Genomic DNA, 57,671 nt, shown 5'->3' on the forward strand with positions numbered 1-57,671 from the left:
GGGGGTGGTTGGTTTGTGTGTTTTTCTCCCGCCAACCCCACCCCCCCCCCCCCCCCCCCCCCCCCGACCCCTTCGAAGGGGACCACTCCCCTCGATAAGGGCCCCTGTAGCCGTTTACTGCGAGCTTTAGTTCTTGCCAGGCAACGGAATCAGCTTGTCCAGGTGGCTTCGTTCGCGGGGAGTGGTTCCATCCTAAGGGGTCAGAGAGCATAAATTTAGGCCAGAAAAAGCCTGGTCAAAATTTATGCTCTCCGACCCCGCACCGTGCCGACCCCGCACCGTGCCGACCCCGCACCGACCCCACACCATGCCGACCCCGCACCGACCCCACACCGTGCCGACCCCGCACTGTGCCGTTCGCGGAGGTGCCAGTCGACAATGCTAGTTATTTAAAGGGGGGGACTGCCATCGACAAGGGCAACTGGGCCCGCTTGCGCCGGTCATTTGCTTGCCGGGCAACGGAGTGGGTTTGCACTGGGCCTTTATCTGGACGGGCAGATCAGTGGGTATGTACCACACTGACTGCCCCAATTTGCAGGTCGCGGGAACAGGCTAACTAGGCGGCCAGGGCTTTGATCTGGGCATTGAGGCGGCCCTTGTGCCGGGCGGCCTTGTTCTTGTGAATAATCCCTTTATCGGCAATACGGTCAATCACCGGTACGGCTGCCGCGTAAGCCGCTTTGGCGGCCTCGGCGTCACCTGCCTCAATGGCGGTTACCACTTTCTTGATATAGGTGCGCACCATGGAGCGCAGGCTGGCGTTGTGCTTGCGGGTCGCCTCGTTTTGACGCGCACGTTTTTTAGCTTGAGGTGAGTTGGCCACCGCGTTGCTCCTGTCTGTCTGGGATTTGTCTGTTCGTCATTTCGTCAGGCTGCCGCTTTCAGCAACCTGCCACTTCAAGCCGCCCACATCGGCAACTCGCTGTTATTCCGGTAACTTGCATCCCGGTAACCTGCTGTTTTGCCGTCTCTGCCGCAGCGATCCACTGTTCATTGTGGCAATTCGTTGCGACGCTTTACTACGGCAACTCAACTGCGGCGATTCATTGCGACATCGGCTCTGCGGCAATGCCCGCAGTCTACAGGGCTATCCGAAATTTGGACGCGGTATTATGCCGGTTTCAGCTTGCCTGTCAAGTGATGCTGAGGTGGCACAGGGGTGCCGCCGGATCAGTTATCGGCGGCGGCGGGCAGGTGGATTTCAAATACCACACCGCCGCCGCCGGGTCGATTGTAGGCACCGACCTGGCCGCGGTGAAAGTCGACGATCAGTCTGACAATATGCAGACCCAGCCCGAGATGGGCCGGTTGCTCGCCCTCCTTGTGAGCGGCGGGTTCGCGAATGGATACCAGTGAATCGAATAACTGTCCCTGCATCTGGTCCGGCAGGGGCGGGCCGTCGTTGTCGACGGCGAGCCGCAGTTGCCCGCGCCGGTGCTCGAGGGTAAAGCTGATAACACCCTGCGGGGGGCAGAAATCGGCGGCGTTGTCCACCAGTTTGTCCAGCATTTGCACCAGCAGTTCGGGCGCCCCGCGCAGGCTGAAGTCAGCGCTGTCGGGGCTGGCGTGCCAGGTAAACCGCTGGCGGGGGTAGACATCGGCATAGGCCGATACCACGGCCTCGAGCAACTGTTTCAGATCGAAGGTTTCCAGCTCACTGCTTTCGATACTCTGCTCCACCCGGCTCGCGGCGCTCATGGCGGTGAGAATGGCGGAGAGGCGGCCGGCGCCCTCGCGGGCCCGGCCGGCGAAGGTTTCGGCCGGTGCCGGCAGCGACTCGTGTTCCAGATTGTCGAGGGAGGTGCGCACCACCGCCAGGGGGGTGCGCAGTTCATGGGACAGCTTGCTCGACAGGCTCTTCAGGTAATCGGTGTATTCCGCCAGCCGCCCCAGTAGCTGACCGTAGCTGCGGGTCAGGTCGCCCACTTCGTCGCCGGCGTTGGAATCGGGAAAGGTACCGCGGATTTTGCCGTCCTCGCCGATAGCGGTATCCGCCGCCCGGCTGAGCCGGCGGATGCGAAACGACAGCCAACTGGCATAGGCCAGCAAGCCGAGGCCGGCGACGCCGGTGGCTATCAGCGAATACAGCAGCAGGCGATTGAAGGCGGTGTTGGTCAGGGCCAGCATATTGTCCGTGCTCTGCTCGGCGACGACGCTGCCCAGTGTGCCGCCGGCGCCATCGACGATGGGGACTGCCGCCCGGCCGACCCGGCGGTGCTCATCCTGGTACCACAGCGCCTGCGGCTGTCCGGCCAGGGCCTGCTTGACTTCGGCGGTGACGAACTGCCCGCTGCGCGCGGGGTCGTCCAACTCGGGCAGATCCGTGCGGCCCAGGGCCAGGCGGTAGAGCCAGGTTGCGAAGCCGTGTTGTCGATCGGCGGCGGCGTCCGCCGCGGGCTGCTCCAACTCGCCCGATTGCGCCACCAGCCAGGCGTCGCCGGTGGTCACCGCCAGGCGCAGCCCGCCGGCGGCAAATACGCTGACGGTCTCGGTCAGGTCGGTCCGGCGTCGCACCAGGCGCGGCGGTGTCGACCGATCGGCAAAATTGCTCAGTTGGCGCGGCTGTTCGCCCTCATCCTGATCGACGATAGTCAGGCCCAGGACCCCGTCGGCAAGCGCGAGGGGGAAATGCAATTCCGCCTGATAGCCGCCGATTTTCTCCCGCCAGGCGCCGCGCACCCGGTGTTCCTGGCGCACATGGCCGCTGGCGTTGAGATAGCGGCCGGTCAGGCGTCCCGGGGCGCTGGTACGCAGCACATAGACCCGGTCGGGGCCGAGGTGCAATTGCAGGTGGTCGCCGCTGGCGAGCCGCGCCCGCCCGGGATTGTGGTAGGTTAGCCGCGGGTCGCTGACCTGCAGAAACAGATAGACCCCGCCGTTGAAAACCCCCGCCCGGTAGCGGGCTGAAAATCCGTTCGCTGCGGTCAGGGTTTGCTCGGCGATGGGTTGGTGGCGCCAGTCATCGTCATAGCCGTCGACGATGGCGGCGCCGGGCAGTGGGTGCAGGTAAACCGGTGTGGCCGCGGCCGGCGTTGCCTCGCGCAGGGTGCCGGTGAGGCCGGTGTCGTTGGCGATATGGGCCGCCACGGCGGTGGCGGTGGCCAGCAGGGCTACCGATTGCCCCTGCCGCAGGGCGCCCTCCATTTCCCGAATATACTGGCAGCCGGCCCAGGGCAGGCTCAGGGTCAGCAGGCTGACCAGGATCAACTGGCGTCTAAGGCGCAAGGATCACTCCCGGCTCAGTCATTGCTCACCCAGCGGTAGCCCATACCATAGGCGGTCTGGATGGCGTCGAAGTCGGGGTCGAAGCGGGTGAATTTCTTGCGGATGCGCTTGATATGCGAGGTGATGGTATTGTCGTCGAGCACCACATTGGCGGCGTCCATCAACTGCTGCCGGTTTTTCACATGGCCCGGGTGCCGCGCCAGGGCGTGGACGATCCAGAGCTCCGTTACCGTCAGGTCGATGGGATTGTCGTCCCAGTGTACCGACATGCGATCCAGGTTGAGCGCGAGCTTGCCGCGCTGGACGACCTGTTCACTGGTGGTGGCGGGTTGCCGCAGGGCATCGACGCGCCGGAACAGGGCGGTGATGCGTGCCAGCATATGAACCTGGCCGATATCCTTGGTGAGATAGTCGTCGGCGCCCAGGCGCAGTCCGGAGATCACGTCGAATTCGTCGTCGCGGGCGGTGAGGAAGATAATGGGCAGTTCCGGGGCCATACTGCGCAGTTCGCGACACAGATCGAAGCCGCCCTCCACCTCGTCACCCAGGCCGACGTCGATAATGGCCAGCTCCGGCAGTTGCTGCTGAAAGGCCGCCAGCGCCTCGGGTCGACTGCTGTAGTGGGCGACCTGGTAGCCGTGGCGACTGAGGGCGTCGCAATAGTTCCGGGCGATGCTGATTTCGTCTTCGACAATGGCTATTTGGCGCCCCATGTGTTCGTTCCTGTGGTCGTTCGTTAATGGTGTGGACGGCACTAACAGCACTGCCTTAAGCCGGCTCGGTAAGTGTGCCAAACCCCGGCAAAACACACCCCGGACCGCCAGCCGAGGCCGCAGATTAACCGATCGCTCTCAGTTTGTGCGACCGCGCCACAATTTATCACTTTTTGTCACCACATCACCATCATTGCCCTGCGGGCTGCCCGCTTGTGTTGGTGAAATGGGTGGTGTTGCAGTAACGCTGCTGTGGGCTTGGCCACGACTGCCGTTCGGCGCGGTGTCGACAGGCGGCCGTTATTGCCGTAGCGCGGCGCTCGTCCGGGCTTGCCACTCAATACGGGATCGAGGATCGACAATGAACGATAAAATTAACGTAGCTATTGTATTTGGCGGCCAATCGGCCGAACACAAAGTGTCTCTGCAGTCGGCTTTCAATTTGATTGAAGTTATCGATCGCAGCAAGTACCACCCGTTTCTGCTGGGCATCGACCGCGCCGGCGTCTGGTTTTTGTACCCGGATTTTTACGCGGTGGCCAACCGCCGGCAGCCCGTGCCTCGGGCGACCAAAAACGGCGTGCGGGAAGTGGCACTGGTGCGCAAAAACGGCTGTGTGCAGGTGCTCGATCTGGATACGTTCGACGGGCTCGGCCAGGTGGATGTGATTATGCCGGTGCTGCACGGGCCCAGCGGGGAAGACGGTTGCCTGCAGGGGCTGGCGCAAATGCTCGGCGTCCCCTGTGTGGGCAGCGGGGTGCTGAGTTCGGCGGTGTGTATGGACAAGGATATCTGCAAGCGATTGTTGCAGCACGGGGGTATTGAAGTGGCGGATTACCTGGTGTTGGATCGCGATCACAATGTGGGGTTCGACAAGCTGGTGCGCAAGCTGGGCAGTCCGCTTTACGTCAAGCCGGCCAATATGGGTTCGTCCATCGGTGTGTCGAAAGTTGCCAGCCCCGAGGCGTTGGCCGCAGCCCTGGCCATGGCGTTTCGCTACGACAGCAAAGTGCTGGTGGAGCGGGCCGTACAAGGGCGCGAAATCGAGTGCGCTGTGATCGGCAATGATTACCCGCGGGTGTCGAAGCCGGGCGAGGTGGTGGTCAAGTATGATTATTACTCCTACACCGCAAAATACCTCGACAGCCAGGGCGCCGAACTGAAAGTGCCGGCCGATCTGGATGACCTGACCACCAAAATGATCCAGGAGCTGGCGGCCGATGTCTATACGCTGCTCGGTTGCCAGGGCATGGCGCGGATCGATATGTTTTTGACCGAGGCGGACGAGGTGATTGTCAATGAGGTCAACACGGTGCCCGGTTTTACCCATATCAGTATGTTCCCCAAGCTCTGGCAGGCCGGCGGTATGAATGGCCGTGAATTGCTCGATCACCTGATTCTGTCGGCGGTGGACAACTATTGTTCGCGCGAGGCCATGACTGTCAGGCTCGCCGGTTGCCAATGACCTTTATGGGGCCGGCCTGAAAACCACCTGGATAGGTTGGCGTTTTGAATTTTTCTTGTGCCACACCCCCGCCGGGCCTTACCTTCTGCATACTTTACCTTGTATCGGGAAAACCGTAACAGGCAGTATAAAGTCAGGCTGCTTTGATCTTACACCCTGCACCGGCGCGGCCCGTGCCGGTTGGCACTCCCCTGACTCGCACCGCCAAAAAACGCCAGGGCAACAGGTCGCACCGATCCGGCCGACACGCAATCGTTGCCTAACGTTCACTGATCATGTACAAGTATGGCTGCGCAACTGCGGTGGCGGCTGCGGCAAAGTCCCGGCGGCGTGTTTTCCCGGGGGCTGCATGTGTTTGATCGGATTGAGACGCGCTTCATGGCAACGAGAGACAGCTTTGATTTTTCTTATGCACTGCGGGTGCGCTATTCGGAAATTGACGCCCAGGGCGTGGTGTTCAATGCCCACTACCTCACCTATTTTGATACCGCATTGAACGAGTATATGCGCCACCTGGATATCGATTACCAGGGTATGGTGGAAAAGCTGGGGGTGGATTTTCACCTGGTGAAATCCACTGTCGAATATCTCGGTCCGATTCATTTTGACGAGTTGATTGACATCGCCCTGCGGCCGGTGCGCATTGGCCGCTCGAGCATAACCTGGGAACTGGCCATCTTCAGAAGCGGCGAAAGCGAGTGTCTGACGCGGGGAGAAGTTGTGTGGGTATGTGCTGAAGTCGGCCGCCACCAATCGCATCCCATCCCGGCGGAGTTTGTAGACTTGCTGCCGGCGATATGACACGGCATTAATGAGACAGGATCGCGGGTGCGGCCAATCCGGATAGTGCTTCGTCACACGCCACAGACATCGGGGCAGTGGCCGGGGCCGCAAGTGTAGACATTTTCAATGTCTGCTGGTGCAGAGCAGAATATTCATCGGCCATTCTCCCTGGCGGCAGCTTATAGTTTTTCCGGTTTGTGCCAGACCGCCTGCCATGTCTCGAATTGCGAGGGCTTTATCTGGTAGCGCGCAAAGTTTCCCGCATGGAGCCCCAATACTTCGTGTTCGGCGACTTCTCTAAATCGATCCTGTTCACCGGCTTCGACGTTCTTTCCCGTCCAGGCGGCGATGCGGGCGAATGCCGACCTCTTTCCCAACGGCTCAAGCACGATGGTTTGGACGATTTCGCGCAAGGCGGTGCGGTGCTTCAGGCGGAAAGGATCGGGTTCACCGAGTGATTGCCTGACCGCTGCGTAGCGGGCTGCTGAGCGCTCGTAGGCCCAGATGAAGATGTCCTTGAGCAGATCGATCCGGTTCAGTTCGTACACACCGAGTATCGCTTCGGTGTAGGTTTTGGTCGGAACTTCCGTAAAAGAGAGCGGCGTTAGATTCGTTTTGATCAGTGGTATATTCGCGGCGAGGCGCGAGACACGCTTGTTCACATCATCGAACGGTTGCAGGTACGGCAACTGTACCATGGCGAAGAACGCCTGTTCGAAGGGGTCCGTGATTGCCTCGGCGGTAGCCAGAATTTGATCGAAATACGCCTCGATAAGCTGAGGGACTTCGAGAGGATGGAAAGCCGATTTCTCTATGCCGACCACGATCCGGCGCAGGCGACCGGCCGCTTCCAGGTCCGCCAGCAGGTTGTTTGCCAGCAGCGCATGCAGATTTAGAATGGTGTACCGGTTGAAGCCGATTTCCTCAGCCGAGTCCACAAGAAACTCAATGGCATCCTTGTGGTTCAGGATCATCTGTGTTTCAAGTTGCTTTTTGCCCTCCAACACTTTGCCGAAGTTTATCAGTCGCTTTGTATCGAGCAATGAATAGGTGTTGCCCTCGAGGCGGCTGGAGTTCCATGACAGATCAATGAGCAGCCGGTTCATTATCTGCCTGGCATATGTCCCGGCGGGTTGCTCTGTGGACTGCGGGGTCCCGACCTTCCGCAGGTGCGCACGCTCTCTCTGCGACAAATAGTAAGTGGCGTTGGGCCTGTAGCTGTCGAGGAAGCTGCGCTCATATCCCACCGGTTTTCGGGATAGGACAGGCTTGCGGACGTATTTCTGAACCTCTGCAGCCTGTGTTGAGATGGACACTTCGCCGACCAGCTCTTCCCTGCACACTTCCGGCGCTTTGGTTTCACCCACAGTATAGACGGCAAGCGGAAGATACCTCGCCCAGCGTCTACTGCCTTGTTTAACGAGACGGCCTTCGTCAACCAGGTGCTTGAGACGATACTGAAGGGTACGGCGGGCTATATGCCCTCCCAGTTCATCGTGGATGTTCTGGATGGCAATGCCCTGGGGGTAGGCGGACACCACCGCTTCAATAGCCTGCAAGTCGTGCTTGGGTATGGACTTTGACATATCACCTGATCTTGCGTATAGGAAGATATGCGCAATTAAAGCGCTTTTTTGCGCAATATTCAACCGTTTTATACGCGGATATCAGTTCTATATGCAGTATTTGGCTCTATGCGCAGTTATGCTGGCGCATAGTCGGTAGTTAACCCGGGCCAGGTATTCGCGGTGCAACACCATCAGTCGCTGCGGTACTTGGCAAACCACGCCAGAATATGGTCGACCTTAGTGACCAGTTGACTCGGGCGCTTGGCGATAAAATGCGAGGCGCCGGGAACTTCCACCAGCGCCGTATCTATCTTTCTCAGTTTTAAGGCGTGATACAGTTGCTTGGCCTCCGACAGTGGTGTGCGCAAATCGTCGGTCCCGACCATCACCACAGTCGGCGTTTCGATATTGCCGACCAGTGATATCGGGGAAAACTTCATATAGTTTTGAATGTCTTCCCAGGGTTGGCCGGGATAGCGATAGTCGGCATAGGCGTAGTAGTTGTCGGCCGTTAACGTTTTGCTGAACCAGTTCATCACCGGCTTGACGACCGCCGCCGCCTGAAAGCGATTGTTTTTACCTATGATCCAGGCGGTCATGATACCGCCGGCGCTGCCCCCGGTGACAAACAGCCGATCCGCTGCGGTGACTTTTCTCTCAATCAATACATCCACACCGTCCATCACGTCCTGATAGTCGTCGCCGGGGTAGTTGTTGTAGAGCAGGTTGCCAAATTCTTCACCATAGCCGGTGCTGCCGCGCGGGTTCGGGTAGAACACGACGTAGCCGGCCGCCGCAAAAAGCTGGACTTCAGGTGAAAACCGCTCGCCGTAGTTGGCAATGGGACCGCCGTGATTCTCGACCAGCAGCGGGTAGCGCCGGCCGGGATCGTAATTGGGCGGTGTGACGATCCATCCCTGTATATCGCGGTCATCGATCGAAGACTTGTACCACAGCTCGCTCACTTCACCCAAAGTCCGGTTGGGCAGGAGATCGGCATTGAATGAGGTGATGAGTCTGGGTTTGCGATTGCCTTTCCCCACCACTGCCAGCTCAGCCGGATGGTAAGGTGTGGTGTAGGTGTAGGCGATGCCGCCGGCGTCCGATACAGAAAAAGAGCCGCCGCCGTAGGGCCGGCCAATCGAGGTGCCGCCCAGGTTGCCGGCGACTACGCGATGTTTGCCCGCCAGTGAGGTGTAGCCGATCTTGGTATCGCCCTTGTCGTCGTACTGGAAGTACAGACCTTTGCCGTTTCTGTCCCAGGCCAAACCGGAGACGCTGCGGTCCAGTTTGGTGGGGATTTCCCGCTTGTTGGACCCGTCGGCATCCATCAGGTAGATGTTGTTCACCTGGTAAGCCTGGACCTGGTCGTCATAACCGAGATAGGCGATTTTGCGGCCGTCAGGGGAGACTCTCGGTGTGTTATCCGGTCCTTTGCGGTCCGTGAGAGCCACGGTTTTACCGCCGTCCAGGGGGACACGGTAGATTTCCGAATTTCTATAATCGTATTCCCAATCGGCGTTGCGATTGGCTGAAAAGAGCAGGTGCTTGCCGTCGGCGGACCACTGTGGCGTGCCTTTGTGATGGTATTCGCCGCGGGTAATCTGGCGGGCGGTGCCGCCCTCGGCGGGAATCACAAAAAAGTGATTGAAGCCCGTCTCGAGCCGTCCGCTGCCGTCCGCTTCATACTTGAGGCGGGTCGTGACTCGCGGTGCCTCCGCCCATTGCGCGTCCTTGGGTTTGACGGGCGACTTTACCAGTACCGGTGGCTCATCGGGTGCCAGCATCGAAAACGCCAGTAGCCTGCCGTCCGGCGACCAGTTCAATCCTGTCGGGGAGCGCTCGAGCTGTGTCAGGCGGCTGGTTTTGTCACTGGCGACCCAGTGTAGAAAAATTTCTTTGCCGTGCTCCCCGGCGGCCTTGCTGATAAACGCAATGCGCGTACCGTCGGGCGACCAGCGCGGGCTCGATTCGTTCACATCGCGGTGGGTGAGTTTCATCAGTTGGGTGCCGTCGGTATTTGCGATCCACAACCGCGCCTGCCTGTCGTCCTGCATAATATCCATCGCATTGCGCACAAAGACGACGCGACGTCCGTCCGGAGAGATTTGCGGATCGGAAATCCACTCCAGTTCAAAGACATCCCGATTGGCAAATGGCGGTTTGGAACCGGTCTCAAGAGGTTGACCCAGTGTCTGCTTGCCGGCGAGCGATGCGAGCAAAAAGAAAATGAGTAGGCAAGGTTTCATAGTGGCATCCGCGGTGAAGTTGGAGGGGGGCATTGTGGCGGTTTTTGACCGGGAAATAAAAGATTTTGTCGGCTGCTTATTACAGGCGCGAATCCTGTCGCAGTGCGTCGACCAGAAAATCCATCAGGACTTTCAGCCTCCCCGTCTGGCGCAGGTCCGGGTGGGTCAGCAGCCACAGGGCGCTGCCGCGAATCTCTCGCACCGGAAACAGTTTTTGCAAAGAGGGCTTTTGTTGGTCGTTGGGCAACAACGCCAACCCCAAACCGGCCTCGGCCAGGCTCGAGAGCGTATTGAGCGTGCTGCCGCGGGCAGTGATCTGCTGGGGTTTGAGCTGTTGGCGCAGCCAGGCGTAGGCGGACAGGTGATAGAGCGAGGCGTCCGGCGCGACCCAGCCCAGCCCGCCGGTGTCTTGGATGCACTGTGGGGGCGTTGTCCCGGTGTAGCTGCCGGCAGCGGTGAATACACTCCAGCCCATATCGACCACCTTGCGGCCCACCAGGTACTCCGGCGGCTTGGCGGTTGCCCGCAGTGCGATATCCGCCTCGCGGCGGTTTAAGTCGAGATCGGCATTGCTGACCAGAATCGTTACCTGGATGTCCGGGTAACGGTGATGAAAACGTGCCAGCAGTTGCGGCAGATAGGCGTAAGCCAGGTTTTCAGGTGCCGTCAGGCGCACTTCCCCACGCAGCGTTTTATCGGTGCCCGTCAACTGCCGCTCCAGCGCGTCTGCCTGGGCTTCCATCTGTTGGGCGAAGGGGAGCAGGCTCTCGCCGCTGGCGGTCAACTGGTAGCCGTCGGGCAAACGCTCGAACAGGCGGGTCTGCAGTTGCGTCTCCAACTGGTTCAGGCGCCGGTAGACGGTGCTGTGGTTGACCCGCAGGCTATCGGCGGCACCGGCGAGGGTGCCGGCGCGGACAATGGCGAGGAAGTCCGGGAGTAGATTCCAGTCCATGATTGCAGGCCCTGGGTCATGCGGCTGATTTGCGAATATGCAAAGTGACTTTGCGAATATTGGTCTTATCAGTGCAGAAAAGCAAGTATAAGCTGCGCCTGTCTATTCAATATTGCTTGTCTACTTATCGACTCGGAGGAATTTGTGATGAACGAACAGCGTTTGCAGCAAAGTGGAATTACCCTGTTGCGGGTGAGTCTGGGCATCGTGTTAATTGCCCATAGCGTGTACCTGAAGATGATGGTCTTTACCCTGCCGGGTACCGCGCAGTTTTTTACCAGTCTCGGGCTGCCGGGATTTTTGGCCTATGTGGTGTTTGCACTGGAGGCATTGGGCGGTATTGCGCTGATTCTGGGTGTGCAGGTACGTTGGGTGTCCCTGGCTCTGGTGCCTGTGCTGCTGGGCGCGACCTGGGCCCATCTTCCGGCCGGCTGGCTGTTCAGCAACCCCAACGGCGGTTGGGAGTACCCGGCTTTTCTGACTGTCGCGGCTGTTGCCCAGGCCCTGCTGGGCGACGGTGCCGGGGCGCTGCAGAAGTCTGCCAGTGTCAGGGGGCTACAGCCGGCTTAGGGGCCGGGTGCGGCCGTCGACATGGATGTTTTGACAGCCGCAGTTGCTCCCGATTGGCTGTCTAGCCATTTCAACGGCCCGGGCATTGAGGGCGCTGTCAATCAATGACCGGGTTTGCATTTGGTCTGGTGGTTGAGTGTAAGCACTGCAGCGCCAAAAAAAGCCCGGTAACCAACCGGGCAAGGTTCGCACAGGAGAGGCGGGTGGCGAGCCGGGCGGGCTCGGCTGGCATCAGGAAAGCGGTGATTGCCGCGGGCTATTTGAGTTGTGCAATGCCTGTGGTTTTCGCCGGGTCGAATATCTCGATATCAACGCGTCTTTCCATGGCGTATTGTTCAAAGTCGCCGGTGCCGGCCGTTGACTGGCTGGCGCCAAATGCACGCCTTTCAATCCGCTCCAGTGTAATGCCGCGCACTTCCAGGGCATTTTGTACCGCCAGGGCCCGGTGATCGGCCAGGACATTGTTGTACTCGTCGGTGCCCCGGGGATCGGTGTGCCCGACCAGCCGTACACTAAGGGCGGGGTTGTCGGTGAGAAATTTGGCCAGCGTGGCTACTTTCTGCTTGCCGCGCTCGGTGAGGTTATCGGCGCCGGTGTGGAACAGCACCTGAAATTCCAGGCTGTCCATTGCCAGTGCTTCCAGGTCGGTCACCTGCGTATTGGCGCGGGCCAGTTGCAGGTGCAGCTCGGCGATATGGTCCTCGGCCTCGGCCAGTTTCCAGGAGGTTTTGTCGGCGGTGTCGGCTTTTTCCATTTGCTCGCCCATATAGGCACCACCGAGGGCGCCGAGGATAAACCCTACCGGTCCGCCCAACACGGCGCCGGCCAGGGTAGTGGTAGTGAAAACCGCACCCTGCTTGACGTCGGTGTTGACGGCAAAGCTGGCCGGGGCGGCGAGGGTGCTGGCGACGACTAAACTTGTGATTGCGATGGCTTTTTTCACGATGTGTTTCCTTCTGTTAGCTTGATCGGGTGGTTATCGTCGGTTTGGTTACCGTTGATGTGTATTTAACAGGGGGAAATGGGCATCACTGGGTCAGCGATCGGGCACTGCGGCGATAAATTATGGCGAATTGTGTCAACTTCTACGGAGATTTCGGGTCCAACCCAAAGCTGCCGCCGCTGTGCCACACTGGAAGGTGACGCCGCGGAAATGACTTGAACCGGGAACCCTAGAAGGGATCACTATGAACAGTCACAGTCCAATAAACTATTTGGTTCTGAGTGTGGTTCTCCTGTGCATCGGAGCGGTTGTCGAGCCGTTGCGCGCGCAGGAAAGTCCCGCCCCGGCCCCGGCGAGGGGTATGAGCCAGGCGCAGTTGGAGGCCCTGGTGCGGGAAATGGCGGACACCGCCAGGGGCGGCGGTGGTGTGTTGCAGTTCGAATACGACGGTGTGATTTTGCTGTGTGTGTCAGATGTCGCCAATGACCGCATGCGCATCCTGGCGCCTATCGGCGATTATGATGGCATTACCCCCCAGCAAAAAGATCTCATGCTGGTCGCCAACTTTCACACCGCCCTCGATGCCCGCTATGCCGTCAGCCGGGGCGTTCTATATGCCGCCTTTATCCACCCGCTGTCGACCCTCGATGCCGGGGAGGTGGGTTCTGCCGTGCGGCAGGTGGCTACCCTGATGCAGACCTTTGGCGGAGATTACAGTAGTGGAGCACTCAATTTTCAGGGTCAAGCCCCGACCCGAAAGCCGTCCGGCAAGACACCGTTGTAACCGTTCTCCGTTGAGATGTAACCCATGACCAAACCCGTTTGTTGTTGCTGGGTCTTCTTATTGCTGGGAAGTCTGCCCGCCTGGGGGCACCGTTACGATATTGCCATCGACCCGCGCCTGTCGCTGTTGCAGGTGCGGCTGTGCTTTGACGGCGCGGCGCCCACCAGCCTGACCAGCGGCGACAGACGCGCCGGCACCTATCTGAGCGATGTGTATATCGATAGCCCCGAGCCGGCCGGTCGGGTGTCGGTGCGGCGCGGCCGTATGCGCTTGCAGGATATAGCCGCCGATGCCTGTATTGCCTATAAAGTTTCCTTGCAACAGATAGCGCAGGGCCGCCGCAGCAGTCATATCGGCGACAGTCGGCTGCTGGATATCCGCAGCTGGCTGTGGCGTCCTGAAACGGTTCCGGCATCCACGCAACTGCATTTCAGTATGCCCGCCGGCGTGGAGGTGGCCACACCCTGGCCGCCGCTGCCCGGTCGCAGGCATGGATTTTTGTTGCCCGATACGCCGGCCGACTGGTCCGGGCGCGTGGCGTTTGGCCGGGTCCGCAAAACCTCGGTGAATGTCGCCGGCGCCGAACTCCATATCAGCCTGGTAGGGCCGTTTGACGACCGACAGATCGATGAGGTGCGCACCTGGGTGCGCAAGACCGCTGAGAATATCAGCGGGGTTTACGGCCGTTTTCCCGTTGTCAATGCCGGCGTGCTGGTGATGGCATTGGGGGACCGCTACGGCTCGGGGCCGGTGCCTTGGGCCGAGGTGCAGCGCAGTGGCCGGCCGGAAGCGCACTTCTTTATCAACCAGAATCTGCCGTTGGCGGCGTTTCTGGCCGACTGGACCCCGACCCATGAACTGGCGCATATGCTGCATCCGGCAATTGCGTGGCAATTCAAATGGTTTTACGAGGGCCTGGCGAGCTACTACCAGAATGTCGCCCGTGCCCGCGGCGGTCAACTGAGCCAGCGCCAGGCCTGGCAAAAACTCTATGACGGCTTTGAGCGAGGTTTAAAACAGTCGCGCCAACCGGATCGCCGGGGTTCACCGAAATATATGGAAATGTACTGGCGCGGCGCGGCCGCGGCCCTGCTCGCCGACGTGCGCCTGCGCAAAGAAAGTCACAACCGGCACTCACTGGATTCGGCCCTGTCACAGTTCCAGCAGTGTTGCTTTGCGCCGGTGAAGACCTGGGACGGCTTTGCGTTTTTCCGGCGCCTCGACGAGTTGACCGACAGTCGGGTATTCAGCTCAATATTTGGCAAGTATGCCCGATCGGACGAGTTTCCCGATGTGCTGCCGGTGCTGCGGGATTTGGGAATCCAGGTCAAGCGCGGGCGCGTGCACCTGACCGACGAGAGCGACTGGTTGGCGTTGCGCACGGATCTGATGACCAAACCGGTGGTGGTGGGGGTGCAGCAGTCCGGCGGTTTGTCGTTGCCGGCGGCCGGCGGCCGGTAGTCACCCCTGGTGTTCAATCCGCCCGGCAAGCGCGGTTGCGGCCGGTTTGTTTGGCCCGGTACAGCGCCTGGTCTGCCTGCGCCAACCAGTCGCTGTGGGTGCGGGAGCCGGTGTTGGCGGAGACACCCAGGCTAATGGTGTAACGCATATCCACGCCGCCGTATATGACGCTGGCCGCCGCCGCCCGGCGGCGCAGTCGCTCGCCGAATACCAGTGCCCCCTCGACATTCGTATCGATCAAAATGGCGACGAATTCCTCGCCGCCATAGCGACCTGCAATATCGGTCTCCCGCACTGTGTTGCGCAACAGCGCCGCCGTATGCCGGATCACCTCGTCGCCTGCCTGGTGGCCATGGGTGTCATTGATGTGCTTGAAGTGATCGATGTCGAGCATCACCACCGAACTGGTGGTGCCGGTACGCCCACAACGCTTGAATTCCGTCTGCAGGCACTCCTCCCAAAAGGCCCGGTTGTTAAGCTGCGTGAGCCCGTCGGTGCGGCTTAAGATCTCCAGCTTCGTGTTGGCATTTTTGAGCCGCTTCTTGCTGACCGCGGCATCGGTGAGGTCATAGACGATGACACACACGTGATTGACACTGCCGTCCACCGAGGCCAGCGGAATGATGGTCGTATTTTGGAACATCAATTCCTCGGTGCCGGTAATGGGACGGTAATTGCGAAAGGGAAACACGTGGGGACGTTGCTCCCAGATTGTGAAGGCCCGATTGTTGAGCAGGAAGACGGATTCGACTTTATTTTTGAACCAGTCGCGCGGCAGCTCCGGAAACAGCTCGAAAATCTGCCGGTGGCGCGCGTCTTCCGGTGGAATACCGCTGTGGTTTTCCATAAAGCCGTTCCAGATTTGCACGGTGTAGCGTTTATCCAGAACCACCAGACCCACATCTATATTCTGGAGGATGTCCATCATCCAGTGCAGTTCTTTTAGTTCGATACCTTGGCCTGACATAGGACTCCGTTACTGTTAATTTAATCGAGCAGGTAGGCGATTTTATGGCTCATAATGTCGAGTGATTCTTCGGTAAAAAGAATCAGCAGATCACATTGCACATTGTAGTTTTCGATGGTGTAGGTAATTTCGATAGCCAGTGTCTCCCTCCAGGCGACACCGTCGGTGAGCAGTCCTTCGAGCGGTACGTGCTGCCCGAGCACGGCCGGGTGCCCCAGGCCAAATGGCACATCGAATTGCTCTGCAATACCTTTCAGGCAGGCACCGATCAGAATGCCGGCCACATCCATCAACAGTTCCATTTCTGTCGCTTTATCGATTTTTCCCTCGTACTTCATCAGTCTGGCAATATCGGCAAATGTAAAATCGTGAAAAAAAAGCACCGCCTCGCCGGCGATACCCGAGCCGATAAAGCCTTGGCAAACCGTCGACACCGTGTCGTACTCGGTTGCTTTCAGCGCCATCTGCAGCTCGCTTATTTCAATCATATTGACGTGGGGAATCGGCAGTAACACAAAGACATCCCATACCCGCGCCAGCAGACTTGCGGCCTGTCCCATAGCGACGTTGGCAATTTCGCGATAACAGTCGCGCTGCTCGGGGCTGAGTTTGGCGGGAGGGCGCCGCGTGCCCGCTGGTGGTGGCCGCACCCGCCGGGTATCGCGCCGGCGCTCGGGGGGACGCTGCAGGTGCAGATTGCCAAACAGCTCTGCTATCTTGACGACATCCACAGGTTTTTTGATAAACTCCAGCGCGCCGAGTTGCATCACCCGCCTGCGCGCCTCCGGTTGGATATCGCCGGACACGACTACCACCCGGGTCTCAATACCCTCTGCAGCCAGAGTCTCCAGCACCTTGTAACCGTCCATAACAGGCATATTGAGATCGAGAAACACAAACTCCCCTTTGCCTTCGCGGATGGCGCTGAGCCCTTCGCGACCATTGGCGGCAAACGTAATCTCGACCGGCCAGCTCGCCGGCAGCGATCTGGCCATCTGTCTTCGGGCCATACTGGAGTCGTCGCAGATTAGTACTTTGGTGCTCATACTGCCTGGTATTTGGTGCTCATACTGCCTGGTAATAGATAAATCGCGGTCCGGTGTCAGCAGTTAGTATACGTTATTTCGCCGCACCTTATCACAGATGCCTGGTACCCCGGCGCCGTAGAGTTCTCGATGTTTGTGTGTAATCATGTGGTTGCAGTAGTCAACTGCCGTTTACGTGAATTGATACAAAGAAGGCGACCATGGACCAAACGACACGCCTACCGGAGCGCTCCGGCATCCCTGCGAATGAGGCGGCGCCACGCATCCGGGCCGTTGTATTCTGGCCGCCGTTTGCGCTGTTGGGTGTGGCGGTGGTGTCCAGCTTTTTTAACCTCGAGGGGTTTTTAACAACCACCTCCCGGATTAACGATTGGATTCTGACCCATTTTTCCTGGCTTTTCAGCCTCTCGGCCCTGCTGCTGCTGTTGACTCTGGTGTGGGTCTACTTTTCGCCGATCGCCTCCGTCAGGCTGGGCGGCGAGCAGGCGCAACCTCTGCTGAGCCGCTGGCGTTGGTTTGCGATTACCCTGTGTACGACGATTGCCACCGGCATCCTGTTTTGGGGTACTGCCGAGCCGATGTTTCATTTACACGCGCCGCCGCAGTCCCTAGAGCTTGCCTCCGGCTCGCCGGAAGCGGCGCGCTTTGCACTGTCCACCCTGTTTTTGCATTGGTCTTTTACCCCCTACGCTATCTATACTGTACCGGCGCTGACCTTCGCATTGGTGTACTACAATCTAAACAAGCCGTTTTCACTCGGTTCGGCCCTGAGCCCGGTTCTCGGATCATGGACACAGGGGCGCGGTGGTCAGGTGGTCGATGCCATCGCCCTCTACGCCCTGGTTGCGGGTATGTCAGCCTCGCTCGGCGCCGGTGTGCTGACGTTGTCGGGCGGTCTGGACAATTTGTTCGGGATTGGCTCGGGCCCCTCGACCCGCGCCTTGGTTACGACGTTGATAGTAGCAACCTTTATCATCTCGGCGGTCAGCGGTCTGCACCGGGGAATATCGCGGTTGTCGAATATCAACATCAGGCTGTTTTTCGGTTATTGCCTGTTCGTGTTTTTGTTCGGCCCGACACTGTTTATTCTGGAAGTGGGGGTGGAGAGTTTTGGCGAGTATTTGTCGGAATTCTTTAGCCGAAGTCTGTATACCGGTGCCGCTGCCGCCGACCCCTGGCCAAAATCCTGGACTATTTTCTACTGGGCCAACTGGTTTGCCTGGGCGCCCATTACGGCGATGTTTTTGGGGAAGATTGCCCGCGGTTACACGGTGAGGGAGTTTATTCAGGTCAATATGGTGTTACCGGCCCTGTTTGCCTGTGTGTGGATGTCGGTGTTTGGCGGCACGGCGCTGCAGATGGACATAAGCGAGAACGGTGCCCTGTATCAAGTATTACAGACCAAGGGCGGAGAAGCGGTGATCTATGCCATTTTTGACCGCTTGCCCCTGGCCGGCATCACTGTCGCCGTGTTCGTTTTTATTACTTTTTTGTCCTATGTCACCGCGGCGGATTCCAATACCGAGGCGATGAGTCAACTCTGTACCCGCTCCTCGCCAAATGAGCCCGAACTCAATGAAAGCCGTTCTGTCAGGCTGCGCTTGAAATTTGCCTGGGGTGTTGCCATCGGTATCGTGGCCTGGGTTATGGTCAGCTTTGCCAATATAGATGGTATCAGAATGATGTCCAACCTCGGGGGCCTGCCCGCCATGTTTATTATTCTGATTATCAATTTTGCGCTGATCAAGCTGGTGCGGCAGTTTTCTCACAACAGTTCTCAAAACAGTTCGCAAAATAACTTGTCGCCCCGTCAATAACCGGGCGCAAAAAAGGCCTAACCCCGGTGGGACGGGGTTAGGCAAGGTATCTATTATTGGTTGGCAACTAGGGGGGTGACGGTGGATGCGTCGTGTTGCTCCAATAATAGCTCAGGTTTGCCCTTACAGGCCTTGGCCAGCAGATCGCGTCGTTCCGCGAGCAGCAAACCAATGGATTCGCTGACGGATTCGTCAATTTTAGGTATGTGGTTTTCTATCAGGCTGGTGATATTAGCGGCCAGTTCCAACATTTTGTCGTGATCTTCTGCATCTTTTTTGTTGTCGAACATAGCCCCGTCCCGATCGCATTTCCACACTGCCACAACAGCCATTTTTGCTCTCCTGTCGATATGTATGGATATACAGTATTCGCTTCGCCGCGAAACGTCAACCCCGTTTTGTGCCAAACTGCCAAAAACTGCTAAGGCGTTCGCAAACTCCACCTGTACTGGCGGTCCCTGCATGGGTTTTCCGCCGTCTATATTCGGTTGACTTTTGTCGCTGCCACAAAAAGCATGGTCGCTGCAACAAAAAGTGCATGTAAGTAAACCCACTAAGAGACATTAACTATAAAAAGTGCCGTTTGAATCCTAAATCAGCTTCGGCATCAATCAGATATTGCGGTTTGATCGTGCGGGGTTTAACCGAGGCCTTTGAAGCGCCGGATCGCTTGAGTGTCCGACTGCAGGGACAGCCGTCCGTGCAACAGGTGGAACTGCAGCGGGAGTTGCAAGACTTAAGACGCGGCAGAGCCGGCGTGGTGAGAGGTCTGGCCGCGCCGCCGCCTGTTTTGCCGCCCGACGCCAGCCCCAACCCCGGGTATTGATGCTCCCGGGTTCAGCGTCGCGGTCCCAGGAAAAACCAAAGCAGCAGACCGATTACCGGTAACAGGAGCACCAACAGGATCCACATGACCTTGTGCCCACCGGAGATACTGCTCTGAATGGTCTTGATGATGACGTAGATATTAAGAATAAAGACGATAAAGCCCAGTATACCCGTTACTTCTATAGACATTTTTTTTCTCCTGTGGTGTCTGCATAAGCTTATTGTTGACTTGGATACTACCAAAACAGGCCGTATCTGTCCTTGCTGCGACGCCGGGGTTCAGGTGTCCGCAGGCAGGCGCCTGTGGTTTTCAAGTAGTTCGGCATTTTTTTGATTGGCTTTCCAGACGAAATCGAACAGGTCGCCCACGATGGGAATCGCGCCCACGACCGTGTCAATCAGGATATTCGCCAGCATGCGCCACAGGACTGTTTTGGGCACACCCAGTTTGACTGCCTGATAGAAAATCCAGGCCGACAGGCCGCCGCCGATGGCGTCGCCGACACCCGGGATCAAGCCGATAACCCCGTCGAGCCCGATACGATAGCCGCCTGGCAGGGGAATGCTGCTGTCGAGCAGCCAACTCAGGCTGCCTGGTTTTTTGCCTGCCGCTTGGGTTTTCGCCGCCATAAGCTTCCATAGATTGCGTAGCCGCGACTGACTGTCCCGGCATCCGTGTCCCGGCATCCGGGTAGCGCACCGCCCGGTGAGCGGCGCGCTACCCTTAGTGCGTCAATGCAAACCGGAACTATGCCGGCAGCCTGGTTTAGACGCCAAGACTATTTCACAATGATATTGTTTTCAACATCGGCTACACCGGCGACCTCTCGCGCCAGGGTTTCCGCCCGTGCCCGTTGGGCCGCGGTATCGACAAATCCGCTGAGCTGAACATCACCTTTAAAGGTCTCGACTTCGATGGCAAAGCCGGAAACGTCCGGTGACTTCAGCAGCGAAGTCTTGACCTTGGTGGTTATCACGCTGTCATCCAGGTATTCCCCGGTGCTCTCTTGTGTCGCGCTGCCGGCGCACGCGGCCAACAGGCCGACGAGGATGAGTGATAACAGCAGGGCTGTGGTTTTTCTAACGGTGGTAACCATGATTTCAATCTCCAATTTAGTAATTACGTAGTTTTGCGTATCTTGTTACCCACAAAAAATGTTTATCGGCTTGCAATTTTGTTGAATACCCTGGTGTCTCCCCCAGTCGATCCTTCATGCCAGCCTTAAGGTTTTTCTCATCGTTGTCAAAAACCCAGACAAAAGTCCCGTAGGTCAGTGTGAAACCCGAGGTTGGGTACAGCTTTCCCAGATCGTGCGCGGCAGGGATGCCGCGCTCAAGCCCCCAGCGCCGGACTTGCCTGCAGGGGTTAAGGGGGGACGCCCAATCCGGGTCTGGAAAAGCCGTGCCCAACCTCAAGCGCCCCGGTTCTCAAACAGAGTACTGTTGCAAAACAAATGAGTTGTAAGTAATTACACGCGCTTTGTATCTATTACAGCATGTTTGCCTAGAAAACAAACTGCGCCGACACTGAAAAGATATCCAACTCCGGATCGAAGTTGTCATCGAGTTCATAGCGATCGTATTCCACTCTCAGATCGACATTATCGGTGAGCCTGAACTTTGCGCCGACGCCATAGAAGACGTCGTCGCCGTCAAGTTTGTCGTCGACGCCGATAACGTCTAAATCAAACGGTACTGAACCGCTGATATCAGCTTCCCAGGCGAACCAGCCCAGCTTGCCGAACAGTGAGAAGGATTCCCCCAGCGGCGCCGACAAAACCGCAGCGAGTGAAAAGCCGTCAATATCGGCATCGAGGTCGCTGTCGGTCGCTTCGTCGAAGTTTAAATAGGCCAATTCGACACCCAGGTGCTCAGTAAACTTGCCACCGGCGAATAGCTTGATAACACCCTGTTCGTCCTCGAAATCGGTATCGATATCGTCGTTGTCAAATTCAAACTTGTAGAGACCGTAACCACCCCCGACGTAGAACTCCGGGGCCTCCGCTTGCGCCATCGATGAAGTCAGTACCAACAGACCGGATGCCCACAGTGTTTTCCGAAAGTTATTCACAAATATCACTCCTATTTCAGTTTCATACATGAACTTAAAAATCTGCGAGGGTTCTTTAGCAGGATATATGCCAGCGCAGGATATATGCCAGCGCAGGATATATGCCAGCCGAGAGATCAGTGCGGCGAATGCTGTACGAGTGAACATGCTGGGTGTAGAGGTAATGGCATTTAACCAAGTAAAGGAGTGCCAATTTACCGGCGTTTTTAAAAAAGATTGGTAAAGGTAGTGTAAAGGTCGATAAGCCGTGCAAATCCTTTTAAGTAAGTATTGTTAGGGTGTAGGGGCTTTTAAACCGGTAAGAGCCCTAAAAGGGCTATATAAGCCGGTTGCCCATCGGGCTTTCCCGGTAGTCGGAAAGCGCTGGCAGTATTCAGTTTGTTGGAATTTTTACCGATGGGCTGCAAAAAATACATAAAAAACAGTACTGGTCTACTGACTTTAGCGGGACGCTGTTGGTTGGCATTTTATTTGCTGTTTTAGTTCCCGGCGGACGATGCCGTCAACAGTTGATAGATGCAGTAAGCAACTATTGGCAGATTGTATTGCAATGTATTCGCTACCGAAGCGTTGTGGCCGGTAATGATAGAGGTGGAATAGACTGGTTGTCGTGATTACTGCTGACACAACGCGTTCATTACACAACTTGGCAATCTCTCCAGTAGTTGTGATCTTTAACCCGGCTCAGGCCGGGTTCTTTTTGTGATGCCTGTTAACGGATAGTGATAGCGCGTCACGGTCAACGAACGCTCGTGTGGTCCAATGCCCGCAGGTGGCTGGTAGAGGAGAAGAGACGATAAGCGGTCGCCGTTTATCGGCGGGGATAACCCGGTATGTGCCGCCCGGTGCGCACGGGCTTTTATGCAGGACAGCACACCCCGGGATTGTAGAGTTTTAGTGTATGGATTTGGCGCCGGTGTTCTCAAAGATTTCTTTCACCAGATCGACGTGATTGTCGTGGGCATCGACCATAATTAAGATATTTCCGCTGTCGACTTCATCGGAAACCACTTTAGCCTCGTTTTCAGACAGACCGGCACCGATTAGCCCGCCGGCCAGGCCGCCCACCGCGCCGCCGGCACCTGCTCCCGCCAGTGCGGCGAGAATCGGGCCCGCGGCAACGAGACCGATGCCGGGTGCCGCGACCGCACCGACAGCGGTCAGGCCCGCCGCGATCGCGCCCAGCGTACCGCCGACCGCAGCGCCTGCGGAGGCCCCTTCGGGCGCCTTGGTGTTCACCTCTATATCGAAGTGCTTACCCTTGGACGTTTCGTTAACGATCACGCTGATATCGTCGCGCAGCACGCCTGCCTGATTGGAAAGCTTGTCAACGGCCAGCGCCGCTGCGCTATATTCTTTATACAAACCCAGTACTTGTTTACTCATAGTGTGTTTTCCTTGTGGATGAAATGTTGATTGACGATAGGATCGGGCACTTTACTGCCCGCGGGGAACACTCCCCCTGATAGCAAACATAATAGCCAGCGCTAAACCAAAGACGGCTATGACCCAGGCCATATTGGTAGCCGCACCGACGATGCCGGTAAACCCCAACAACCCTGCCACTATCGCAATGACAAAGAAGATAACAGCCCAAGTGATCATAATATTTCCCTGACAACGGTAATGATAAGCCGCGGTAGAACCCGTATGGCTATGACTGACTATACGATGGTGTTAGCAATACCTATGCCAGATGCCCGGGTGTGTTTTGAAGTTACAGTGACACGCGAAGTTGGTATCGCAGAGGTTGATTTAAACCAACCGAACGGTGGATATGCCGGATCGGATCGGTTGGCAATGCTGTCGGTATGTCTTCAGCGTCGATAGGCTGATGCGCACGTTTGCCTGCCATGACTCATCGAAATCCCATACCCGATCAGGTCTGGGTTATTACAGCTGATACGTGCTGAGGCTGCCACCGGGTCCGGTGGTCACCCGGTTATCCGATGTGTTTTTCCGTTTCCGCCAGGGCGCTTTCGCATACACTCATCCAGCTGCCGGTAAGCAGTTTCGTCATCCACCTGTCCCGATGCTTGTCAATCATATATTTGAGATTGTCCGAACTGCTGGATGTCTTGTGGGGCGTGTTCTTGTGATGCGGGTAGTGAATGGACAGCACTTGATCCAGCATAACGAACTCGTGGCCGGCTTGATGAAGCCGATAGCCGAATTCGACATCCTCCCCTCCCCATGAGGTAAACCACTCATCGAATCCGTTGAGGCGATCGGCGGCGCGTCTCCTCAGCGACACATGCCCGGCCCAGAAGATGATCCAGGGGATCGGGAATCCCGCGATATCGAAATTTCTCATTTTGAAATAATCGTAGCGGCAATCCTGAACCTCGGGAATATCCGTCATTATGTCAAGCGCCTTGTCAACCGTCTGCTGTTGCAACAGTTCCACGATGGTGTCGGACGCACTCAAGGCTACTTCCTCGACGCCATGAGATAATCCCACTATCACCGAATCAAATTTTTCATAGTGTTTAATCAAGTGCGTTTCCAACAATCTCGATCCCGCCAGGATTCCCGAGTCCAATAGCAGTAGAATCTCTTTGGCGGCCGCTGCTATACCGATATTCCGGGCCCTTGATACTCGGAAGCCGTCATCGGGCGTATAGAGATATTTAATATTCGAATGCACCGCCTGGTATTGTTTGACGGCTTCGCCGGTGCTGTCATTGGAGCCGTCATCAACCACTATAATTTCATAGCACTCAGCCGCAAGCGTTTGCTTGAGCAGAGAATCGATGGTGCGCTTTAACAGCTCTACTTTGTTGTAGGTCGGCACTATGACCGATATTCCGTATGATTCGCCCGCTTTATCCATGCTTTGATTTACCATGCTCAGTTCTCCTATCCATTAGCGTCCGGCACCAGACTTAGTGTAAGTTCTGCTGCAACCCCTCAGGTATTGCCCGTCTCTGCGATTTCCAGGGCGCCTGCCACTTCGTCGTCCATAGTCAATCGCTGCAACCCTGTGGATACTCTATACCCCATCACATACAGGCAGGGCACCAGAATCAGTGTCACAGTGGTCGCAAACACTACACCGAAAGAAAGGGAAATCACCATGGGAATCAAAAAACGGGCCTGGATACTCTGCTCGAACAATAGCGGCAGCAGACCGATAAACGTTGTCAGGGACGTAAGTGTTATCGCGCGAAAACGGTCGCTGCCGGCGGCCAGCACTGCCGCGAGCACGGTCTTTCCCTGCCGGTGTAACTGATTGGTACGGTCCAACAGGACTAAATTGTCGTTGATGACTACACCGGCACAGGCGAGAAACCCAAGCTGCGAGATAAAGCTGACCTCATGGCCGAGTAACTTGTGTCCAATCACGGCGCCCATAAAGCCGAAGGGAATCGCGGTGAGCACCAGCAGCGGTTGAAAGTAGGAGCGAAAGGCGATTGCCATCAAGGCATACAGCGCTGCCAGGGCCACCAGCAGGTTAATCAACAACTGTCGATTGGACTGCTGTTGTGTTTTCAGGTTGCCGTCTGTATCCAGTTTGAAACCCTTGTATTCGCGCTGCCAGTTCAGTAACTGCCGTGTTTTCAGGTCGGCGACGATCCGGGTGGGGTCCACACCGTTTTCCACCTCGGCGCTGATGCTGATAGTGCGGCGGCGGTCTATTCTCTGTATCGAGGTAAAGCCCGGAACCAGGCGTATTTCCGCCACCTCTTCCAATGGAACCTGGACGCCGCCGGCCGTGCGCACACGCATTTCAGTGAGTTGATCCAGGCTGCGGCGCTCGGCCTCCGGATAGCGCAGCATCACCCGAACATCTTCCCTGGCGCGCGGAATTCGTTGCACTTCTTCGCCGTGGAAACCCTGGCGCACCTGTCTGGCGATATCCTCAAGGCTGATACCCAACTGGTCGGCGTGCTGTTTCAACGCCAGCTCAACCTCCACCCGGCCCAGGTCCAGGCTGTCGCGCACGTTAAACACACCCGGGTAGGCCGCCAGTGCGGCCGAGACAGCCGCGGCCGCCGCCCGTTGCGTTTCCATATCATTGCCGGGCACATTTATGTTGAGTTGAATATCTGCGCTCTCCTCGTCGAAGGCATAGTTCAGCGAGTACTGCTTGGCTTCCGGCAAGGGGCCAATCAACTCCCGCAAGCGCTCGGCGATTTGGGGGGAGGATATCCTATGCTGCAGTGCGTCGCGCATGCCGATAAAGACACCCACTTTATTGTCGTCAGTGCTGGCGGTAACCTGATGGATAAAGCCGCCTTTGCCGGCGTTCAACTGTAGCAGCATCGGGTCTGTCCGCAGGGCTTCTCCCGCGGTTACGATCTGATGCATGATGCGCCGTGTTTCCCGGTAAGGGGTGCCTTCCGGCAAGGTGACGCTGACACTGACAAAATCTGCCGGAACCGTTGGTTGAAAGCTCTTCGGCAGCGCCTGGTACACCACCACCGATATGAGCAGTGCCATGAAAAATCCCGCCAGAGTTGCTGCATTGTTGTTTAACGCCCGGCGCAAGAGCGGGCGGTAGTAATTATCGGCGACTCGAACCAGACCGCCGCCCAGGGCGGCGCGCAGCTCGGCGAGTTTATTCAGCGCCGCTATGCGGCTCGGCTTTTCAGCGGCCATATTGGCCAGGTGTGCGGGTAGAATAAAGAGCGAGTCGATCAATGAAAACAGCAGGCACAGTATAACCACCACGGCGATGGGGTAGGTGATGCTGGCAAGGGACGGCGGCAGATCGAGCATGGGGGCAAAAAAGATCACGGTGCTCAAAATGGCAAACACCACCGGTTTGCCGACCTGTTTGGCACCGCCGGCCGCCGCCCGGGTGCCGCGCAGTCCGGCCTGGTGCTGCGCATAGATACTTTCACCGATGACGATAGCGTCGTCCACGACAATACCCAGCACCATCAAAAAAGCAAACATCGACAACAGGTTGAGCGACATACCGGCATAGGGCATCAACCAGAAGGCGCCACAAAAAGCCACCACAATGCTCATACATACCCAGATGGCCAGCAGCGGCCGCAGAAACAGCATCAGCACCACAAACACCAGTATCAGGCCGCTGACGGCGTTGTTGCTCAACAGCCGCAACCGGTCGTCGAAGATACTTTTCTTCTCGAAGGTGACTTCAATACCCATGCTCGGCGGCAGCAACTGCCGGGCGCGCTCAAGGTATTGGCGGGCTTCCAGGGTGGCCTGTGCGAGGTTGGGACTATCGGTCAGGTACACTTCATAGGCCAGTGCCCGGCGCCGGTTAAAAATAACCTCGCGCCGCTGCTCGGCAAAGCCATCGCGGATATCGGCTATATCGCTCAATAACAAACGGCTGCCGTCACTGCCGCTGCGCACGACTATGCGAGCGAAGTCCCCGGCACTGTAGGCCTGGTTGCGGGTCTGCACCTGAATATCGCCGCCGTCGGTCTCGATGGTGCCGGCCGGCAGGCTGAGCGATGACCGGCGGATAGCCGCAGCCACCTGATCGAAGCTGAGCTGGTAGCGATCCAGGTTCTCCTCTGATACTTCGATGCTGATTTCGTCGTCCCGCATCCCCGTTATACGCACCGACGCAACATCTTTTTGCTGTGCCAGTTCATCGCTGATCAACTGGCCGTACTCTTTCAGAACTGTCTCGTCCACATCGCCGTGGAGCGCAAAGTACAACAGCACCCGCCGCTGCACCCGGTGGCGCACGAGTGGCCGTTCGGCGGCTGCGGGAAAGGTGTCGACAGCGTCCACCCGGGCCTTGATGTCGTTAAGCAGTTGTTGCCGGTCTGTGCTCTCCAGTGCCTCCAGGGTGACAACGGCATGACCCCGGTGCGAATCCGAGCGCAGCTGCCTGATGCCTTCGATATCGGCGAGTGCCGTCTCGATCCGCATCGTGATCTGCTGCTCGACTTCGCGCGGGCCGGCGCCCGGGTACTCCATGGTGATGTCCACATAATTGGTATTCACCCGCGGCAGCACTTCCTGCTCCAGGCGCTGGGCGCTCAGTATGCCGCCCAGCACGATCGATACCATTAAGAGATTGGCGGCGATAGGATTGGCGATAAACCACTGAATCAGGCGCTCCATAACCTATTCCCCGGCATCCACCAACTGATTGCCGGTCCATGTCCTGGCAACGACTTTCAGTCCGGGCGCCATATAAGCCTGGTGACTTACCACCACGGCGACCCCGCCCAGTTGTCCCGCCTCGATCCAGGCGTAGTCGCGGTCGCGTTGTAACAGCTTTACCCGGGTCGGGACTATCTGCTGTTGCGCGTCCAGGTGGTAAATTTGGTCGCGGTTAAACACTGCCGTTGCCGGCAGGCGCACCAGGTTTTCCAGCCGGCGCCCTTTGATTTCCGCCTCGACAAATAACCCGACGACCAGCGGTGCGTCGGGGTGGTCCGGCCCGTGTTGTGCCATGGAGCGGCGTGCAAAGGGGGCGGCGACCTCCGCTACGGCGTAGTGCAGCCGTGAGCGGGTATCGATACTGGCGTCGGTGCGGGTAATATATCCCTGCCACTGATAGCGCTTGCCACTCACCTGACCCCGCAGCAACACCGGCGGTCCGGGATTATCTGCATCGGCCTGAAAGCCCAGCGGCAGGTCGACCAGCGCCGCCTGTCTATCCGTCAGCGGCAGGCGGACTTGCGCCACGCTGGTGTCGTAAACCGCCGCTACCGGGGTGCCCGGCGTCACATACTGTCCCAGGTCGACAAAGGTCCGGCGCACGCGGCCGGAAAAAGGCACGCTGATACGGGTGCGCTGCAAGTCGAGTTCGGCTTTTTTCAGTGCCGCCCGGGCCGCCTGCAAACGCGCCCGGGCTGTTGCCAGTTGCGGCTTGCGCAGAAACAGTGCGTTAGCCGCTTCGTTGTTCAGATCGCGCCACTCGCCACGGGCCTGGCGGGCGCGCCCCTGTTCGACGGCCAGGCTTTCCTCTGCTGCGGCCAGGTGGGCGCGAGCGCTGTCGCGGGCATACTCGTAGTCACGACTGTCGATATGGATAAGGGCCGCTCCCTCGGTAAAGAACCCCCCGTCGACAAATGAGGCATCCACTGCCACCACCTGGCCGGCAACCTGCGCGACCACATCTATTTTTCGCTTTGGTGCCACGGTGCCCCGACTTCTCACACGGAGACTGTAGCTATCCGGCTTGGCGATAACCACATTCACCAAAGTCTCAGGTCTGGGCGGTGGCGGTACTATGGCGGGCTCCTGGCGCATTGCCAGCAGGCCGCCGGCAGTGGCCAGACCGCCGACCATAATCTGCAACCACAGGGGAAAGTACTGCCGGAATTTCATATTTTCTATCCCCCGAGTGTTGTTGTAAGTGGAACCGATGCACGGTTTGTAACGTCAGTTTTACTGCGCGGTATAGAGTCTCAGGCGTAGCGATCCATGGGATCGACTGCCATTGCCGAGCCCAATTCCCGCGCCCGCAACATCAGTGTCGGCCAGGCGCCCAGCAGTGCCTCAAACTGCTTCACTTCCTCTTTATACCAAGTCAGTATTGGGTTGCGCCGGGTTCTAAGCGTGCGGCCCATCTCCCGGTACATCCCCGGTAAAGTCAAATGCCACGCTGTCATCTGATCGAGATGGTTCTCGACTTGCGCGCGGGTCTCGTCGTAAGCGGCGCCGATCCTATCCCGCAGCGGTTGCAGCCTTATCTCGTGCGCATCGGTGAATACGGACGTGGCCGCCTTTGCCAGCCAGTTGAAAAGACACATGTAAAGCACGTAGTTGACAAGGCGCCGCTGGTAAATGGGTTGGCTCTGCTCAGCTTGCCGATTGTCCAGGTATTGATTGACGATATGGCGGTTGTGCATCACCGGCACTCTACCGGCCCGTCTCAGCAACTCCAGGGAGAAGTAGTCGCTGCCGATGGTGTCGGTTATGTTGGGGACCGGCAGGTGTTGTTGAATATCGCGAAACGCGATATTACAAAGATCGACTCGAAACTTTGCGTGATCTTGCAGGGTAAATTCATCGACCAGGTGGGGCTCGGCCACGCTGTCGAATCTGCGCAGCAGGACATCGCCCGGTATCTCAATACCGTCCGGCACCGTCAGCTTGAGAAGCTTTGCCAGGATGGAACGGGATGCCTGTTTCAGGCCCGACAGATCGACCGATGGCGGGCCGATAAAAGATCCGCCTACTATCCAGTTGGGCTCCAAAGCACGGGCGGGGGGCGGCTGTTCGAGCATCCAGCTCGACTCCAGCTTGTCGCAGAATATATGCGGCAATTCGGCGGCAATCGGGTAAACGGCATCCTGGTCACAACGTTGGTAACGGCTGTCTGAATCTCTGCGGTGCACCGATTGGCAACCGAGCCAATTGGCAAACAAAAACAGGCGATTGGTTGCCGCCCCATACGAGCAGGTCTCCGGCAGGAGTTGCCTGACCAGGGAGGGCTCGGTAGTGATTTGCAATAGCAGCGACACTTGGGTGTTGTTATCCAGATGCGCAACACTGATGCCGTCAGTTCGCGGCAACTTGTTGACAGCGGCCCGATTGGCAGCGAGAGCGCTATCCGTCGAGGTGTCCACAATCAGGACGCTGGCCGCCACCGGGAAGTGCCGCACGGCATACTCGGCTTCTCGATACAGGTCGGTAATGGCATTTGCACAGGCTCTATTGGTCGGCAATGCCATGCACACATGTTTTACCACGGCTGCGCCCCCAACAGCCGTTGCCCCAGCGCTGAGAGCGCCGGGCTGCGATAGCGCTGTTGTTCATGCAGCACGGGGTCTCCCACCAGGGATGCATCCCACGTTGGCGTGGACAGGGTTTGATAGCTCAACAGGCGGTCGGCCAGTACCTTATCGGCGGCATAGACAGCGGGCATCATGGACAGGTACTGCACCGCCCTGATCTGGTGTCGAGTGCGATTTGCCGCAATACCGTGCGGTAGCAAGCCGTTGAAGATCAACAGATCACCCGCTTGCACTTCGGGCACGACAATGGCGTGATGGGCGCTCAACTCGGGGACATAGCGGTCGCGATTATCGGGTTGATGGCTGACCCATTTATCGAACTCCTGGTAAAGGGTCGGGACGCACTGAAAGCCTCCCTGCTGTTGGGAGTTGTCGTTTAATACCAGTATGCCCTGAACCCGTTGCGGCAGTGGCGTCAGTGTCGTGTCGATATCCCAGTGAATGAACGGGTTAATGGCCCGCGTCCCTGTATTCGGCGGGTTGAGATTGATACGATCCAGTGTCACCCAGAGGTCGTGAGTATCCCATATGTCGACGAAGGCATCATAGACCCGTTGCGTTTGCCGGTTTTCCCACAGTGTTCGGTGGTGGTAGCACTCGATCATGCCGATAACGTGGAGGTCTTTGTGCTGTTGTGTTGGAAAATCAGGAAAGTCATTCCACTGCGCCGGATTGTCCGGGTCCAGCCCGGCGAAATCCAGCATGGCATGGTAGGTCGCCAGGGCCTGCCGGCGTGATACCGCCTGTTTTATCACAACGTAGCCCTGGCGTTGCCAAGCGGCAAAATCCGACTCGCTCAATACCCGCAGCGGCAATCGTTTCTTGAGAAAGCGCAACTCCTCTTCACCGTAGTAGGATTCGACATCATAGGTGTCATAGACGCGTTCACCGAGGGAATGTAGTTTTTTCATGGTTGGCTCCAGAACGTTTCCACCATAGGTTCAGCGGTATTGACCTGATTGTGATTGCGCAACATCTGCTCCATGCGCGGCATGGATTCAAACAGATAATCCACCTGTGACTGATAGGCGCCGATGGCCCGCAGTTTTGCCTGAAAGTGACGCTCAGCGATAACCTCACGCCGTGCCTTCAAACCGGTAAACTCCGGCCTGGCGAGCGTATTGACCAGTGAGTACTGCGATTCCCCCTCCCGGTTGGGTCCGAATTCGGGGTCAACATAGGGGTAGTCCGGGTAGTAACGCACGGGATAATCCGCCTGTAGGCGTTGCGCCAACCGATTTACCAGTTGGTGATCAATGTGATTGCCGACCGCTAACGGGGCTATTATTTCGCCGGTGCGATGGCTCTCCAGCAACTGCGCAAGTTGGCGAAACAATTGTTCTATATGAACGTTTTCCCAGGCGGGCAAATCGGCAAACAAGGCGGCATAGCTGTTGTGGGCGCACTCGCCGTTCGAGCGATAAATGGCATCCAGGGCATCGAGATAGACGTAGTCGCAGCCCAGCTGCAACATCGCCTGATGATCTTCGAGGCGACGCGCCGCAGCATCTTCGACCGTCAAGTCCATTTCGGCATGAACTTGTTTGGCAAAATCGGTTAGTGAGTCGGCAGACAGATCATAGCGAGTAAAGAAGGTCGCCACGATAACCCGCTTGCCTTGCTCTACCCACTTGTTGATCGATGCGCCGCAGGAGAGCGCCGCATCGTCCAGGTGCGGCGATAGCACCATATGATCGTAGTTCATGCCGGCGCCCCCACAAAATTGTTCACCCACTTGCGGGATCGAAGCCGATGCAGGGAGCCGAACACTTTGACGAGCTCTTCGAGGAACAGAGAAGCAAAGACGATAGGTAGCGGCAGGCCGAGCACGATCCCCAGCAGCGCCACTACCGGCACGCCGATTCCCCATTGGGAAATCAGGTCCTGATACAGGCAGTATCGGTTGTCGCCGCCGGCGCGCAGGACACCGATGATCAGCACGATAGGCAGTGCCCTTACCACTACACCCACAGCGACAATTTTGTAGGCTATGGATGCCATCGATTCCGCCTGTTGCGAAAATCCGTGCAGCCAACCGAGTACAAGCGGCTCCAATGCCAACATCAACAAGGTGACAACTATCGCCGAAGCGATACTGACCAGCGTAGCCAGTCGGCCAAGTTGGTAGACATGCTCCGAGCCCCGGCCTTCACCAATCGCATTGCCGATGACCACGGCAACGGCAGACGCCAGTGCCAGCAACAAGGAGGTGGCGATTGACTCAATCGGGGTCAACAAGCTGATGGTCGCCAGCGCCTCGGTGCTGATATTGCCGAAAATAACCACATAGGCGAATAAGCCGACGGAGTAGGTCGTCATATTTAAAGCGACCGGCCAGGCGAGCTTTACAACCGACCTTATCTCGTTGAACTGCAACAGCGACCTGCCGAATAATTGCAGGACGGCGCCTTTTGCCTTCACGTGGACCGTCAACGCAACGACTTCGACTATCGAGGCGATTACCGTCGCCAGTGCGGCCCCTTTGATACCCAGCGCCGGCGCGCCGAAGTGGCCAAAGATCAGCACATAGTTCAAGACAATATTGACGATCACACCGAGCACGCTGTAGAGGGTTGCCACGTTGGCCAGATGAATAGAGCGCAACGCCGCCGCAAAACACGACACATAGGCGACGCAGGCCAATTGCACGGCGACGATCTTGAGGTAATCGCCACCCTGTGAGATCACCGCCTGATCGACGGTTGCAACGCCGACAATCCACTGCGGCCAGAGTAGGAAGACGGCTACGACCGGCAGGCTGAAACCAACCGTCACCAACATGGTCGCCTGAAAAGCCTGGTTTATGCGCAAGTTTGATCGAGCACCGAAATACTGGGCGATCAGTGTGCCGCCGGCGTTGGCTGTTGCGTAAATAATGAATGTTGCGATCATAAACACCCTGGCCACGACCCCGACAGCAGCGACACTTTCGTCACTTAGCTGGCCCAGCATCAGTACGTCGGTCAATGATTTCGAGGAAAAGAAAACCGACTGAATTGTCAGCGGTACGGCCAGTTTCAGGGTGGTTTTTATAAAACTGGCTCGATCCTTGTTGCTAAGCGCCATGGCCATTTGCTTCCACTGTAGTTTGCTCAAGTTGTTTTAGTTGCCGGATAGCTTCGCCTGCCAGTGTTTGCATCTGCGCGGGGTCGTAACACTGGGTGAAATTCAGTCGCAGCAGTAAGGTTTGCTCAGACTGGACAGCCCTGAAAAAGGGTTTGGTGTGCGCCGCGAGCGCACCGTCGGTGTCGCCGACGGGGATATCGGAAAGATCGATGGCTTCTGCATGCCTACCGGCGATTACATAGTTCAATTCAAGTTGATGAGAAAGCCGCCGGGCTATTTCCTCAGCGTTGTCAGAGTAGCTCTGCATAATACTTTGCAGGGCCTCTTTGCCGCGCATCCTGGCCAGTGCCCTCTCTGCTGCTACGGCCGTGCTCACTATCGAGCTTTCCACTTTCAGCAGTACGTTGTAATAGTTGGTAAACCAGCCGATGGTGTTGCTGAAATCCAGGTCGCCGAAATAATTGCTGGTACGCCCGTGGTGTACCAGGTTGAGCGATAGCGCGCGGGCGCCGCTGACAAGGCAGTAGCTGCGGGCAAGCGCCGCCGCCAGCAGCGCCTGCATCGACAGTTGATGTCGCTCGGCGGCAGTGCGCAGGGGGAGCAGGGGGAGTTCATGGGTCAGGCTGGCAAGGCGAGTATCTTCCCGAGCCGAGACGTCCAGCTTTCCGGTTTCCGTCAGTTCCCATTCCTGGCTGACAATCGGATAAAAGTCTCTCGCCGCATCTCCCCTTTTGAACGCCTGCAAGTAAGCGTTGGCGGCATCATTGAGCGTCGTTTCTACGCTCGGTAGGCGGGGTTGCCGGTTTTTGCACAGAGCTGAAAATATTTCAGCCAACTCGGCGATTAAAACCTGCCAGGATAGATGATCCACCAACAGGTGGTGAGTGCAGATAAACAGCAGGTTTTGCCTGGGGCGGTCAATAGAGGCGACGAGAAACGGCTGCCCGGCAATTGCAATCTGCGCTTGTATACGCCGGCATATCTCTGTGACCTGGTCTTTGTCGTCGTTTTCAAGTGTGAAGTGGCGCCAATACCCGGATACACTTTGGCGATATTTTTTTGACCCGGGCCAGATTGCCCGCAGTTCCTCATGGCGCTGCAGCAAGAACTGCAACGCCTTTTTCAGTTGCTGTTCCGTGATCGCCGGTGGTGTTTCGACCAGTACCGGAGCGTTCCAGTGATTCGGGTCTTTGCGCTGCCTGAACCAGCAGTAATTCGGCATGTTGACCACACCGTGAGGTGCTGTTGTCGCCAGGTTATGGCTTTTCTCTTTCTCAACCAGTTCGATAAACTGTACCAGGCTTTCAGCCTGATAGAAGTGGTTTAGCGAAGCGTTGTAACCCTGCTTGCGCAACATGGACAACGCCATAACGGCCATCAGGCTGTTGCCGCCGTTGTGAAAAAACGATGCCTGTTCATCGAGTTGCTCCACTTCCAGGCAGCGCTGCCAGATTGCGGTAATCGGGTGCGCCGCCTCGACCTCAGGGCGGGAAAGCTGTTCAGATAATGTGTGCTTGCAGACCTTGCCGCTGTTGTTTAAAGGCATCGCATCGATTTGAACAATGCGGCTCGGGATCATATACCCGGGCAGGACCTGGCTCAGTTCGACAGCCAGCGCATCTGTTTTTACAGGCTGTGCTGCGGTCACAAACGCGACCAGCCGAGGGCTACCGCTTGTTTGCACGATAACCGCCGCTTGCGATATACCCGGGACCTGCCCAAGCGCTGCTTCGACATCACCCAGTTCAATGCGGTATCCGTTAATTTTTACCTGGTGGTCATTGCGGCCTTTGAAGATGAAACAATCGCTCTGATCAAACACCGCCAGGTCGCCGGTGCGATAGAGGCGGGTGGCCAGTCGGGAATTGAAGTAAAACTTTTCACGACTTAGTCGCGGGCTGTTGATATAGCCGAGCGCCAGGCATAGCCCGGAAATATGGATTTCCCCCAGTGCACCTGCCGGCGCCGGTCGATCAAAAGGATCGATAAGGTGCAGGCGGCAACCGGTTAGCGCACCGCCGATGGGTTGGATACCCGACTGCCCGACTTGCCGGTGTTCGAGCCGTTGGGCCGCGACCCACACAGTGGCTTCGGTGGGTCCGTACATATTCCACACCGATCGGCTCTGGGTCAGTAACCAGCGGGCCTGTGCCTGTGGCAGCGCCTCGCCGCCGACCAGTAGCGTCGAACCGGTGGGGGCGATGAACGAGAGTGCTTCGAGCATCTTCCAAACCGCCGGGGTGCCTTGCAACAAGGTCGGGCGGTATTGCGCTACCAGGGCGATCACCGCATCCGGATCACTGCTTAGGGTATGTGGTGATAAAACCAGTTGGCCGCCGCAATAGAGCGGCAGAAATATTTCCAGCACGGAGATGTCAAAGCCCACCGTGGTGGCGGCCATCACGCGTGAGATAGCCGCTTCCGGCAATCTGTTTCGGCAGGCGGTCAAGAAATTGCCGATTGCCAAGTGCGAAATACTCACCCCTTTAGGCGCTCCGGTGGTGCCCGACGTAAACAGGGTATAGGCGGTGACGGCAGAGCGCGCGGTGAAAGGTGCCGGCGCGGGTGCTTTAGACGGGTCGATTACCAGCAGGTCGAAAGCGTTGGCCGCCGGCAGGTCAGAGAGAACAACGTTAACCTGCGCGCCTGCCAGCATGGTGGCGATACGTCGCGGCGGTGTATCCGGTGGAATGGGCGTATAAGACAAGCCGGCTTTCCAGCAGCCTATCATACTGGCCACCAGTATGGGTGATCGATCGAGGTAGATTGCAACCGGCTCAGGTCCCGTCACCCCGGCCGTCGATAGTTGTAGCGCCACACTGCTGGCGGTCTCGTCTAACCAGCGATAGCTGAATGTTTTCCCTGTGAAGTGAATCGCGGTTGCCTCTGGTGATCGGTGTAGCTGTTGGGAAAACGCATGGAGAAAAACACAGGTTTTTTTGGCGGCGCCGCCCGTAAAACGCAAGTCGGGAAAATCGGGTTCCATCCCCCTTGTCGAGGACTCGATAGCGCAGGCAAGCTGTCTCACTTGGTCTTCGCACATGAGGCCCTGGCGGACGGCAAGTCGTCCGCTCTCCCCGCGTATTTGAATGCTGATGGGAAACACTGTTGTTGTCGATGTCAAAGTTGTCGATCCAAAGACCACGCCACACTGCGCGCGCGCTGCACTGCTGTTAAATAGGCGCACAGTGGGCGGTGCCTCACGCCAGTTATGCGCGAGGTCCACGACGGCGGAATGGAAGTCAAAGTCTATCCAGATAGGGTTGTCTACGGCTTCGGCAAAGGCCACCTCTGCCTGCCGGCTGCCCTGGTAGCTGGCGAGTACCCGGGCGACAGCTCGCAATAGACCGGGCCGATCGCAGTTGCCCGGGGCCCGGTTGTTAGGCAAAGCCAGCTCAATACTGTGCGCCGGCGCGGTGGTAGTTGCGGTCAACAGCGGCAAAATATCGTCGTGGTGGGAGTAGCGAACCAATCTCAGCTTGTCGGCTTCGGCATTGTGGACGGCGCCAATTGAGGCCTGGGCGGCAGTGAGATACCGGCCAAACGACCGAATGGCAGAGCCTTGCCACAGCGCTTCAAAAAAGCGGATGCGAACCAGTTGGTCCGATAACCGCTCGATCACCAGCGTCGGCCGGCCCGACTCGGTGCTCCAGTGGGTGCCGCCATACAGAAACAGGGTTTGCGGCAACTGATCATACAAGGCCGCCAGTCGTTGTTCGAAAACTTGGGCGGGCAGGTCTTTGCAGAGTTCGAAATGGCTCTCAGACCAGCCGTCTTCGATGGCCAGGTCGCGATGGTAAAGCGACCTCGGCCGTTTTGATACCAGCGTGATTGTGTTCATTTTTTTGTTGATTATTAGTTATTTATGCACTGGACCGATCATAACTACCCGGGGGCATGAACGGTTGCGGGACCACGCCGGCGGCTGGCCCCCCTACAGAAAGTCGCGCGGGTCAGAGCCCGCAGGGAGAGGGCAGTGGTGGCGTCATCTCCGCCACGCTGTCGGTAAATGTCACTTCCGCAGCGCGCAGCGCCGCTACCCGAGCCTCGACTTCGGCGCTGCTCAATTGCTGCCCGACTGCGTGAAACACCCAGTCCACATCCTCTTGGTAACTGCGCAGCGCGTCGGAATCGATGGCGCCCTCGGCGGTGAACCAGAGATTGAAATTGATCGACATGGGAACTTCCGGGGCGACCTTGGCGGAGTGCTCGGCGAACAGACGACCGTCGATGTAATAGCGCAACTGGTGCTTGGTGGCATGCATGGTCAGGGTGTGCCAGCCCTCCAGGGAACCGAAGGTAGTGTCATACTCGTTGACCTTGGTCCAGGGCTCGAGCTGAAACGTCTCCCAGCTGGTAGCCCAGAGCGCGAGTTCGCCCTCCCCCCAGCCGCCGTTGGGCAGGTACTCGAAATCCATTTCGCTGTAGTCCGGATGCATGGGTTCCTCAAGCGGGCTGATAGCGTAAAACGTCTGTATCACCTCGTCGCCATCCGGCCCCTGGCTCGGCGCGTCGCGAAAGTACACCCGCGCGGCGTAGGTGCCGTAGAGGTACTTGCGCGCATGGCAGAACTGGGTGTGCCGGGTGTTGGCGGCGCTGCCGTCGGTAACGCTGGTCAGGCGCACCATACCTTTGCGGGCCCCCGCGGCGGCGGGGTGAAAACTGATGCCGTCCTGCGACCAGGTGGCGCCGACGACGCCCGGGTGGCCGGTCTCGGTGCGCGCGCGCCAGCCGTTGGCCCGGAAAGCGTCGAAGGTGGTGTAGTGGAAGTCGTCGAAAAATATCGCCTCAGGCGTATCGGCAGTGGTCGCATCTGCGCCGGCTGACCATGGGTTGCAGCCCACTGTGGCGCAACTGAGAGAGGACAGTAGCAGACAGGCTTTCATAATCCTTACGAATGACTGTGGCATGGACGGCTCCGGCGGTCGACGGTAATGGGCGCATTGTTGATTGCGAAAGACAACGTTGTCAAGCTAAAAAATTGTTACCTGCCCTCGTCCTGAAGTGCGGGGGAAGCGCCCCTTATATTTTCCCTATAAGTGAAAAAAATTTGCTCTATGATAGAACTTCATTCTGTCTTGTCGCCACCCTGGGGCGCGTATATCAACTCACGCAGTCACTACCCCGGCGTTGAAGCCGTGCGTCAAACTGCCTTCGAGTACCAGGGGTATAGTGACTGTAACTATGATTATTCGCAGCATAGTGACCGTGCGGCAGTAGCAAACCTGGTTGCACACCTGGCGGTGACCCAAGCCGGGAGGAGCGGTTGCAAAGTGGACCGAAGGCGGGGTATAACGACAAAAATAAATAATTAATATTCATCTATATGTTCAAGTCACTGCCATCTCCCACTGCGCTGCGCGCCTTTGAGGCCGCCGTCCGCCTGGGCAGCTTCAAGTCGGCGGCGGCAGAGCTGGTGGTGACGCCGACCGCCATCTCTCACCAGATCCGCGGGTTGGAATCACAGCTCGGTATAGCCCTGTTTGTGCGCCGCACCCGCGCCGTCGAACCCACCGCAGCGGGCGCGCGCCTGGCCGGCGCCGTCAACCGGGGTTTTCTGGCCATAAGCCGGGCGTTGGAGGAACTGGTGGCAGACGCAGCGATACTGACGATAAGTACTACACCGGCTTTCGCCGCGTTGTGGCTGGTGCACCGCATGACCGACTTCCAGTGCCGGTACCCCGGTGTGACCCTTAGGTTTGAGACGGCTACCCAAAGCGTCAACCCGCAGAGAGATAAGCGTGTAGACCTGTTGATCCGCTGCGGTACTGCCGTTTACGACGACCTGGTGCAAACCCCTATCGGCGGTGGGACCATCGGTGCCTATGGTACGCCAAGCTATATCGATGGCCTGGCCGCGGCTGAGCCTATACGTCTGTTCGACACCCGCTGGGAGCAACCGGGGCCTGCCAATATCGATTGGCGCACCTGGCTCGCGCGGGCACCTGCCGCGTTTAACCGGACGCCGGAGATCACCCGCTGCGACCAGGAGCACTACGCCATCAACGCCGCTCTGGCGGGCCGGGGTCTGGTGCTTGCCAGTGCAGTTTTGGTCGAAGAGTTTGTGAAAAATAAGTGGCTGGTACCCTGGCGACCCGATGTCGTTCTGGCCGGTAGCCAATATTGCGCTTACTGTCTGCCGGAGAAGGCGACGCTGAGCAAGGTGCGCAATTTTATGCAGTGGTTACAGGTGCAAGGGTACACACAGAAATAAAAGTCCGGCGCTTTGGCTTTGATAATCGCCCTCAGGGTTTCGACCTTCTCCCGCCTCCAGTCATCCTCGAGCATGTCGATATAATCGGCGGGCGTACTGGCATCGTATTGTATGATTTGGCGCCTCGCAGGACATTCCCCTGTTGTTCTTTAAAAATTTTCATGCTGGCGCACGTGTTCCCAACTGGCGCCATTGTCCAGCGACTCGTAAAAATCCCCCGATGAACCATTGCAGGAGACCATCAGGCGATCTGTCACTTCCGGCACGAAAGAGTAACAATAGGGTTTGGGTAAGCTGTGGCCGGTGTCGGACCAGGATTTTCCACCATCCTCTGTGGCCAGCAACTTGGTATCGACGGATCTTTCCCCTGACCAGGGATTGACATTGGAGAAGGCGACCGCGGCTATGGCCTGACGGTCGTTTTTAAACCAGGGAACGGTGCGCAGACTAAAGCTGCGGCGTTTACCCCTGATGGTCTTATCGCCGACGGCGCAGTTGCCGTCGGCACTTATCTCGCCGCCGCAACGCAGCACGTAAGTCGCTATCTCCTCCCACTGACCTGAGCTTTCAACGTACTTCAAATAACTGGGCCGCCCCGACCACGACCAAAAACTTGCCAGCTTGATCCCCAGTTTGATGGCGCCCGCCTGGACAACGGCTGCGACATCCGGTTTATTCTCCGGGACATAAACCTGCCAGGCGTCACCGCGATAACCGAACACTTCGGGCTTGCTGTTGGTAAACACGGGGTCCTGGCGGGCCGGCAGTGTGCGTACGGTCAGGTAAGTCTCATCGCCGATTGCCGATAAGGTCGCATCGGCAATTTTTCTGGGTCTTTGCGGCGATTTTTTGCGGCTTTTTCCCTCTTCCGGGGCGGGCATGCTGTGCCAGCCCTGCAGTGACGTATAGTGATCGACTGCCTGCCACTGTATTGGGCCGGTGGCGATGTCGGCGCGCATAAGACTCAATTTGGTCCTTTGCCGCGCCAATACACCAATGGTGTTACCGTTGAAGAGCAACTCCTCAATGGCGTAGCTGTGGTCTAGTGATATGTCCCGCCAGTCCGCGCCCGCCGGTTTCCAGAACAGGCGTCCCTCGCCGCCGCCGACCACTATGTCGCCGTTGTTATTCTGCGCAATGGCGTTGAGGTCGAGATTGGTGTCCACCGCATCCAGTTCCCATTCCCCGTCGGCGGTGCGCTTCACAATGACGCCCAGTTTCGCCAAAAAGTAAAGGGAGTCATCCGGCGCCAGGTAGCTGGCATCGTAGGTAACCGGGTTTTGGGCTGCCGATACATACAGCGACTCCCGTTCCTCATCGTAGTCGTCGCTGTCCCAACTGAGGATGTCAGCGGGCTCTACCGGGTAAAACGGGAAGTACTTCGCCAGTACCTCGCCGGGCTCGGACGCCGGCAGGCGCAACAGCATATCCATATATTTATCCTCCTGGGACTTCGGGTAATAAATGATAGTCCCCAAATCCGTTACCTGTCCGGGCCTGACCTCGAAAGTGCCAAAGCGCGCATCGGCGCTGACAAAGCGGCTGTACCAATAGTCGCCGTTGCTGTAAAACGCGCGAATACTGCTGAGTGAATAGCTGCCGGCGGCAACCGGTGCCGAGAACACCGAGCTGCTGTCGACCAGCGGGTAGGGGGCCACTAATCGTTCCGGTTTGATCTGCCTGGACTCGTTGAGGTTCTCCGGCGTAATCGTGAGTTGATTGAATGGCAGGGGATAGGCACTGGCGTTGATGACCCGGGCGACCACGACGCCCTGATCGGCCTGCGGCCGGGTTTGCTCGGATAGGGTCGGCAGCATATTAACCTGTCCGGCGCATCCCCCCAGCAGTAACAGGGCGATGACTGCAAAGGCAGGTGTGGTAATGATACGGGAGCGGGAAGACACCCCTGCCGGCAGTGTCTTTTTTGACAATGCCTCTTTTTGAGAAACCCGTTTTGAAAAGGCCTCTCTCAGTGAAGCCTGTGATAAAAACATTGATAAAACCCCTGATAAAACCCTTTGCATATTTAGTTCCTACTGCTCGGCGCCTATTTTTGTCTATTTTTGTCTATAGGGTTATTAAAACAGTTGCCAACTATCTGCTCAGTATAGTTGTCAGTCAGTTAGTAACCCGTTACCAGCCAATGGCTACCCGGTTGTTTACGACGAAGTTTCGCACAATAGATTTACGCAACAGTCTCGTTGCGTTGCCGTTCGAGCAGAGATATGATACGGCAACTCAACATGCCAAAGGCGGCTGGTAAAGTCAACTGATAGTACTGGCTGGTAAAGTCAACTGATAGTACTGATAGTAGAGCCAACTGAAGTCAACTGGGATCCGCTGGTGGGGTCAACTGGTAGAATCAACTTGTAGAGCCAACTGCCAACGCCTTCTCGTTACTGTTGTGATTACGTCGTTTTTTTGGAAAGCCTTATCAGGCTTTCGTTATATAAACTTGCAGGTTCGTACGGTTTGCACTTATCAAAGCTGGTCTATTTGGCAACCATCTCCGGTTTTTTGCTCCTACCCTTTAAATCCGCGGCCGAGGTAAAGCCGTTTGTGCTCACCGTGCCGGACAGCGCCGCGCCGCTGAGAAAAAACCAGGGCTACTTTTTGATAAACCTGGATATCAGCGGCGCGGCGCCGTCTTTCGAGTTTGTCGGGCTCGATGTCAGGGGACAGGCTTATCTCGAGCCCGGCCAAAAGGCCAAAGTGCGAAAGAATGCCAGGAAAATAGTGGTGGAGTTGAAGCACAAGACCAATGGCTTGTATCTTTTTGCCATACCGGAAGGGCTCTACCAAATCACCTCCATTAAAGCCCCCTATTTCGATTTGCCTTACCTGATGGATACCGAGTACCGGCGCAAGTGGCGCTTCAGTATCAAAAAAGACCGGGTTAATTATGTCGGCAAGCTGTTTATCGATGCGGAGCGAAGTACGCGCCACATCGATGTTAAACTTATCAACCGTATGGCGGCGGACAAAGCGTTGATAGAGAACCGCCTGGGCGCACGCCTGGCAACCACTCCCCTGCGCTCCGGTGCCGGAGTAAGAGATGACTTTTTTGCCGAGTTGATCGGGGAGCAGGGGATTAGATGATACGCCACTGTTTACTGTACCTGGCACTGGCCGGCGCCATTCTCAGCTACCCGGTGCGGGCGGGCGTCGAGGCGAACACTTTTTTTTCGGCACCGGAAATGACCGCGGCCGCACTCAGCCCCGGTGGTAAGTATATCGCCGCTATCACCAACAAACCGGACGGACAGAGACTGGAGCTGATCAACCCGGCCTCGGGCGCGACCAGCACCCTACTGAACCCGGCCGAGTTTACCGAGAGAAACGCCAGTATTCGGGCGATTACCTGGGTGGATGACGGGCATATAGCCGCACATTTCTCCGAGGTGAAAAAAGGTGTCAAAGATCTCCTGGATACCAGGCATGTACAATATTTGCTGGTAGTCAGAGTGCCTGCGACGGCGTCCGCCGACGTCGAGGTTTTCAGGGTTCGCACCAAGGGGTGGCTGGTGCATTCACTGCCGGACCAGGCCGATACGTTTCTCTATGCGAAAAGCGGCCCGTATTCGAAAGTCTACAGGCTCAAGATCAGCAAGCTGGGCAGACATAACCAAAAGTTGAGTAAACTCACGAAAAAGGACGGCGGGCAGTTTACCAAGGCGAATGAGGTCGCTTCAGTCAGGGGCTATGCCACCCGTTGGTTTATCGATCGCCACGGTGCGCCGGCTGCCGTGCTGAGCTACACGGCAAACAGGGATTTAGTGCTCAATGTATTTGACGGCGACGGCGAGCCCAGAGTCTTGCAGACCTGGCGCTATGCAGATTTGAACCAACTGGCCTACGACACATCGGCGCCCCTGCGCAGCCGCACCTTTCCCATCGCGATGGCGGAGAATGACGATACGTTTTACTGCCTGGACTTTGCCGAAGAGGAAGAGCGCACGGTTTACAAGATCAACTATGCCACTGACGAGGAGACACTGGTCTTTGAAACCGCGTCATTTAAAATTATCGACCTTATCCTATTGCCGCCGGACAATACGCTGATCGGCGTCGAAGTGCTGCGCGACGGCGGCATCCACAGTGTCTACCTGGACAGCCAGCTATCGCAGCCGGCCGCCGCGACGACCGCAGCCAGCTTCCAATCATTCGTCAGTCACGACCAGTCGGGTAAGCGGTCGCTGGTATTTAAAGAGGGCCACAGTCAGCCGGGCCGTTATGTATTCAAGAACAATCACACCGGCGAGGAGCGCGTTGTCGGCAGCCACTACCCGCACTTGGCCGAGACACTGGGCAGCCGCCTGGTCGAACAGACCGTCTCGGTGGAGGGGCTGGAGATTCCCTACCTGCTGACCCTGCCGGCGCGGAAAAGCGATCAGCCCTATCCGTTAATCGTCCAGCCCCATGGCGGTCCTATAGGTATTTTTGACCACCGCTATTTTGATTTGGAAACCCAGTTTCTGGCGGCCAACGGCTATGCGGTCTTGAGGGTAAACTTTCGCGGCTCCAGCGGTTATACCGCGGAACTGAAAGAGGCGGGGCGCAAACAGTGGGGCAAACTGATGTTGACGGACATACATCGGGCTGCCCTGCAAGTGGTATCCCGGGCCGATATCGACGGTAGTAATGTCTGTGCATTCGGTATGAGCTACGGCGGCTACGCCGCAACCATGCTGGTGCTTCAGCAACCGGATTTTTATCGTTGTGCAATTACGGTAGCGGGGGTCAGCGACGTGAATCTGTACCTCAACGGGCCGGACATCAATACCCGGCAGGATGCCTGGTTAAAAGAGTATGTCGGCGACACCGAGGCCGAGTATGAAGACCTGAAAGCTGTATCTCCCGTTTACCTGGCGGAGCAGTTGCAGCGGCCGCTGTTGATTATGCACGGCGTCAAAGACGAAATCGTTGATATTGAACACGCTTTCCGGCTGAAACTGATGCTGGAAAAATACCAAAAGCCTTTTACCTGGCATGTATTCCCTGAAGGGGAGCACGGCTTTAGCGGGGTGGGGGAGCAGGCCGAGCTGTTTACCAAAGTCATGCAGTTTTTAGCGCAAAACCTCGGCGACAGGTAACGCGCCACTCAGGCAAGCAGTGTCCGGCGCCGGCAGTCCATTCAACGCTACGATGTCAACGTGCCGATGCCAACGCTCAAAGGTTATAGCTATAACTGATAAACAGCCCCTTGGTGCGGTCCGGCGCGATGGTTTGCCCCGACTCCGGCCGGTAGTCGGCGAAGCGTATTTTTACCTCATGTTTTCTGTGCGGCTTGTAAATCAGGTCCAGGTTGATTTCATCGCCGATAGCTGTGGTATTTTTGGTGGTATAAAAACGGTGCAAGCGCAGATCGATCTGCCACGGCCGCTGGCGCCAGTTGAGACGGATCGAGCGATCGTCCACCCCTTCCACCGGTGTTACATTAAACAGATCGGCCCAGCCCTGGAATTCATGGCGCGAGCCGAGTGGCGTGATAAAGGCTTCGCCACTTTTCTGCCCCAGATACTCGCGCCTCAGGTTCAGCTCCAGGCCGCGGTATTCGAACCCCGCCTCAAGTAAATAGTAGGGAATCCAGGCCGTCACATCCGACGTTTGTTTTTGTTGCCGCGCCAGTTCGACGATGCCGGTATACTGCAGCAACTCGGGCTTATAGCGAAACTTACTGCGCAGCCCCAGGGTGCGGTTGGAATTGGCAACCTGATCGTAGTTATGCACCGCGAAACCGTAGCCGCTCAACTCGACATAGTCCCACTCTTTGACCTTCAGGTGTAAAAAGTGGCCGTCCACCCGGTGATCGCCCCATTGCCCGGCGGGCCGACGTCCGTCGAGTTCATCGAAGCGGATATCCTGCGGATCGAGGCGCGATCCCGCGTCGTCGCCGAAAATTCTGTTGACGTTGTAGACATAGGCGTACGCGAGGCGCGAGCCGGACCACAGTGCCGCGTTGAGGGAAATACCGTCGAAAGTGCGATCGTTTTGCCAGAAGTCGATATCGCCGACAAAGCGCTCGGCGTCGAATTCAATCACCTGCCGGCCCAGGGTCAGGCCGTATTCGTCCCATTGATGGGACAGTAACAACTGATTGATTTCCGTGGCGGGCGTATCCAGCACCAGCGGGTTGTCATTGGCCAGTAGCGCCGTGCTGTGCCGGTTGTCGAGAAACGTCTCGATATGATCCACTTGCAGTAGCGCGCTACTTTGCTCTGTGAATTCATGCGACAGCGTCAGGCGGACTTTGGCCGATAACGATTCGGCGCTGTTTTTCACGACATCGATATTGGCGGAGCGCAGGCGCAGCCCGTAGTCCAGGCTCGTCTCGCCTGCCGCTTCCAGGCAGGGCAGCGAACCCACGGCGACGGCCGCCAGTTTGCAGACGTAGTTCAATATTCCCCCAAGACCCAGGGCCTGTCTACACTCATTGAGTTAGCTTTGCTGGGCCTCTCTCGCCGCTCAGCAAGGCAGAAGGAGCGTGGTTTGGTAGCGCCAAATGAGCGACTGATAACGCTGCTGAGCGGCGAGAGAGGCCCAGCCCTTCGGGTTGGGCCTGAACAGGCGCCACTCGTCGTTGCTCGTCGCTCATTTGATGCTACCAAACCACGCTCCTCTCGCCTAGATTGGCGCCTGTTCAGGCCCAACAGAGCTAACTCAATGAGTGTAGACAGGCCCTAGCAGTCAAGGGCGCTATAGTACGCGATTCTCCGGGACTATTGCCAGTCTTCGGCGTTGCCGTCGTGCAGCGCGGTCAGTCCGGGTTGCTCATCGAGAAAGTCATAGAACTCATCGGGCATGGGGTTTTGGCGCACATCCAGGTAAACCAGTGCCTTCAGCGAAGTGATATCCATGGTCTCGAGTTTGTTATTGAACAGATACAACTTGGTCAAGGCGCCGACATCGGCAAGAGTGATACTGCGCAACCGGTTTGAGTTGGCTTTCACCCTCACCAGCACCGGCATATTGCGCAGCTCGAGGGCGGTCAACCGGTTGTTGAACAGGTAGAGTTCTGCCAGGTTATCGAGGCCTTCCAGATGCACCGCCCGCAGTGAATTTTTAGCGACATTGAGGTGCTTCAATTGCCGCAGGCCCACCAGTTTCAGCTCGGCGAGCCGGTTCTTGTGCAGCGACAGCTTGGTGACATTAGCGAAGGCATCGATGCCCTGCAGGGATTCAATGCCTTTATTGTGGCAGACAATTTCAGTGAAATCGGCGGGCTCAACCCACTGCTGTTTTTGCGCTATCTGCGTCAGGCAGGCGGCGAGCTGCGGGTCCGTCACCGGCAGTTTCGGGTCCGCGGCTGCGAGACAACTGATGAAGGTGCCGAGCAAGATCCCCGTAAAGGCCCTTATAGAGGCTTTCATACAGCTCTTCATACAGCCCCTCATCTGGCTACCCTGATCACAAATGCCGTGGCGACACCCCAGACCCAGTTGAACAGGAGCACGAACGCCGGTGTCAACATACCGAGCCCGGTGCCGGCGATGCCCTTCGACCTGAAATAGGGAAGCACCACGAATAACTGAAAAGCCGTGGGGAACAGGCTCAACACCGTCCCCCGCAACACCCAGCGGGAGCGGTACACCGGCAGGTGAAACAGCAGCCCCCAGAGACCGCCCCAAACCAGCCGCGGGTAGAGCCAGGCGGCGCTCAGTGCCGGGGCTATGGCGACGCCAAACATCGTGGTAAAGCCGATATCGCCGCTAAACCATACGGCCAGACTGTTGGCCAGGGCCCCGAGACAGCCGGCGGCGAAAAAGATCAGGGAACGTCTGAGTGTCATAGTTTTGTTTCACTTTTTTTATGTATGGCAGTCGTTTTTAATGTATTGGTTTGGCAGTATGAGTGCGTTGGGTTGTGCACGGTATTCCGAGTGCTGTATGGCGAGCGTGGTATCACCGCTTGCGTCAACTGGGATTGGTTCCGGGCTCGAATCTAACGCACTCGCCCCGCGCCAGCACGATATCGCTGGGTTCATCCAGTGGTGAACCGCCACTTTCCTCCTCGGTGAGGATCAGGAAAGACGCATCCGTGACCAGCCGCCAGTGTGCATCGGACAGCGCCAACTGGCCGGCGCCGGTGGTCTCCAGTACGGCGATGGAGCGGGTTTCGCCGTCGCTGCGGGAGATGGCCCACAATTGCAGCGCGCGATCCGCCGCCAGCTCCACCTCGCCCCACTGCAGCCACATGGTTTGCGAGTCGCCCGCCGTCAGCGCCGTCAAACGCGCGCCGCCCTCGGCATCGGTCAGCACCGCGACATAATCCGCGGGTTGCGCCGGCGGCCCGCCGCGCTCCCACACCGGTCCCAGCGTCAGCGTAAACAGCAACACCAGCGACAGCGCGCCGCTGAGTCCCCAGGGCAGCCACGCCAGCAGGCCCCGGCGGGCGGGCGTGCTCAGCCGTGGCTCGGGCGCGGCGATCCCGGCGCTGATTTTTTGCCAGGTATCGGCCCTCGGCGCCAGTGTATCTTCGGTATTGTGCAGGCCAAACAATTGCTCTTCCCAGAAGCTGACCTCCCGGCGCAGCGTGGTGCTGGTTTGCAACTGGCGGGCGAATTCGTCCCGCTCGGTACCGCGCAGGGTGCCGGTCACGTATTCGAACGCCTGTGTCCCGGCGTCCTTCATGCGTTCATGGCCAGTTTGCTGTCTAGACATCTTTTTAATCTCTCAACGCCGCGGCGCAACCAGGATTTTACCGTATTGGTGTTGGTGTCGAATTGCGAGGCGATATCCTCTCGTGAGAACCCCTGCAGGTAGGCCAGTTTGAAACTTTCGGCGATCTGCTCGCTGAGGGTATCCAGGCATTCCAGCAGATAGCCGCGTTCCTGGTGCATGATGGCGCAACTCTCCGGGCTGCCGCCGGCGGTGGTAGTGCCCAGGTTTTCGGAATCCAGGTCGTCCAGGTCATAGCCGGGGTCGACCGGGTCCCGGTGTTTCTTTTCGTGGCCCAGTTTATCGATGGCGCGGTATCTGACAATACTGGTCATCCAGGTCAGTGGCTTGGCGATATCGGGGCGGTACTGGGCGGCGTTGTTCCAGATTTGTATAAATGCCTCCTGCAGGACGTCGTTGCTGAGTTCTTCAGAGCCGACGATTTTGAAGGCCACCCGGTTCAGAAAAGCGCTGGTGGTATCGTACAGGCGTTTCAGTGCCGCCTGATCGCGAATCGCGCAGCGGGCGATCAAATCGGTAAGTTCGTCGTTGTCGTACGCCATAAGTCAAAGTTGTCAAAATCGGTGGTTGGCAAGGTTGCCGGCGGCGTTGCGGCTTGTGGAGTGATCCGCCCGGGCGCAGCGCCGTCGCGTTACTGCTACTGCTTATTGTTTACGGGGTCTTGCGTTATTGACTATATACGATCGGTTGCCGCTATAGTTGCACCGATGTCGCAAAAAGTTACCTCTTCTCTCAGTGGAGGAACGGTGGGAAAGAGTACCCTTTGCCGGACCGTCTGGCTAGGGTCCAGTTGGCGGAGAGGTGCTGTTTCCTTATTCCAGAGGCACCACTTCCGGCGGCACGGTGCGGGGACAGGTTTTACCTGTCCCCTTAGTATGGTGCCACTCCCCTCCCTCGAAGGCACCTTTGCAATAGACTGCGATTTCTTCTACCTGTCTGGCCAAGCGGCAATGTTCTTGCGCCACCGTGCCGCCGGGAGAGGTGCTGTTTGAGAGTGGCGTGGTCCCCCTCGAGGGGGACAGGTAAAACCTGTCCCCGCACCGTGCCACCGGAGGCGGTGCCGTTTGAGAGTGGCGTGGTCCCCCTCGAGGGGGACAGGTAAAACCTGTCCCCGCATCGTGCCACCGGAGGCGGTGCCGTTTGAGAGTGGCGTGGTCCCCCTCGAGGGGGACAGGTAAAACCTGTCCCCGCATCGTGCCACCGGAGGCGGTGCCGTTTGAGGGTGGCGTGGTCCCCCTCGAGGGGGACAGGTAAAACCTGTCCCCGCATCGTGCCACCGGAGGCGGTGCCGTTTAAGAGTGGCGTGGTCCCCCTCGAGGGGGACAGGTAAAACCTGTCCCCGCACCGTGCCGCCGGAGGCGCTACCTTTTAAAACGTTGTTTTTCGACAGGCTCAAAGGCCACCGCCGGGCGTTGTTGCAGGTTGTCAGCCGCCGCCTGGGCCTGTTCGATCAGCGGCTGCGGATACACGCCGAAGACCAGCAGAAAGAAGCTCAACAGGCCCATGGCCAGATAACCCGGCACCAGCGACACCGCCGCCGTATCCGCAGTCCCGTGCGCATAGGGTTTAAACAGTGCGGTAATCAATCTCAGGTAGTAGTACAGGCCGATACCGCTGCCGATAATCAACACGCCCAGCAGCGTCCACAAACCGGCGTTGGCGCCGGCGCTGAACAGGTAAAACTTGCCGATAAAGCCCACGGTCAAAGGAATACCCGCCAGCGACAGCAGCGCCAGTGTAAATGCCAGTGTCAGCAGCGGGCGCCGCCAGAACAGCCCGGTCAGGTCCTGCAGCATATCGTTTTCATGGGCATCGTCACACGACAGCATCGCCACCACGCCAAACGCGGCGGCGATGGTCGCCAGATAGGCCGCCAGGTAGACTGCGCAGGCCTCCAGCGCCAGCGCCAGATTGCTGCCCTGCAACGCCAGAAAGGCCACCAGCAGGTAGCCCAGATGGGCGATGGACGAGTAGCCCAACAGTCGCTTGATATTGTCCTGCAGCAGCGCCAGCCAGTTACCCACCAGCATCGACAGGGCGGCGATGATGACGATCACATTGAACAACTGTGTATTATCGAGACTGTTGCTGGACACCACGTAGCGTACAAAGGCGATAAAGATGGCGCCCTTGGACAGGGTCGCGATCACGGCGCTGACCGGCAGCGGCGCACCTTGGTAAACATCCGGTGTCCACAGGTGAAACGGCACCAGTGACAGTTTGAAGCTCAACCCGGCCAGCAACAGTGCCGAGCCGCCGTAAAACACGACGAGGTCGACAGTGCCCGCGGCGGCGTCGGGCTGGCGGATGGCGGCAAAGTGCAACTGGCCGGACTGGGCGTAAATCAGCGCCATGCCGAACAACAGCAGCGCCGAGGCCAGCCCCGACAACACCAGGTATTTCATGCCCGCCTCGATCGAGCGATCGCCGGTGACCGGGTCGCGGGCGTTATAGGCGGCCAGGCAAAACAGTGATACCCCGAGCAGCTCCAGGCCCAGCAGCAGGGTGATGAAATGATCGGCGCTCACCAACACCAGGCAGCCGAGCAGGGCGAACAGCAGCAACAGGTAAAACTCCTCGCGCTGCACCGCCCGCACCTGGAAATAGGGATAGGCGAACAACACGATCGCCAGGCTGGTGACGGTCAGCAGGGCGATGGCAAACAACGCCAGGTTGTCCATAACCATCAGCGTCGTTACGGCGGTCGGGACCTCCCGGGCGGCATAGGGGAGAGTACACAGGGTAACGACCAGCACGGCCGCAGTGGCACCGGCGACGGAGCGGTGGCCGCGGGCAAAGGCGGCGATCAGCATTACCGCGACTGCGCCGGCGCCGAGCGCGATAATCGGCAGCAGTGCGAGCAGTTGTTGCGCCGAGATGTTGGAGGCTGTTTCGTTCATGGTTGTAAATGGTTCCTGTGTTGCTTTGGGTATTGATGTCCTGCCGATTGCGTCTGCCATGTGACCGCTTTGTCGGTTAAAGGCAGGTTCGCAGTACACAGCGGGCGGTGCTATTAGCACAGGGGAGTGGTTCCCCTCGAAGGGGACGCAACTGAAGTTACGTCCCCACACCGTGCCACCGGAGGTGGTGCGGTTTGCGAGTGGCGTGGTCCCCTTCGAAGGGGTCGGGGTGCTTGAATTTTAACCAGAAAAGGTCTGGTCAAAATTCAAGCACCCCGACCCCGCGCCGTGCCGGCTTCAGGCAGCGCCATTCGGCACTGCCATTACTTGTTTTCTAATTCAAGCGCCCGCGCTTCGCTGTGGTTCTTTATTTATCCCGCGCCGCGGGTACTCGTCATCACTGCAATCACCTCCGGCCTTTCTGTCACCGCCCGCCGCCGGCGGTGCCCAGCACCAGGGTGTCGGCACCGCCGCTGGAGAAATCCAACAACACCTGTACCGCCGGTGCGGTCCACTCGAAGGTGGCCTGGGGGAAAAATCCCAGGTAGACCGTGACGGCGATCAGCGCAAAGAAGTAACTCAACTCGCGCCGGTCGGCATCGGTGCAGGAACCGGCCGCCGCAGTGTCGGTATCAGCGCCGCCCGGCGCGCCGTGAAAAACTTTTTGTATCACCAGCAGGGCATAGACCGGTGCCGCGATCATACCCAGCGCGGCAATCACCGCGAACGTCGGCGCACTGCGGAAAGTGCCCAGCAGGATCAGAAACTCGCCGATAAAATTGGCCAGCCCCGGCAACCCCAGCGCCGCCAGGCAGAAAAACAGGGCGATGGCGCCGAGCCGCGGCGAGGTCAACCAGAAACCGCCCATGCGTCGCATATCGCGGGTGTGCAGGCGGTGCTGCAGGCCGCCGGCGAGGGCGAACAGCGCGGCGGAACTCAAACCGTGGGCGAGCATGGTCATCACCGCGCCCTGGTAGGCCTGGGCGTTGGCGGCGAATACGGCCAGGGTAATGAAGCCCATATGGCTGATACTGGAATAGGCCACCAGGCGTTTGACGTCATGTTGAGCGAAGGCCATGGAGGCGCCGTACAACACGCTGATAGTGCCGAGCGTCATGGCCACCGTTGAAAATTGCTGCGCCGCGTCGGGAAACAGCGGCAGCACGAACCGCAACAGTCCGTAGGCACCGGTTTTCAGCAACACGCCGGCGAGGATGACGCTGCCGGCGGTGGGAGCCTGGGTGTGGGCGTCGGGCAGCCAGGTATGAAACGGGAAAGACGGCAGTTTCACGACAAACGCGATAAAGAAACCGATCATCAGCCAGTAGGCCAATTGCGGCGGCAGCGGCGTTTGCAGCAAGTCGAAATAGTTGAACGTCAGTTGGCCGGTGAGATGGTAGTGGGAAAATGCCAGCACCACAATGGCGAGCAACATCAGCAACCCGCTCACCTGGGTGAAGATAAAAAACTTGATCGCCGCATAGGTGCGGTTTTCGTGGCCCCAGATGGCGATGATAAAGTACATGGGAATCAGCATGACTTCCCAGAAAAAGAAAAACAGAAATAAATCCAGGGCGGTGAAAATGCCGACCACGCCGGCCAGGGTCCAGAGCAGGTTGAAGTAGAAAAACCCGGACCGGTGGGTAATTTCTTTCCAGGCCGTGGCGACGGCGATAACGCCGAGAAATACGGTCAGCGCCAGCAACAGCAAACTAAGGCCGTCGATTGCAAACACCAGGCCGATCCCGAAGCGCGGTATCCAGGCCGCCTCGAAGCGCAGCAGCCAGGCGCCGCTGTGATCGGCGCTCGCTGTCGCCAGCACCGCTACCAGCACCAAGCTCAGCACCAGGGCGGCCAGCGCAATCCACTTTGGCCACTGCGGGTTGTATCTTTCACTGGCCCAGCACAGGAGGCCGGCGCCAAAGAGTATTGCTATCAAACCAATCAGTATCATGCCGGTCTCACTCCGCCACCAAAACTGTTTTTTAAAATAATCCGTAACCGAGCAACAGCACTGTACCCAGCGCCAAAGTGGCGGCGTACCAGCGCAGCTTGCCGGTCTGGGTCATGCTGACCAGGAGATGGGCGCCGCGGTTGCTCCAGGCAATAAAGCTGTAAACGGTATCGATCACATCGGCGCTGTTGAACCGGGCGATGCCTTTCCAGGGCGCCACCAACAGCTTGTCGTACAACCAGTCCATGCCCCAGCCGCTGTACCAGAATTCTCGCAGTGGCTTGAGCAGTGGGTTGCGCGCGAGCGTTTGCGGGTCAAACCAGCGCGCGCCGTAACCGGCGTAGGCGAGCAGGATGCCGGCAAACGGCACGGCGATGGTCAGCAGGTCGACGCTGCCGGGCACCGGTGCTGCAATTGTGGCGGGCAGATTGTCGAGTTCCAGGTGGGCGTAGCCGCCGATCAATGCCAGCACGCCGAGAATGGCCAGGGGCACTGCCATGGTGAGACCGCGCTGCTCGGCAGCATCCCGGTGGTGTTCGCTCGGGGGCCCGAAAAAGACGACGAACACCAGCCGAAAACTGTAGAGCGCCGTCATAAAGGCACCGGCCAGGGCCACCAGCCATAAGGTCGGACCGAGCCCCGGCGCGTTCCACGTGGCCAGCATGATGGCGTGCTTGCTGTAGTAACCCGATGTCAGCGGCAGCGCCGCCAGGGCCGCCGAGCCGATCAGAAAACAAATAAACGCCAGCGGCAGTTGCCTGCGCATACCGCCCATTTTGAAAATATCGTGCTCATGGTGCAGGCTGAGAATCACAGTGCCGGCGCCGAGAAACAACAGCGCCTTGAAAAACGCGTGAGTCATCAAATGGAAGATGGCGCCGCTCCAGGCGCCCACCCCGAGGGCGAGAAACATATAGCCGATCTGGCTGACGGTGGAGTAGGCGAGTATGCGTTTGATATCGGTCTGGGTCAGCGCGGTAAAGCCGGCGATCAACGCGGTGGCGGCGCCGATGATCGCCACCAGCGCCAGTGCGTCCGGTGCCAGCATAAAGACCGGATGGGTGCGGGCGATCAGGTAGACGCCGGCGGTGACCATGGTGGCGGCGTGGATCAGGGCGCTGATGGGGGTGGGGCCGGCCATGGCATCGGGCAGCCAGGTTTGCAGCGGCAGTTGCGCGGATTTGCCCACCGCGCCGCCCAGCAGCAACAGCGCTATCGCCGTGGGCAGGGTACCGCCGGTGTCCCACTGGGTCGGTGCCAACGCATTGACCGACTGGATATTGAGATCGCCGAGTTCTTTGAACAACAGGAACAGGCCGATGGCCATGGCGGTATCGCCGACCCGGGTGACGACAAAGGCTTTGCGGGCGCAATAGCCGTTGCGGGGGTTTTGGTACCAGAAGCCGATCAGCAGATAACTGCACAGTCCGACGCCTTCCCAGCCAAGGTAGAGCAGCACCAGGTTGTCGGCCATCACCAATACCAGCATGGCGGCGACAAACAGGTTCATATAGCTGAAGAAGCGGGCGTAGCCGGGGTCCTCCCGCATAAAACCCACGGAGTAGACGTGAATCAAAAAGCCGACGCCGGTAATCACGCCCATCATGGTCAGTGTCAGCGAGTCCAGGTAAAAACCGAATGTCACCGACAGATCGGCCACCTGCAGCCATTGCCACAATGTAATGTTGTAGTCGGGCAGGCCGCTGGCCAGAAACACCTGGCCGATCCAGAGTGTGGCGAGGGCGGACAGGCCGATGGAGCCGGCGCCGATCAGCGCCGTCAGGCGGCGTGGCAGTGGACCGAACCACAGCGGCAGCAGTGTTAGCAGCACAAAGCCCAGCAGAGGAAAGGTTGGTACCAGCCAGAGTTTGTCCACAGTTATCCCACCTTATCTTGTTTAGCGATTAATACAGCTCGGCGGTTAATAAAGGTATTGCCTCGATTAGCACTGCCTTAAGCCGGCACAGCGTGGCGCGGGGTCAGAGCAAAAATTGTTTTTCTAATTTTTGCTCTGACCCGAATGGCACTTGTCTCAGGCGCTGACTTTCGCCTCATGAGCCCACTCTTGCTTCGGGCGCCTACTTTTGGTGGTACATAAACGGATTTGCATCGCTCATTGACCCTCACGCTATCCTTACTGATCTCGATTAAAAATACCGGGGGTAGGGCTACCTCTGGAAGAGGTTTTCAGAAACTCTCGACAGCAGGGATGCTGTCGTGAAGCCCCCAAGGATGGGTTTACGGCGTGTTTCTGAAAACCTCTTCCAGAGGTAGCCCGGTCAATTGGCACGTCTTCGCTTAAGACTAAGTGCCATTCACTTGTCGCCCCTTACTTCGGTCCTTATCAAGAACAGGCGCTGCGCCCCGCACGCAGATTCTTGACCTTCTAGCCCCTCAACTGGCTAAGCACATCCATATCCAATGTTTGATAACGACGGTACAACTGCACCAGCAGCGCCAGGCCCACCGCGACTTCCGCCGCCGCCAGGGTCAGCACCATCAGGAACATAATCTGACCGTCGGCCTGTTCCCAGCGGGCCGCGGCCACCACAAACGCCAGGCCGGCGGCGTTGAGCATGATTTCCAGACTCATCAGCACAAACAAAATATTGCGGCGGATAAGTACGCCGATAAACCCCAGCGAAAACAGCAGAGCCGCCAGTAGTAAACCGTGTTCCATGGGTATATTAAGCATCGGTCTGTTCCGCTGTGCCGGGTTGCCGGCGATCCGGCGGCGGGTCTTCCCGCCCCAGGTGATAAGCCCCCACCAGCCCCGCCAGCAGCAGCATCGAGGCCAGCTCCACAGCCAGCAAATAGGGGCCGTACAATAAGATGCCAACTTCTTTGGGCGTGATATGGGCGTCCAGGTAAACCGTGTCCTGTTGTTGCAGCACATAGACCAACTCCGCCAGCAGCACTGCGCACAACAGCGCCGGCAGGGTCCAGGCCGAAGTGGACAACCACTGCTGCTCCTGGCGCGCGGTGGCCCGGCCGGCGTTGAGCATCATAATGACGAACACAAACAACACCATAATGGCACCGGCGTAGACGATAACCTCCAGGGCGCCGGCCAGGGGCGCACCGATCAGGTAAAAAATCACCGCCACCGACAGCAGCGACACCACCAGGTAGAGCAGCGCGTGCGCGGCGTTGGTTCGGGTAATGGCCAACACGGTACTGATCACCGCCACGGCTGCGGCTATATAAAAAAGTGTTGCGGTCATGGCATTCCCCCAAAAGTTTTTATGGCATCAGGCTCTTAACGTCGATCGGTCGCTCTTCCCGGTAAGCTTCGCCTTTGTCTTTGCCGTGAACGGATTTACCTGCCAGGCGGTAAAAATTGTAGTCGTGGTATTTGCCGGGACCGCTGATCAGCAGGTCTTCTTTTTCATACACCATATTCTGGCGGTTGTATTCGCAGTATTCGAAGTCCGGGGTCAGTTGAATGGCGTAGGTCGGGCAGGCCTCCTCGCACAGACCGCAGACGATGCAGCGGGAAAAATTAATGCGAAACCATTCGGCGTACCAGCGACCGTCGTCGTCCTCGGCTTTCTGCAGCGCGATGCAGTCCACCGGGCAGGCGGCGGCGCACAGGTTGCAGGCCACACAGCGCTCTTCGCCATCGGGGTCGCGGGTCAACACGATGCGGGCGCGGTAGCGCGGCGGCGTGTAGGGTTTCTGTTCCGGGTACTCGACCGTGTCGGCGCGACTGAAGGTGTGCTGGATAACGGTCCAGAGGGTCACCAATTGGCTTTGCACGGCTTTCAGTGCTTCGAGCATGATGTCAACCCTCCTGCACCAGTACGACAGCACCGGTTACCATTAAATTGACCAGTGCCAGCGGCAACATGACTTTCCAGCCGAAGCTCATCAACTGGTCGTAGCGGGGGCGCGGAATGGCGGCGCGCAGCAAGACAAAAAAGCAGATAAAAACGAGAGTCTTGAGGCAAAACCACACCAGCGGCGGCAGCCAGGGGCCGAGCCAACCGCCGAAAAACAGGGTGGTGATAATGGCCGAAATCAGGATCACGCCCAGGTACTCGCCGATAAAGAACAGGCCGAACTTCATGCCGGAATACTCGGTGTGAAAGCCGGCCACTATTTCGTGTTCGGCCTCGGGCAGATCGAACGGCAGCCGGTGGCTCTCGGCAATACCGGCGATAAGAAACACCACAAAACCAAAAAACTGCGGCACGATGTACCAGCCGTTGGCGGCCTGTGCCTGCACGATCTCGCGCATATTGAAACTGCCGGCGAGGATGACCACGCCCATCAGCGCCAGGCCCATAAAGACTTCATAGCTGACGGTTTGCGCCGCCGCCCGCAGGCCGCCGATCAGTGCGTATTTGTTGTTGGAGGAGTAACCCGCCAGCATCACGCTGTAGGCGGCCAGCGAACTCATGGCCAAAAAAAACAGCAGGCCGATATTGAGATCACTGATGCCGATGCCCGGCGCGAAGGGCACCACGGCAAAGGCAAGCAGCATGGTAATCACCACGATGGTGGGCGCGAGGATAAACACGGCGCGGTCGGCGAACGGTGGAATCCAGTCCTCTTTGGTGAAAATCTTGATCATATCGGCGAGCACCTGGCCGATACCCAGGGGCCCGACCCGGTTGGGGCCGAGGCGGTCCTGCCAGATACCGAGCAGGCGCCGCTCCAGCCAGATCAGCACCGCCGCCAGACTCAGCAGCACCACCAGTAAAATGGCGATAACCAGGCCGTTGCCGATCAGG

At 58.0% G+C, this 57,671-nt stretch carries 49 protein-coding genes (1 of these 49 only partly in view); 11 read left to right on the forward strand and 38 right to left on the reverse strand.

Going from position 1 to position 57,671, the window contains the following annotated elements; all coding sequences use genetic code 11:
• Positions 1 to 556: 556 nt before the first annotated feature.
• The 3 genes from rpsT to pdsR all read right to left on the reverse strand — a co-directional run bounded on the left by rpsT (position 557) and on the right by pdsR (position 3,938).
• A complete protein-coding gene (gene rpsT, locus FKG94_RS19820) occupies positions 557 to 823 on the reverse strand; it encodes a 30S ribosomal protein S20 (RefSeq protein WP_142928679.1) in 267 nt (88 codons plus the stop codon).
• A gap of 347 nt (positions 824 to 1,170) precedes the next feature.
• Entirely contained in the window at positions 1,171 to 3,225 is a 2,055-nt protein-coding gene (locus tag FKG94_RS19825) for an ATP-binding protein (protein WP_142928680.1), read from the reverse strand.
• 14 nt (positions 3,226 to 3,239) lie between these two features.
• On the reverse strand, positions 3,240 to 3,938 hold the full coding sequence (gene pdsR / locus FKG94_RS19830; RefSeq protein ID WP_142928681.1) for a proteobacterial dedicated sortase system response regulator: 699 nt from the start codon (positions 3,936 to 3,938) through the stop codon (positions 3,240 to 3,242).
• A gap of 361 nt (positions 3,939 to 4,299) precedes the next feature.
• On the opposite strand from pdsR, the gene FKG94_RS19835 reads away from it, so the two are divergent.
• Both FKG94_RS19835 and FKG94_RS19840 read left to right on the forward strand, forming a co-directional pair.
• Positions 4,300 to 5,403, forward strand: coding sequence for a D-alanine--D-alanine ligase family protein (locus FKG94_RS19835; protein WP_179957731.1), 1,104 nt, complete (start codon positions 4,300 to 4,302; stop codon positions 5,401 to 5,403).
• Positions 5,404 to 5,688: 285 nt separating this feature from the next.
• Entirely contained in the window at positions 5,689 to 6,204 is a 516-nt protein-coding gene (locus FKG94_RS19840) for an acyl-CoA thioesterase (RefSeq protein WP_246125275.1), read from the forward strand.
• Between the two features lie 161 nt (positions 6,205 to 6,365).
• Here the strand turns inward: FKG94_RS19840 and FKG94_RS19845 are convergent, their stop codons facing one another.
• The 3 genes from FKG94_RS19845 to FKG94_RS19855 form a co-directional block, all read right to left on the reverse strand.
• On the reverse strand, positions 6,366 to 7,772 hold the full coding sequence (locus tag FKG94_RS19845; protein WP_142928683.1) for a Fic family protein: 1,407 nt from the start codon (positions 7,770 to 7,772) through the stop codon (positions 6,366 to 6,368).
• Positions 7,773 to 7,945: 173 nt separating this feature from the next.
• A complete protein-coding gene (locus FKG94_RS19850) occupies positions 7,946 to 10,003 on the reverse strand; it encodes an alpha/beta hydrolase family protein (protein WP_142928684.1) in 2,058 nt (685 codons plus the stop codon).
• Positions 10,004 to 10,082: 79 nt separating this feature from the next.
• Positions 10,083 to 10,955 carry a LysR family transcriptional regulator gene (locus FKG94_RS19855; RefSeq protein ID WP_142928685.1) on the reverse strand — a complete coding sequence of 291 codons (873 nt, stop codon included), beginning with the start codon at positions 10,953 to 10,955 and terminating at the stop codon, positions 10,083 to 10,085.
• 147 nt (positions 10,956 to 11,102) lie between these two features.
• On the opposite strand from FKG94_RS19855, the gene FKG94_RS19860 reads away from it, so the two are divergent.
• Complete coding sequence (locus FKG94_RS19860; RefSeq protein WP_142928686.1) at positions 11,103 to 11,525, forward strand: DoxX family protein; 423 nt, start codon at positions 11,103 to 11,105, stop codon at positions 11,523 to 11,525.
• Between the two features lie 256 nt (positions 11,526 to 11,781).
• On the opposite strand, the gene FKG94_RS19865 is transcribed toward FKG94_RS19860, so the two are convergent.
• A complete protein-coding gene (locus tag FKG94_RS19865) occupies positions 11,782 to 12,468 on the reverse strand; it encodes an OmpA family protein (protein WP_142928687.1) in 687 nt (228 codons plus the stop codon).
• Between the two features lie 244 nt (positions 12,469 to 12,712).
• Here FKG94_RS19865 and FKG94_RS19870 point away from each other — a divergent pair, with 244 nt between their 5' ends.
• Both FKG94_RS19870 and FKG94_RS19875 read left to right on the forward strand, forming a co-directional pair.
• Positions 12,713 to 13,252, forward strand: coding sequence for a type III secretion system chaperone family protein (locus FKG94_RS19870; protein WP_142928688.1), 540 nt, complete (start codon positions 12,713 to 12,715; stop codon positions 13,250 to 13,252).
• 24 nt (positions 13,253 to 13,276) lie between these two features.
• Complete coding sequence (locus FKG94_RS19875; protein WP_142928689.1) at positions 13,277 to 14,713, forward strand: hypothetical protein; 1,437 nt, start codon at positions 13,277 to 13,279, stop codon at positions 14,711 to 14,713.
• A gap of 13 nt (positions 14,714 to 14,726) precedes the next feature.
• Here the strand turns inward: FKG94_RS19875 and FKG94_RS19880 are convergent, their stop codons facing one another.
• Positions 14,727 to 15,680, reverse strand: coding sequence for a GGDEF domain-containing protein (locus FKG94_RS19880; protein ID WP_142928690.1), 954 nt, complete (start codon positions 15,678 to 15,680; stop codon positions 14,727 to 14,729).
• A 20-nt stretch (positions 15,681 to 15,700) separates the two neighbouring features.
• Complete coding sequence (locus FKG94_RS29440) at positions 15,701 to 16,726, reverse strand: response regulator (protein ID WP_142928691.1); 1,026 nt, start codon at positions 16,724 to 16,726, stop codon at positions 15,701 to 15,703.
• 200 nt (positions 16,727 to 16,926) lie between these two features.
• On the opposite strand from FKG94_RS29440, the gene FKG94_RS19890 reads away from it, so the two are divergent.
• Complete coding sequence (locus FKG94_RS19890; protein ID WP_142928692.1) at positions 16,927 to 18,543, forward strand: BCCT family transporter; 1,617 nt, start codon at positions 16,927 to 16,929, stop codon at positions 18,541 to 18,543.
• Between the two features lie 53 nt (positions 18,544 to 18,596).
• Here the strand turns inward: FKG94_RS19890 and FKG94_RS19895 are convergent, their stop codons facing one another.
• The gene (locus tag FKG94_RS19895; protein WP_142928693.1) at positions 18,597 to 18,875 is read right to left on the reverse strand and encodes a YebG family protein; all 279 of its coding nucleotides are present in this window, start codon (positions 18,873 to 18,875) and stop codon (positions 18,597 to 18,599) included.
• Positions 18,876 to 19,174: 299 nt separating this feature from the next.
• Here FKG94_RS19895 and FKG94_RS19900 point away from each other — a divergent pair, with 299 nt between their 5' ends.
• Positions 19,175 to 19,369: a hypothetical protein gene (locus FKG94_RS19900; protein ID WP_142928694.1), complete on the forward strand. Its 195-nt coding sequence runs from the start codon at positions 19,175 to 19,177 to the stop codon at positions 19,367 to 19,369.
• A gap of 11 nt (positions 19,370 to 19,380) precedes the next feature.
• Here the strand turns inward: FKG94_RS19900 and FKG94_RS19905 are convergent, their stop codons facing one another.
• The 4 genes from FKG94_RS19905 to FKG94_RS19920 form a co-directional block, all read right to left on the reverse strand.
• Positions 19,381 to 19,560, reverse strand: coding sequence for a PLDc N-terminal domain-containing protein (locus FKG94_RS19905; RefSeq protein WP_142928695.1), 180 nt, complete (start codon positions 19,558 to 19,560; stop codon positions 19,381 to 19,383).
• Between the two features lie 90 nt (positions 19,561 to 19,650).
• Positions 19,651 to 20,001: a DUF4112 domain-containing protein gene (locus FKG94_RS19910; protein WP_142928696.1), complete on the reverse strand. Its 351-nt coding sequence runs from the start codon at positions 19,999 to 20,001 to the stop codon at positions 19,651 to 19,653.
• 149 nt (positions 20,002 to 20,150) lie between these two features.
• Positions 20,151 to 20,468 (reverse strand): BON domain-containing protein, encoded by a 318-nt coding sequence (locus FKG94_RS19915; protein WP_142928697.1) that lies wholly within the window; start codon positions 20,466 to 20,468, stop codon positions 20,151 to 20,153.
• Positions 20,469 to 20,875: 407 nt separating this feature from the next.
• Complete coding sequence (locus tag FKG94_RS19920; RefSeq protein WP_179957732.1) at positions 20,876 to 21,442, reverse strand: porin family protein; 567 nt, start codon at positions 21,440 to 21,442, stop codon at positions 20,876 to 20,878.
• Positions 21,443 to 21,470: 28 nt separating this feature from the next.
• Between FKG94_RS19920 and FKG94_RS28780 the strand changes: the two genes are divergently transcribed.
• Positions 21,471 to 21,665: a hypothetical protein gene (locus FKG94_RS28780; RefSeq protein WP_179957733.1), complete on the forward strand. Its 195-nt coding sequence runs from the start codon at positions 21,471 to 21,473 to the stop codon at positions 21,663 to 21,665.
• A gap of 671 nt (positions 21,666 to 22,336) precedes the next feature.
• Here the strand turns inward: FKG94_RS28780 and FKG94_RS19925 are convergent.
• From FKG94_RS19925 to FKG94_RS19975, 11 genes are all read right to left on the reverse strand, one after another.
• Positions 22,337 to 22,828, reverse strand: coding sequence for a hypothetical protein (locus FKG94_RS19925; RefSeq protein ID WP_142928699.1), 492 nt, complete (start codon positions 22,826 to 22,828; stop codon positions 22,337 to 22,339).
• A 51-nt stretch (positions 22,829 to 22,879) separates the two neighbouring features.
• Complete coding sequence (locus FKG94_RS19930; RefSeq protein ID WP_142928700.1) at positions 22,880 to 23,047, reverse strand: DUF1328 domain-containing protein; 168 nt, start codon at positions 23,045 to 23,047, stop codon at positions 22,880 to 22,882.
• 337 nt (positions 23,048 to 23,384) lie between these two features.
• Positions 23,385 to 24,290, reverse strand: a complete 906-nt coding sequence (locus tag FKG94_RS19935) for a glycosyltransferase family 2 protein (RefSeq protein ID WP_142928701.1) — start codon at positions 24,288 to 24,290, stop codon at positions 23,385 to 23,387.
• Between the two features lie 62 nt (positions 24,291 to 24,352).
• Positions 24,353 to 27,496: an efflux RND transporter permease subunit gene (locus tag FKG94_RS19940; RefSeq protein ID WP_142928702.1), complete on the reverse strand. Its 3,144-nt coding sequence runs from the start codon at positions 27,494 to 27,496 to the stop codon at positions 24,353 to 24,355.
• Positions 27,497 to 27,499: 3 nt separating this feature from the next.
• The gene (locus tag FKG94_RS19945; protein ID WP_142928703.1) at positions 27,500 to 28,711 is read right to left on the reverse strand and encodes an efflux RND transporter periplasmic adaptor subunit; all 1,212 of its coding nucleotides are present in this window, start codon (positions 28,709 to 28,711) and stop codon (positions 27,500 to 27,502) included.
• A gap of 80 nt (positions 28,712 to 28,791) precedes the next feature.
• On the reverse strand, positions 28,792 to 30,060 hold the full coding sequence (locus FKG94_RS19950) for a DUF6271 family protein (RefSeq protein WP_142928704.1): 1,269 nt from the start codon (positions 30,058 to 30,060) through the stop codon (positions 28,792 to 28,794).
• 11 nt (positions 30,061 to 30,071) lie between these two features.
• Complete coding sequence (locus FKG94_RS19955; protein ID WP_142928705.1) at positions 30,072 to 31,034, reverse strand: phytanoyl-CoA dioxygenase family protein; 963 nt, start codon at positions 31,032 to 31,034, stop codon at positions 30,072 to 30,074.
• Entirely contained in the window at positions 31,031 to 31,828 is a 798-nt protein-coding gene (locus FKG94_RS19960; protein ID WP_179957734.1) for a PIG-L deacetylase family protein, read from the reverse strand. Before FKG94_RS19960 ends, FKG94_RS19955 begins: the two co-directional genes overlap by 4 nt.
• Positions 31,825 to 33,189 (reverse strand): MATE family efflux transporter, encoded by a 1,365-nt coding sequence (locus FKG94_RS19965; protein WP_179957735.1) that lies wholly within the window; start codon positions 33,187 to 33,189, stop codon positions 31,825 to 31,827. Before FKG94_RS19965 ends, FKG94_RS19960 begins: the two co-directional genes overlap by 4 nt.
• Positions 33,179 to 37,030: a non-ribosomal peptide synthetase gene (locus FKG94_RS19970; RefSeq protein WP_142928708.1), complete on the reverse strand. Its 3,852-nt coding sequence runs from the start codon at positions 37,028 to 37,030 to the stop codon at positions 33,179 to 33,181. The genes FKG94_RS19965 and FKG94_RS19970 overlap by 11 nt, the downstream gene beginning before the upstream one ends.
• Before the next feature lie 112 nt (positions 37,031 to 37,142).
• Positions 37,143 to 38,099, reverse strand: a complete 957-nt coding sequence (locus tag FKG94_RS19975) for a glycoside hydrolase family 16 protein (protein WP_142928709.1) — start codon at positions 38,097 to 38,099, stop codon at positions 37,143 to 37,145.
• A 416-nt stretch (positions 38,100 to 38,515) separates the two neighbouring features.
• Here FKG94_RS19975 and FKG94_RS19980 point away from each other — a divergent pair, with 416 nt between their 5' ends.
• Positions 38,516 to 39,403, forward strand: coding sequence for a LysR substrate-binding domain-containing protein (locus tag FKG94_RS19980; protein WP_142928710.1), 888 nt, complete (start codon positions 38,516 to 38,518; stop codon positions 39,401 to 39,403).
• A gap of 149 nt (positions 39,404 to 39,552) precedes the next feature.
• On the opposite strand, the gene FKG94_RS19985 is transcribed toward FKG94_RS19980, so the two are convergent.
• Entirely contained in the window at positions 39,553 to 41,397 is a 1,845-nt protein-coding gene (locus tag FKG94_RS19985; protein WP_142928711.1) for a beta propeller repeat protein, read from the reverse strand.
• Positions 41,398 to 41,875: 478 nt separating this feature from the next.
• Between FKG94_RS19985 and FKG94_RS19990 the strand changes: the two genes are divergently transcribed.
• Positions 41,876 to 42,502, forward strand: a complete 627-nt coding sequence (locus tag FKG94_RS19990) for a hypothetical protein (RefSeq protein ID WP_142928712.1) — start codon at positions 41,876 to 41,878, stop codon at positions 42,500 to 42,502.
• Positions 42,499 to 44,496, forward strand: a complete 1,998-nt coding sequence (locus FKG94_RS19995; RefSeq protein WP_142928713.1) for an alpha/beta hydrolase family protein — start codon at positions 42,499 to 42,501, stop codon at positions 44,494 to 44,496. The genes FKG94_RS19990 and FKG94_RS19995 overlap by 4 nt, the downstream gene beginning before the upstream one ends.
• Before the next feature lie 76 nt (positions 44,497 to 44,572).
• On the opposite strand, the gene FKG94_RS20000 is transcribed toward FKG94_RS19995, so the two are convergent.
• From FKG94_RS20000 to nuoH, 12 genes are all read right to left on the reverse strand, one after another.
• Complete coding sequence (locus FKG94_RS20000) at positions 44,573 to 45,802, reverse strand: hypothetical protein (RefSeq protein ID WP_179957736.1); 1,230 nt, start codon at positions 45,800 to 45,802, stop codon at positions 44,573 to 44,575.
• A 320-nt stretch (positions 45,803 to 46,122) separates the two neighbouring features.
• Positions 46,123 to 46,773, reverse strand: a complete 651-nt coding sequence (locus tag FKG94_RS20005) for a leucine-rich repeat domain-containing protein (protein ID WP_142928715.1) — start codon at positions 46,771 to 46,773, stop codon at positions 46,123 to 46,125.
• Between the two features lie 20 nt (positions 46,774 to 46,793).
• Positions 46,794 to 47,192: a hypothetical protein gene (locus FKG94_RS20010; protein WP_142928716.1), complete on the reverse strand. Its 399-nt coding sequence runs from the start codon at positions 47,190 to 47,192 to the stop codon at positions 46,794 to 46,796.
• Between the two features lie 124 nt (positions 47,193 to 47,316).
• Positions 47,317 to 48,063, reverse strand: a complete 747-nt coding sequence (locus FKG94_RS20015; RefSeq protein ID WP_142928717.1) for an anti-sigma factor — start codon at positions 48,061 to 48,063, stop codon at positions 47,317 to 47,319.
• Entirely contained in the window at positions 48,030 to 48,623 is a 594-nt protein-coding gene (locus FKG94_RS20020; protein ID WP_142928718.1) for an RNA polymerase sigma factor, read from the reverse strand. Before FKG94_RS20020 ends, FKG94_RS20015 begins: the two co-directional genes overlap by 34 nt.
• Before the next feature lie 819 nt (positions 48,624 to 49,442).
• Positions 49,443 to 50,981, reverse strand: coding sequence for an NADH-quinone oxidoreductase subunit N (locus tag FKG94_RS20025; RefSeq protein ID WP_142928719.1), 1,539 nt, complete (start codon positions 50,979 to 50,981; stop codon positions 49,443 to 49,445).
• 424 nt (positions 50,982 to 51,405) lie between these two features.
• Positions 51,406 to 52,935: an NADH-quinone oxidoreductase subunit M gene (nuoM, locus tag FKG94_RS20030; RefSeq protein ID WP_142928720.1), complete on the reverse strand. Its 1,530-nt coding sequence runs from the start codon at positions 52,933 to 52,935 to the stop codon at positions 51,406 to 51,408.
• Positions 52,936 to 52,966: 31 nt separating this feature from the next.
• Positions 52,967 to 54,811 carry an NADH-quinone oxidoreductase subunit L gene (gene nuoL / locus FKG94_RS20035; RefSeq protein WP_142928721.1) on the reverse strand — a complete coding sequence of 615 codons (1,845 nt, stop codon included), beginning with the start codon at positions 54,809 to 54,811 and terminating at the stop codon, positions 52,967 to 52,969.
• Between the two features lie 510 nt (positions 54,812 to 55,321).
• Positions 55,322 to 55,630 carry an NADH-quinone oxidoreductase subunit NuoK gene (nuoK, locus tag FKG94_RS20040; RefSeq protein ID WP_142928722.1) on the reverse strand — a complete coding sequence of 103 codons (309 nt, stop codon included), beginning with the start codon at positions 55,628 to 55,630 and terminating at the stop codon, positions 55,322 to 55,324.
• A complete protein-coding gene (nuoJ, locus tag FKG94_RS20045; RefSeq protein ID WP_142928723.1) occupies positions 55,623 to 56,159 on the reverse strand; it encodes an NADH-quinone oxidoreductase subunit J in 537 nt (178 codons plus the stop codon). Before nuoJ ends, nuoK begins: the two co-directional genes overlap by 8 nt.
• A gap of 19 nt (positions 56,160 to 56,178) precedes the next feature.
• Positions 56,179 to 56,715: an NADH-quinone oxidoreductase subunit NuoI gene (gene nuoI, locus FKG94_RS20050; RefSeq protein WP_218943587.1), complete on the reverse strand. Its 537-nt coding sequence runs from the start codon at positions 56,713 to 56,715 to the stop codon at positions 56,179 to 56,181.
• A 4-nt stretch (positions 56,716 to 56,719) separates the two neighbouring features.
• Positions 56,720 to 57,671 carry the 3' portion of an NADH-quinone oxidoreductase subunit NuoH gene (gene nuoH, locus FKG94_RS20055; RefSeq protein ID WP_142928724.1) on the reverse strand. Its footprint extends 23 nt past the window's final position, so 952 of the gene's 975 nt are visible here — the last part of the coding sequence; the start codon falls outside the window, past its right edge; its stop codon occupies positions 56,720 to 56,722.

The organism is Exilibacterium tricleocarpae (assembly GCF_007004655.1).
GTDB lineage: Bacteria > Pseudomonadota > Gammaproteobacteria > Pseudomonadales > Cellvibrionaceae > Exilibacterium > Exilibacterium tricleocarpae.

Excerpts from the sequence above, each read along its gene's own strand:
- FKG94_RS19960 (WP_179957734.1), bottom strand. The coding sequence starts at position 31,828 with ATGAACTACGATCATATGGTGCTATCGCCGCACCTGGACGATGCGGCG.
- FKG94_RS19965 (WP_179957735.1), bottom strand. The coding sequence starts at position 33,189 with ATGGCGCTTAGCAACAAGGATCGAGCCAGTTTTATAAAAACCACCCTG.
- FKG94_RS19855 (WP_142928685.1), bottom strand. The coding sequence starts at position 10,955 with ATGGACTGGAATCTACTCCCGGACTTCCTCGCCATTGTCCGCGCCGGC.
- nuoI (WP_218943587.1), bottom strand. The coding sequence starts at position 56,715 with ATGCTCGAAGCACTGAAAGCCGTGCAAAGCCAATTGGTGACCCTCTGG.
- FKG94_RS19880 (WP_142928690.1), bottom strand. The coding sequence starts at position 15,680 with ATGTCAGGCCAAGGTATCGAACTAAAAGAACTGCACTGGATGATGGAC.
- FKG94_RS19890 (WP_142928692.1), top strand. The coding sequence starts at position 16,927 with ATGGACCAAACGACACGCCTACCGGAGCGCTCCGGCATCCCTGCGAAT.
- FKG94_RS19850 (WP_142928684.1), bottom strand. The coding sequence starts at position 10,003 with ATGAAACCTTGCCTACTCATTTTCTTTTTGCTCGCATCGCTCGCCGGC.
- nuoJ (WP_142928723.1), bottom strand. The coding sequence starts at position 56,159 with ATGACCGCAACACTTTTTTATATAGCCGCAGCCGTGGCGGTGATCAGT.
- FKG94_RS19945 (WP_142928703.1), bottom strand. The coding sequence starts at position 28,711 with ATGAAATTCCGGCAGTACTTTCCCCTGTGGTTGCAGATTATGGTCGGC.
- FKG94_RS19845 (WP_142928683.1), bottom strand. The coding sequence starts at position 7,772 with ATGTCAAAGTCCATACCCAAGCACGACTTGCAGGCTATTGAAGCGGTG.
- FKG94_RS19955 (WP_142928705.1), bottom strand. The coding sequence starts at position 31,034 with ATGAAAAAACTACATTCCCTCGGTGAACGCGTCTATGACACCTATGAT.
- FKG94_RS19905 (WP_142928695.1), bottom strand. The coding sequence starts at position 19,560 with ATGTCTATAGAAGTAACGGGTATACTGGGCTTTATCGTCTTTATTCTT.
- FKG94_RS29440 (WP_142928691.1), bottom strand. The coding sequence starts at position 16,726 with ATGAGCACCAAAGTACTAATCTGCGACGACTCCAGTATGGCCCGAAGA.
- pdsR (WP_142928681.1), bottom strand. The coding sequence starts at position 3,938 with ATGGGGCGCCAAATAGCCATTGTCGAAGACGAAATCAGCATCGCCCGG.
- FKG94_RS28780 (WP_179957733.1), top strand. The coding sequence starts at position 21,471 with ATGAACTTAAAAATCTGCGAGGGTTCTTTAGCAGGATATATGCCAGCG.
- FKG94_RS19930 (WP_142928700.1), bottom strand. The coding sequence starts at position 23,047 with ATGATCACTTGGGCTGTTATCTTCTTTGTCATTGCGATAGTGGCAGGG.
- FKG94_RS19935 (WP_142928701.1), bottom strand. The coding sequence starts at position 24,290 with ATGGTAAATCAAAGCATGGATAAAGCGGGCGAATCATACGGAATATCG.
- FKG94_RS19840 (WP_246125275.1), top strand. The coding sequence starts at position 5,689 with ATGGCTGCGCAACTGCGGTGGCGGCTGCGGCAAAGTCCCGGCGGCGTG.
- FKG94_RS20010 (WP_142928716.1), bottom strand. The coding sequence starts at position 47,192 with ATGACACTCAGACGTTCCCTGATCTTTTTCGCCGCCGGCTGTCTCGGG.
- FKG94_RS19940 (WP_142928702.1), bottom strand. The coding sequence starts at position 27,496 with ATGGAGCGCCTGATTCAGTGGTTTATCGCCAATCCTATCGCCGCCAAT.
- FKG94_RS19925 (WP_142928699.1), bottom strand. The coding sequence starts at position 22,828 with ATGAGTAAACAAGTACTGGGTTTGTATAAAGAATATAGCGCAGCGGCG.
- FKG94_RS19875 (WP_142928689.1), top strand. The coding sequence starts at position 13,277 with ATGACCAAACCCGTTTGTTGTTGCTGGGTCTTCTTATTGCTGGGAAGT.
- FKG94_RS20025 (WP_142928719.1), bottom strand. The coding sequence starts at position 50,981 with ATGAACGAAACAGCCTCCAACATCTCGGCGCAACAACTGCTCGCACTG.
- FKG94_RS19995 (WP_142928713.1), top strand. The coding sequence starts at position 42,499 with ATGATACGCCACTGTTTACTGTACCTGGCACTGGCCGGCGCCATTCTC.
- FKG94_RS19970 (WP_142928708.1), bottom strand. The coding sequence starts at position 37,030 with ATGAACACAATCACGCTGGTATCAAAACGGCCGAGGTCGCTTTACCAT.
- FKG94_RS20015 (WP_142928717.1), bottom strand. The coding sequence starts at position 48,063 with ATGTCTAGACAGCAAACTGGCCATGAACGCATGAAGGACGCCGGGACA.
- FKG94_RS19950 (WP_142928704.1), bottom strand. The coding sequence starts at position 30,060 with ATGGCATTGCCGACCAATAGAGCCTGTGCAAATGCCATTACCGACCTG.
- FKG94_RS19975 (WP_142928709.1), bottom strand. The coding sequence starts at position 38,099 with ATGCCACAGTCATTCGTAAGGATTATGAAAGCCTGTCTGCTACTGTCC.
- FKG94_RS19910 (WP_142928696.1), bottom strand. The coding sequence starts at position 20,001 with ATGGCGGCGAAAACCCAAGCGGCAGGCAAAAAACCAGGCAGCCTGAGT.
- FKG94_RS20020 (WP_142928718.1), bottom strand. The coding sequence starts at position 48,623 with ATGGCGTACGACAACGACGAACTTACCGATTTGATCGCCCGCTGCGCG.
- FKG94_RS19980 (WP_142928710.1), top strand. The coding sequence starts at position 38,516 with ATGTTCAAGTCACTGCCATCTCCCACTGCGCTGCGCGCCTTTGAGGCC.
- FKG94_RS19985 (WP_142928711.1), bottom strand. The coding sequence starts at position 41,397 with ATGTTTTTATCACAGGCTTCACTGAGAGAGGCCTTTTCAAAACGGGTT.
- nuoM (WP_142928720.1), bottom strand. The coding sequence starts at position 52,935 with ATGATACTGATTGGTTTGATAGCAATACTCTTTGGCGCCGGCCTCCTG.
- FKG94_RS20005 (WP_142928715.1), bottom strand. The coding sequence starts at position 46,773 with ATGAAAGCCTCTATAAGGGCCTTTACGGGGATCTTGCTCGGCACCTTC.
- FKG94_RS19835 (WP_179957731.1), top strand. The coding sequence starts at position 4,300 with ATGAACGATAAAATTAACGTAGCTATTGTATTTGGCGGCCAATCGGCC.
- FKG94_RS19860 (WP_142928686.1), top strand. The coding sequence starts at position 11,103 with ATGAACGAACAGCGTTTGCAGCAAAGTGGAATTACCCTGTTGCGGGTG.
- FKG94_RS19915 (WP_142928697.1), bottom strand. The coding sequence starts at position 20,468 with ATGGTTACCACCGTTAGAAAAACCACAGCCCTGCTGTTATCACTCATC.
- nuoK (WP_142928722.1), bottom strand. The coding sequence starts at position 55,630 with ATGCTTAATATACCCATGGAACACGGTTTACTACTGGCGGCTCTGCTG.
- FKG94_RS19895 (WP_142928693.1), bottom strand. The coding sequence starts at position 18,875 with ATGGCTGTTGTGGCAGTGTGGAAATGCGATCGGGACGGGGCTATGTTC.
- FKG94_RS19870 (WP_142928688.1), top strand. The coding sequence starts at position 12,713 with ATGAACAGTCACAGTCCAATAAACTATTTGGTTCTGAGTGTGGTTCTC.